This window comes from Enterobacter sp. 200527-13 (assembly GCF_027924865.1).
In the GTDB taxonomy this organism is placed as follows: Bacteria; Pseudomonadota; Gammaproteobacteria; order Enterobacterales; family Enterobacteriaceae; genus Enterobacter; species Enterobacter ludwigii.
In genome coordinates this window covers 1,833,159-1,887,829 of the sequence record NZ_BSCM01000001.1, presented here as the reverse complement: position 1 = coordinate 1,887,829, position 54,671 = coordinate 1,833,159, and the positions used below count along the sequence as shown (strand labels likewise).

61 protein-coding genes, 1 pseudogene and 1 other annotated feature (2 of these 63 cut by a window edge) are annotated in these 54,671 nt (G+C 51.7%); of the genes and pseudogenes, 24 read left to right on the top strand and 38 right to left on the bottom strand.

All coding sequences use genetic code 11. From position 1 onward, the window contains the following. On the bottom strand, window positions 1-214 hold the beginning of the coding sequence (gene yedE, locus QMG44_RS09100; protein WP_014170427.1) for a selenium metabolism membrane protein YedE/FdhT. 998 nt of this gene lie to the left of the window's left edge; the window shows 214 of its 1,212 coding nt (coding positions 1-214); the start codon lies at window positions 212-214; its stop codon lies beyond the left edge, outside the window. 177 nt (window positions 215-391) lie between these two features. Then, complete coding sequence (locus tag QMG44_RS09095) at window positions 392-940, bottom strand: TetR/AcrR family transcriptional regulator (protein ID WP_049023770.1); 549 nt, start codon at window positions 938-940, stop codon at window positions 392-394. Window positions 941-1,180: 240 nt separating this feature from the next. On the opposite strand from QMG44_RS09095, the gene QMG44_RS09090 reads away from it, so the two are divergent. From QMG44_RS09090 to QMG44_RS09075, 4 genes are all read left to right on the top strand, one after another. Continuing rightward, window positions 1,181-1,960 (top strand): SDR family oxidoreductase, encoded by a 780-nt coding sequence (locus QMG44_RS09090; RefSeq protein ID WP_086532418.1) that lies wholly within the window; start codon window positions 1,181-1,183, stop codon window positions 1,958-1,960. A 98-nt stretch (window positions 1,961-2,058) separates the two neighbouring features. Next, complete coding sequence (locus QMG44_RS09085; protein ID WP_086532419.1) at window positions 2,059-2,877, top strand: oxidoreductase; 819 nt, start codon at window positions 2,059-2,061, stop codon at window positions 2,875-2,877. Between the two features lie 4 nt (window positions 2,878-2,881). Then, complete coding sequence (locus QMG44_RS09080) at window positions 2,882-3,292, top strand: hypothetical protein (protein WP_086532420.1); 411 nt, start codon at window positions 2,882-2,884, stop codon at window positions 3,290-3,292. Next, window positions 3,289-4,308 (top strand): NADP-dependent oxidoreductase, encoded by a 1,020-nt coding sequence (locus QMG44_RS09075; protein WP_086532421.1) that lies wholly within the window; start codon window positions 3,289-3,291, stop codon window positions 4,306-4,308. Before QMG44_RS09080 ends, QMG44_RS09075 begins: the two co-directional genes overlap by 4 nt. Before the next feature lie 87 nt (window positions 4,309-4,395). On the opposite strand, the gene attM is transcribed toward QMG44_RS09075, so the two are convergent. Continuing rightward, window positions 4,396-5,187, bottom strand: coding sequence for an N-acyl homoserine lactonase AttM (gene attM, locus QMG44_RS09070; RefSeq protein ID WP_086532422.1), 792 nt, complete (start codon window positions 5,185-5,187; stop codon window positions 4,396-4,398). A gap of 161 nt (window positions 5,188-5,348) precedes the next feature. Here attM and QMG44_RS09065 point away from each other — a divergent pair, with 161 nt between their 5' ends. Beyond that, window positions 5,349-6,248 carry a LysR family transcriptional regulator gene (locus tag QMG44_RS09065; protein ID WP_063934294.1) on the top strand — a complete coding sequence of 300 codons (900 nt, stop codon included), beginning with the start codon at window positions 5,349-5,351 and terminating at the stop codon, window positions 6,246-6,248. 161 nt (window positions 6,249-6,409) lie between these two features. On the opposite strand, the gene QMG44_RS09060 is transcribed toward QMG44_RS09065, so the two are convergent. After that, window positions 6,410-7,312 carry a LysR family transcriptional regulator gene (locus QMG44_RS09060; RefSeq protein ID WP_079230901.1) on the bottom strand — a complete coding sequence of 301 codons (903 nt, stop codon included), beginning with the start codon at window positions 7,310-7,312 and terminating at the stop codon, window positions 6,410-6,412. Window positions 7,313-7,410: 98 nt separating this feature from the next. Between QMG44_RS09060 and QMG44_RS09055 the strand changes: the two genes are divergently transcribed. Continuing rightward, window positions 7,411-8,133 (top strand): SDR family oxidoreductase, encoded by a 723-nt coding sequence (locus QMG44_RS09055; RefSeq protein ID WP_086532423.1) that lies wholly within the window; start codon window positions 7,411-7,413, stop codon window positions 8,131-8,133. A gap of 142 nt (window positions 8,134-8,275) precedes the next feature. Here the strand turns inward: QMG44_RS09055 and QMG44_RS09050 are convergent, their stop codons facing one another. The 3 genes from QMG44_RS09050 to QMG44_RS09040 all read right to left on the bottom strand — a co-directional run bounded on the left by QMG44_RS09050 (window position 8,276) and on the right by QMG44_RS09040 (window position 10,690). After that, window positions 8,276-9,022 (bottom strand): SDR family oxidoreductase, encoded by a 747-nt coding sequence (locus QMG44_RS09050; RefSeq protein ID WP_020882399.1) that lies wholly within the window; start codon window positions 9,020-9,022, stop codon window positions 8,276-8,278. A 102-nt stretch (window positions 9,023-9,124) separates the two neighbouring features. Next, window positions 9,125-10,006 carry a helix-turn-helix domain-containing protein gene (locus QMG44_RS09045; protein ID WP_086532424.1) on the bottom strand — a complete coding sequence of 294 codons (882 nt, stop codon included), beginning with the start codon at window positions 10,004-10,006 and terminating at the stop codon, window positions 9,125-9,127. An 18-nt stretch (window positions 10,007-10,024) separates the two neighbouring features. Further along, window positions 10,025-10,690 carry an NADPH-dependent F420 reductase gene (locus tag QMG44_RS09040; RefSeq protein WP_086532425.1) on the bottom strand — a complete coding sequence of 222 codons (666 nt, stop codon included), beginning with the start codon at window positions 10,688-10,690 and terminating at the stop codon, window positions 10,025-10,027. 75 nt (window positions 10,691-10,765) lie between these two features. On the opposite strand from QMG44_RS09040, the gene QMG44_RS09035 reads away from it, so the two are divergent. After that, entirely contained in the window at window positions 10,766-11,656 is an 891-nt protein-coding gene (locus QMG44_RS09035) for a LysR family transcriptional regulator (RefSeq protein ID WP_032680864.1), read from the top strand. 46 nt (window positions 11,657-11,702) lie between these two features. Here the strand turns inward: QMG44_RS09035 and QMG44_RS09030 are convergent, their stop codons facing one another. Continuing rightward, on the bottom strand, window positions 11,703-12,479 hold the full coding sequence (locus QMG44_RS09030; protein ID WP_086532426.1) for a MipA/OmpV family protein: 777 nt from the start codon (window positions 12,477-12,479) through the stop codon (window positions 11,703-11,705). 105 nt (window positions 12,480-12,584) lie between these two features. Between QMG44_RS09030 and QMG44_RS09025 the strand changes: the two genes are divergently transcribed. Next, complete coding sequence (locus QMG44_RS09025; RefSeq protein ID WP_020882404.1) at window positions 12,585-13,271, top strand: response regulator; 687 nt, start codon at window positions 12,585-12,587, stop codon at window positions 13,269-13,271. Continuing rightward, window positions 13,268-14,470: a cell wall metabolism sensor histidine kinase WalK gene (locus QMG44_RS09020; protein WP_086532427.1), complete on the top strand. Its 1,203-nt coding sequence runs from the start codon at window positions 13,268-13,270 to the stop codon at window positions 14,468-14,470. Before QMG44_RS09025 ends, QMG44_RS09020 begins: the two co-directional genes overlap by 4 nt. A 247-nt stretch (window positions 14,471-14,717) precedes the next feature. On the opposite strand, the gene QMG44_RS09015 is transcribed toward QMG44_RS09020, so the two are convergent. Further along, entirely contained in the window at window positions 14,718-15,608 is an 891-nt protein-coding gene (locus QMG44_RS09015; protein ID WP_281853074.1) for a GNAT family N-acetyltransferase, read from the bottom strand. A 248-nt stretch (window positions 15,609-15,856) separates the two neighbouring features. Here QMG44_RS09015 and QMG44_RS09010 point away from each other — a divergent pair, with 248 nt between their 5' ends. From QMG44_RS09010 to QMG44_RS09000, 3 genes are all read left to right on the top strand, one after another. After that, entirely contained in the window at window positions 15,857-16,204 is a 348-nt protein-coding gene (locus tag QMG44_RS09010) for a MerR family transcriptional regulator (RefSeq protein WP_020882407.1), read from the top strand. A gap of 37 nt (window positions 16,205-16,241) precedes the next feature. Continuing rightward, complete coding sequence (locus QMG44_RS09005; RefSeq protein WP_078774428.1) at window positions 16,242-16,994, top strand: glucose 1-dehydrogenase; 753 nt, start codon at window positions 16,242-16,244, stop codon at window positions 16,992-16,994. A 136-nt stretch (window positions 16,995-17,130) separates the two neighbouring features. After that, window positions 17,131-18,336, top strand: a complete 1,206-nt coding sequence (locus QMG44_RS09000) for an NAD(P)/FAD-dependent oxidoreductase (protein WP_063156498.1) — start codon at window positions 17,131-17,133, stop codon at window positions 18,334-18,336. 39 nt (window positions 18,337-18,375) lie between these two features. On the opposite strand, the gene QMG44_RS08995 is transcribed toward QMG44_RS09000, so the two are convergent. Beyond that, window positions 18,376-19,272, bottom strand: coding sequence for an AraC family transcriptional regulator (locus QMG44_RS08995; RefSeq protein WP_086532429.1), 897 nt, complete (start codon window positions 19,270-19,272; stop codon window positions 18,376-18,378). Between the two features lie 174 nt (window positions 19,273-19,446). Here QMG44_RS08995 and QMG44_RS08990 point away from each other — a divergent pair, with 174 nt between their 5' ends. Next, on the top strand, window positions 19,447-20,388 hold the full coding sequence (locus QMG44_RS08990; RefSeq protein WP_086532430.1) for an MBL fold metallo-hydrolase: 942 nt from the start codon (window positions 19,447-19,449) through the stop codon (window positions 20,386-20,388). 106 nt (window positions 20,389-20,494) lie between these two features. Here the strand turns inward: QMG44_RS08990 and QMG44_RS08985 are convergent, their stop codons facing one another. Both QMG44_RS08985 and QMG44_RS08980 read right to left on the bottom strand, forming a co-directional pair. Further along, a complete protein-coding gene (locus tag QMG44_RS08985) occupies window positions 20,495-21,262 on the bottom strand; it encodes an alpha/beta fold hydrolase (RefSeq protein ID WP_086532431.1) in 768 nt (255 codons plus the stop codon). Between the two features lie 75 nt (window positions 21,263-21,337). After that, entirely contained in the window at window positions 21,338-22,159 is an 822-nt protein-coding gene (locus QMG44_RS08980; protein ID WP_086532432.1) for an alpha/beta fold hydrolase, read from the bottom strand. A 140-nt stretch (window positions 22,160-22,299) separates the two neighbouring features. On the opposite strand from QMG44_RS08980, the gene QMG44_RS08975 reads away from it, so the two are divergent. Continuing rightward, window positions 22,300-22,779 (top strand): MarR family winged helix-turn-helix transcriptional regulator, encoded by a 480-nt coding sequence (locus tag QMG44_RS08975; protein WP_025203961.1) that lies wholly within the window; start codon window positions 22,300-22,302, stop codon window positions 22,777-22,779. Window positions 22,780-22,960: 181 nt separating this feature from the next. On the opposite strand, the gene QMG44_RS08970 is transcribed toward QMG44_RS08975, so the two are convergent. The 4 genes from QMG44_RS08970 to QMG44_RS08955 form a co-directional block, all read right to left on the bottom strand. Further along, window positions 22,961-24,109 (bottom strand): MFS transporter, encoded by a 1,149-nt coding sequence (locus QMG44_RS08970; RefSeq protein ID WP_040017661.1) that lies wholly within the window; start codon window positions 24,107-24,109, stop codon window positions 22,961-22,963. Between the two features lie 62 nt (window positions 24,110-24,171). Then, window positions 24,172-25,155 (bottom strand): adenosine deaminase, encoded by a 984-nt coding sequence (gene add, locus QMG44_RS08965; protein WP_086532433.1) that lies wholly within the window; start codon window positions 25,153-25,155, stop codon window positions 24,172-24,174. Next, window positions 25,145-26,110 carry a nucleoside hydrolase gene (locus QMG44_RS08960; RefSeq protein WP_044867516.1) on the bottom strand — a complete coding sequence of 322 codons (966 nt, stop codon included), beginning with the start codon at window positions 26,108-26,110 and terminating at the stop codon, window positions 25,145-25,147. Before QMG44_RS08960 ends, add begins: the two co-directional genes overlap by 11 nt. Before the next feature lie 305 nt (window positions 26,111-26,415). Further along, complete coding sequence (locus QMG44_RS08955) at window positions 26,416-27,081, bottom strand: Crp/Fnr family transcriptional regulator (RefSeq protein ID WP_020882419.1); 666 nt, start codon at window positions 27,079-27,081, stop codon at window positions 26,416-26,418. Between the two features lie 254 nt (window positions 27,082-27,335). Here QMG44_RS08955 and QMG44_RS08950 point away from each other — a divergent pair, with 254 nt between their 5' ends. After that, window positions 27,336-27,869 carry a hypothetical protein gene (locus QMG44_RS08950; RefSeq protein ID WP_025203966.1) on the top strand — a complete coding sequence of 178 codons (534 nt, stop codon included), beginning with the start codon at window positions 27,336-27,338 and terminating at the stop codon, window positions 27,867-27,869. Window positions 27,870-28,186: 317 nt separating this feature from the next. Here the strand turns inward: QMG44_RS08950 and QMG44_RS08945 are convergent, their stop codons facing one another. Continuing rightward, window positions 28,187-28,792, bottom strand: coding sequence for a transporter (locus QMG44_RS08945; RefSeq protein ID WP_086532434.1), 606 nt, complete (start codon window positions 28,790-28,792; stop codon window positions 28,187-28,189). A 589-nt stretch (window positions 28,793-29,381) separates the two neighbouring features. Here QMG44_RS08945 and cspA point away from each other — a divergent pair. Next, entirely contained in the window at window positions 29,382-29,594 is a 213-nt protein-coding gene (cspA, locus tag QMG44_RS08940; protein ID WP_014170400.1) for an RNA chaperone/antiterminator CspA, read from the top strand. Between the two features lie 166 nt (window positions 29,595-29,760). Here cspA and QMG44_RS08935 read toward each other — a convergent pair whose 3' ends face one another. From QMG44_RS08935 to QMG44_RS08920, 4 genes and pseudogenes are all read right to left on the bottom strand, one after another. Continuing rightward, window positions 29,761-30,489 carry a mechanosensitive ion channel domain-containing protein gene (locus QMG44_RS08935; protein WP_329957275.1) on the bottom strand — a complete coding sequence of 243 codons (729 nt, stop codon included), beginning with the start codon at window positions 30,487-30,489 and terminating at the stop codon, window positions 29,761-29,763. A gap of 107 nt (window positions 30,490-30,596) precedes the next feature. Next, window positions 30,597-31,017 (bottom strand): annotated as a pseudogene (locus tag QMG44_RS08930) (hypothetical protein). A gap of 314 nt (window positions 31,018-31,331) precedes the next feature. Next, a complete protein-coding gene (locus tag QMG44_RS08925; protein WP_014170398.1) occupies window positions 31,332-32,201 on the bottom strand; it encodes an aldo/keto reductase in 870 nt (289 codons plus the stop codon). A 147-nt stretch (window positions 32,202-32,348) separates the two neighbouring features. Then, window positions 32,349-33,113: an SDR family NAD(P)-dependent oxidoreductase gene (locus QMG44_RS08920; protein ID WP_086532436.1), complete on the bottom strand. Its 765-nt coding sequence runs from the start codon at window positions 33,111-33,113 to the stop codon at window positions 32,349-32,351. Between the two features lie 264 nt (window positions 33,114-33,377). Here QMG44_RS08920 and QMG44_RS08915 point away from each other — a divergent pair, with 264 nt between their 5' ends. After that, window positions 33,378-34,277: a LysR family transcriptional regulator gene (locus QMG44_RS08915; RefSeq protein WP_014170396.1), complete on the top strand. Its 900-nt coding sequence runs from the start codon at window positions 33,378-33,380 to the stop codon at window positions 34,275-34,277. A gap of 75 nt (window positions 34,278-34,352) precedes the next feature. Here the strand turns inward: QMG44_RS08915 and QMG44_RS08910 are convergent, their stop codons facing one another. The 8 genes from QMG44_RS08910 to QMG44_RS08875 all read right to left on the bottom strand — a co-directional run bounded on the left by QMG44_RS08910 (window position 34,353) and on the right by QMG44_RS08875 (window position 39,901). Then, entirely contained in the window at window positions 34,353-35,144 is a 792-nt protein-coding gene (locus tag QMG44_RS08910) for a carboxymuconolactone decarboxylase family protein (RefSeq protein WP_078774423.1), read from the bottom strand. After that, window positions 35,144-35,638 (bottom strand): cupin domain-containing protein, encoded by a 495-nt coding sequence (locus QMG44_RS08905; RefSeq protein ID WP_025203972.1) that lies wholly within the window; start codon window positions 35,636-35,638, stop codon window positions 35,144-35,146. Before QMG44_RS08905 ends, QMG44_RS08910 begins: the two co-directional genes overlap by 1 nt. A gap of 112 nt (window positions 35,639-35,750) precedes the next feature. Next, window positions 35,751-36,107: a cyclophilin-like fold protein gene (locus tag QMG44_RS08900; RefSeq protein WP_020882425.1), complete on the bottom strand. Its 357-nt coding sequence runs from the start codon at window positions 36,105-36,107 to the stop codon at window positions 35,751-35,753. A 173-nt stretch (window positions 36,108-36,280) separates the two neighbouring features. Beyond that, window positions 36,281-37,384, bottom strand: a complete 1,104-nt coding sequence (locus tag QMG44_RS08895; protein WP_086532438.1) for an FAD-dependent oxidoreductase — start codon at window positions 37,382-37,384, stop codon at window positions 36,281-36,283. Further along, window positions 37,381-38,064, bottom strand: a complete 684-nt coding sequence (locus QMG44_RS08890; RefSeq protein ID WP_281853073.1) for a cupin domain-containing protein — start codon at window positions 38,062-38,064, stop codon at window positions 37,381-37,383. Before QMG44_RS08890 ends, QMG44_RS08895 begins: the two co-directional genes overlap by 4 nt. A 42-nt stretch (window positions 38,065-38,106) precedes the next feature. Further along, window positions 38,107-38,451 carry a carboxymuconolactone decarboxylase family protein gene (locus QMG44_RS08885; RefSeq protein WP_086532440.1) on the bottom strand — a complete coding sequence of 115 codons (345 nt, stop codon included), beginning with the start codon at window positions 38,449-38,451 and terminating at the stop codon, window positions 38,107-38,109. Between the two features lie 38 nt (window positions 38,452-38,489). Further along, window positions 38,490-38,771, bottom strand: a complete 282-nt coding sequence (locus QMG44_RS08880; protein ID WP_014170391.1) for a hypothetical protein — start codon at window positions 38,769-38,771, stop codon at window positions 38,490-38,492. 215 nt (window positions 38,772-38,986) lie between these two features. Beyond that, on the bottom strand, window positions 38,987-39,901 hold the full coding sequence (locus QMG44_RS08875) for a LysR substrate-binding domain-containing protein (RefSeq protein WP_014170388.1): 915 nt from the start codon (window positions 39,899-39,901) through the stop codon (window positions 38,987-38,989). Window positions 39,902-40,077: 176 nt separating this feature from the next. Between QMG44_RS08875 and QMG44_RS08870 the strand changes: the two genes are divergently transcribed. Beyond that, entirely contained in the window at window positions 40,078-40,854 is a 777-nt protein-coding gene (locus QMG44_RS08870) for an SDR family NAD(P)-dependent oxidoreductase (RefSeq protein ID WP_086532441.1), read from the top strand. Window positions 40,855-40,879: 25 nt separating this feature from the next. Continuing rightward, window positions 40,880-41,908 (top strand): zinc-binding dehydrogenase, encoded by a 1,029-nt coding sequence (locus tag QMG44_RS08865; RefSeq protein WP_086532442.1) that lies wholly within the window; start codon window positions 40,880-40,882, stop codon window positions 41,906-41,908. Window positions 41,909-41,951: 43 nt separating this feature from the next. Here the strand turns inward: QMG44_RS08865 and trpA are convergent, their stop codons facing one another. The 6 genes from trpA to trpL form a co-directional block, all read right to left on the bottom strand. Next, window positions 41,952-42,761 carry a tryptophan synthase subunit alpha gene (gene trpA / locus QMG44_RS08860; RefSeq protein ID WP_014170385.1) on the bottom strand — a complete coding sequence of 270 codons (810 nt, stop codon included), beginning with the start codon at window positions 42,759-42,761 and terminating at the stop codon, window positions 41,952-41,954. Then, window positions 42,761-43,954, bottom strand: coding sequence for a tryptophan synthase subunit beta (gene trpB, locus QMG44_RS08855; RefSeq protein ID WP_020882431.1), 1,194 nt, complete (start codon window positions 43,952-43,954; stop codon window positions 42,761-42,763). Before trpB ends, trpA begins: the two co-directional genes overlap by 1 nt. Window positions 43,955-43,964: 10 nt before the next feature. Then, window positions 43,965-45,323, bottom strand: coding sequence for a bifunctional indole-3-glycerol-phosphate synthase TrpC/phosphoribosylanthranilate isomerase TrpF (gene trpCF, locus QMG44_RS08850; protein WP_014170383.1), 1,359 nt, complete (start codon window positions 45,321-45,323; stop codon window positions 43,965-43,967). 3 nt (window positions 45,324-45,326) lie between these two features. Beyond that, complete coding sequence (gene trpD, locus QMG44_RS08845; protein ID WP_014170382.1) at window positions 45,327-46,922, bottom strand: bifunctional anthranilate synthase glutamate amidotransferase component TrpG/anthranilate phosphoribosyltransferase TrpD; 1,596 nt, start codon at window positions 46,920-46,922, stop codon at window positions 45,327-45,329. Further along, entirely contained in the window at window positions 46,922-48,484 is a 1,563-nt protein-coding gene (locus tag QMG44_RS08840; protein WP_025203978.1) for an anthranilate synthase component 1, read from the bottom strand. The genes trpD and QMG44_RS08840 overlap by 1 nt, the downstream gene beginning before the upstream one ends. A 25-nt stretch (window positions 48,485-48,509) precedes the next feature. Next, window positions 48,510-48,604 (bottom strand) — a sequence feature (Trp leader region). Beyond that, window positions 48,581-48,625 (bottom strand): trp operon leader peptide, encoded by a 45-nt coding sequence (trpL, locus tag QMG44_RS24295; protein ID WP_106993556.1) that lies wholly within the window; start codon window positions 48,623-48,625, stop codon window positions 48,581-48,583. It overlaps the preceding feature by 24 nt. 127 nt (window positions 48,626-48,752) lie before the next feature. On the opposite strand from trpL, the gene rnm reads away from it, so the two are divergent. From rnm to rluB, 3 genes are all read left to right on the top strand, one after another. Further along, window positions 48,753-49,646, top strand: a complete 894-nt coding sequence (gene rnm / locus QMG44_RS08835; RefSeq protein WP_123266838.1) for an RNase RNM — start codon at window positions 48,753-48,755, stop codon at window positions 49,644-49,646. After that, window positions 49,643-50,263 (top strand): L-threonylcarbamoyladenylate synthase, encoded by a 621-nt coding sequence (locus QMG44_RS08830; RefSeq protein ID WP_003856793.1) that lies wholly within the window; start codon window positions 49,643-49,645, stop codon window positions 50,261-50,263. Before rnm ends, QMG44_RS08830 begins: the two co-directional genes overlap by 4 nt. 96 nt (window positions 50,264-50,359) lie before the next feature. Further along, on the top strand, window positions 50,360-51,235 hold the full coding sequence (rluB, locus tag QMG44_RS08825) for a 23S rRNA pseudouridine(2605) synthase RluB (RefSeq protein ID WP_008502809.1): 876 nt from the start codon (window positions 50,360-50,362) through the stop codon (window positions 51,233-51,235). Between the two features lie 35 nt (window positions 51,236-51,270). Here rluB and cobO read toward each other — a convergent pair whose 3' ends face one another. Continuing rightward, window positions 51,271-51,861 carry a cob(I)yrinic acid a,c-diamide adenosyltransferase gene (gene cobO, locus QMG44_RS08820; protein WP_020882435.1) on the bottom strand — a complete coding sequence of 197 codons (591 nt, stop codon included), beginning with the start codon at window positions 51,859-51,861 and terminating at the stop codon, window positions 51,271-51,273. Beyond that, entirely contained in the window at window positions 51,858-52,619 is a 762-nt protein-coding gene (locus QMG44_RS08815) for a YciK family oxidoreductase (RefSeq protein ID WP_020882436.1), read from the bottom strand. The genes cobO and QMG44_RS08815 overlap by 4 nt, the downstream gene beginning before the upstream one ends. 250 nt (window positions 52,620-52,869) lie before the next feature. Here QMG44_RS08815 and sohB point away from each other — a divergent pair, with 250 nt between their 5' ends. Beyond that, window positions 52,870-53,916, top strand: coding sequence for a protease SohB (sohB, locus tag QMG44_RS08810; RefSeq protein WP_086532925.1), 1,047 nt, complete (start codon window positions 52,870-52,872; stop codon window positions 53,914-53,916). 34 nt (window positions 53,917-53,950) lie between these two features. On the opposite strand, the gene QMG44_RS08805 is transcribed toward sohB, so the two are convergent. Next, entirely contained in the window at window positions 53,951-54,202 is a 252-nt protein-coding gene (locus tag QMG44_RS08805; RefSeq protein ID WP_020882438.1) for a YciN family protein, read from the bottom strand. A gap of 399 nt (window positions 54,203-54,601) precedes the next feature. Here QMG44_RS08805 and topA point away from each other — a divergent pair, with 399 nt between their 5' ends. Continuing rightward, window positions 54,602-54,671, top strand: the beginning of a protein-coding gene (gene topA / locus QMG44_RS08800; protein WP_020882439.1) for a type I DNA topoisomerase. Its footprint extends 2,528 nt past the window's final position; the window shows 70 of its 2,598 coding nt (coding positions 1-70); it begins with the start codon at window positions 54,602-54,604; the stop codon falls past the right edge of the window.

Here is a 54,671-nt window from a genome sequence, read left to right as displayed (position 1 = left end):
CCAGATGAATGAGCTTAAAGTAACCCCACTCTTCAGCATGCACACCGGCAAGCTGCAGCAGCTGTCCACCCCAGCGGGTAAACTCGCCGGTTACAGCCCAGAACGTACCGGTAATGCCGAAATAGTAAGTAGACAGGATCCCCGCTGCGATAACGGCGGGTACAGGTGACCAGAACTTAACCAGGTAAGTCTGTTTGAAGTATTGCCATGACATGAGTAAGCCTCTGAACTCAGAAGGTATATTTGGATTTAACGGGCTGGAATATATAACTTTTTTTCTTTCTCCAAAACCTCTCCAAAACTTTTCTCAAAAATACCTACCTTTTTTATGACCTCCGTCATCAAATCTTCCTGATATCTCCTGGCAATCACTCACCCGGCTGCAAAATATTCACTCTTTTCGCGGCTCCTCACGCAGAATACGCGAGCGGCAGACATCCAGAATTTCGTCAGCGAGCGCAGAATTATCCGGGCAGGCACGGGACAACACCAGAGCCCCGACAAGATGTGCAAAGGTGTCTATCAGGTCAGCACGTGAGACATTTTCGTCGCTTAACATTGCCAGCTGGCGTTCAACCCCGGCTGCAAATGTCTCTTTGATGGACCCGGACTGACGGGCGGTGTCGGTGCCCAGGGCAGACATCACACAACCCCTGGCCATATCATCGCGATGCTGTCGGGAGAGGTAATATTCAATGAATTTTTCTCGATCCACACCCGCCAGGTTTTCCGCGGCGTGTACAAAACCACAGTTCATGGCTTCTGACATCAGGTCGGCCTTTGAACCAAAGTGCTTATAAAACCCGCCGTGGGTTAAACCCGCCGCAGACATCAGCTCCGCCACGCCCACGCCGTCATAGCCGCGCTCACGAAAAAGTTCTGATGCCGTTTCAACAATGCGCATCCGGTTTTCCCGAACCTGCTCTTTTGACACTTTCATGCGTTCCCGCCCCCTTACAAAACAAGGCTCAATTATACATTGATGATGATCATAATCAAACCAGTTGACTTTATAGATTATGATCATCATCATTAAATCCATGTCCCCGACGGCGCTTCGCAGAGGTATGCGCGCTCTGTCAGTCTGACTGAGATCAGCAAAGAGAGCCGGACATATCCCCGGATTTACCTGCATCGAACAGTGCAGATTCTGTTCAACATTGAATAAAGAAGATCACATATGACGAAAACTTCAGTTCTCATTACAGGCGCATCGACGGGTATTGGTGCTGTCTATGCGCAAAGGTTTGCGAGCCGTGGACATGACCTGGTTCTGGTTGCCCGCGATAAAACAAAATTAGACGCACTCGCCGAGCGTCTGCGACAGGAGAAGGGCGTTTCTGTAGATGTACTGCCAGCCGATCTCACTCAGGCAGCGGATTTAGCGACGGTGGAAGCTCGTCTTCGTGATGACGAAAAAATAGGGGTGCTGATTAACAACGCAGGCATGGCACAGTCGGGCAATTTTACCGGCCAGACGCCTGAGGCAATTGAGCGTCTTATCGCCCTGAACGTCACTGCGCTGACGAGGCTTGCGAGTGCCGCGGCGCCACGGTTTGTCAAAACCGGAGAAGGCGCAATCGTCAATATCAGCTCCGTCGTTGGGCTCGCCCCGGAATTTGCCATGACGGTTTACGGTGCCACCAAAGCCTTTGTGCTTTTCCTGTCGCAGGGATTGCATATTGAGCTCTCCTCCGCGGGCGTTTACGTCCAGGCGGTACTTCCGGCTGGCACTTACACCGAAATCTGGGAACGTGCAGGTATTGATATCAGTAAGGCACCCGAGATGATGGAAGTGGGTCAGTTAGTTGACGCAGCCCTGGCCGGCTTTGATCGTCGCGAACTCGTCACCATCCCTCCTTTACAAAATGCTGCCCACTGGGATGACCTGGAGACGGCGCGTCAGGCTCTGCTGGCGGATATCAATCAGGCTAAAGCGGCAGAACGGTACACAGTGTAGCCACGGGGATTCGGCATAACCCTATGCCGCGTTGTTTCCCTGCAGCGTGTTGTTGCGCTGCAGGGTGAGCAGGACTCCATCAAGAGAGCGTAGTGAGAATGACAAAAAAACGTGTAGCACTGGTGACCGGAGCTTCTTCGGGGATCGGTGAGGCGTCGGCTAAAAAACTGCTGGCCGCGGGGTATAGGGTCTATGGCACCAGCCGGCGCGGTGCGCAGGCAGGTACACATCCCTTTGCGTTATTAACGCTTGATGTGACGGACGATGCGTCCGTGAGCGACGCCATTGAGGCGTTACTGCACCTGGAAGGGCGGATAGATTTGCTGGTGAATAATGCGGGCTTTGGGGTTGCTCCTGCGGCCGCGGAAGAAAGTTCGATTGATCAGGCCAGGCGTATTTTCGACACCAACTTTCTTGGCCTGGTCAGAATGACGCGGGCAGTGATCCCGCACATGCGCCGTCAGGGCAGTGGGCGCATCATCAACATTGGTTCGATATTAGGGATTGTCCCGCTACCTTACGTGGCACTGTATGCAGCCAGTAAGCATGCGGTTGAAGGGTATACGGGCGCGCTGGACCATGAACTGCGTACACAGGGTATCAGGGTTTCCGTGATCGAGCCGGCCTATATAAAGACACAGTTCGACGTAAACAATGTAGAACCTGACGCGAAGCTAGAAGAATATGAACCGCTCCGGGCTAAGCTGAACAACGTCGTCAGCAAGGCAATGGACGAGGCGGAACGTCCGGAAGTGGTGGCTGATGTGGTGGTAAAGGCTGCCCAGGCTTTACGGCCTAAGGTGCGTTATACGGCGGGCACGCTGGCGGGGAAACTGAATTTCATTCGCCGCTTTGCGCCTGCTTCACTTCTGGACAAGGTAGTACGCAATAGTCTTCAGCTCGACGCGAAAGAATAAGAATATGAAATTTTCTCAACTGGCTATTCTGACTGCCGGGTTGTTTTTCATCCTGGCGGCGATATGGATGTTCTGCCCGCAACTGCTGTTAGCGCAGTGGGGAATCACGCCATCACCAGGAACTGATGTGCTCGGCCATCGCTCTGCCGCCCTGTACGCGGGCCTGGGGGTGATGTGTTTATTCGCCAGGCACGCAGAGCCCTCGCTGGCCCGCTATGCCCTGGCAGCAGGGATCGGTACGTTATGTTTGATTTTAGCCGTGTCCGGTGTTGTTGAGTGGTATGCAGGACACGTTAATGGGCAGATCGTTATTGCAGTATTTATCGAGCTATTCCTGGGTATCGCTTTTTTACTCAGCAACAGCGTTGGTAAGAAACACGCCACCGGCAAACCCGGCAGAGTAAAAGACAAATGAATAAGAAGACGATGAAAGCATTTACGTTCAAACGCTATGGTAAATCCCCTGAACTGGGATTCGACGACGTCGATTTTCCCTCCCCTGGTGATGATGAAATTCTGGTCAAAGTGTATGCAGTAGGTCTGAACCCGATCGATAACATGATCCCGACCGGCATGTTCAAACGTGTTCTGCATTTCAGTCTCCCCGCGACGTTGGGCAGTGACGTGTCCGGCGTTGTCGTTGCCACAGGACGTCGCGTGACGCGTTTCAACGCAGGCGATGAGGTGTTTGCCAGTATTTTTGACAGGGGAACGGGTTCGCTTGCTGAATTTGTGCGGGTGCCAGAAAACCTTGCAGCGTTAAAACCCGCCACTCTGGATTTCGTACAGGCAGCGTCGCTTCCGATGGTCGGTCTCACCTCCTGGCAAGCGCTGACGGAACGCGCGAAGCTGCGAGCGGGGCAGAAAGTATTTATCCCGGCCGGCTCCGGTGGAATTGGCAGTTTTGCTATCCAACTGGCAAAACACCTTGGCGCAACGGTAGGGACGACAACCAGCACCGCCAACATTGACTGGGTGAGCCGCCTTGGTGCAGATGAGGTGGTTGACTATAAAAAGCAGGAATTCGAAAAAGTGCTGAGCGGCTACGATATTGTCCTCGGGACTATCAGAGGTGACGCGATTGAGAAATCCACCCAAATCCTTAAACCGGGAGGGAAGATAGTTTCCCTGATCGGGCCGTTAGATACGGCTTTCGCACGGGAAAGACACCTCAATGTTTTCCTGCGTTTTGTATTAGGACTGTTGAGCCGCAAAATCATGCGACTGTCAACAAAACGAGGATTAACCTATTCGTTTCTCTTTGTCCGCCCTGATGGCAGCCAGCTTAGCCAAATCGCTGAACTCATGGACGCTCAACGCATCAAGCCTGTTATCGACAACGTTTTCCCCTTTGCCGAAACTGGCGACGCCTTCGCCTATCTGGCTCGCGGGCATGCAAAGGGGAAAGTGGTGGTTAAAATTCATGAGTGATAGAGACGAAGGCTTGCCTCTGCGCTAAGCATAAATGACCAGGGTTATCGCCTCAGGGAAGAGGTATTGTCACTATCACCGTTCGTATCAGTTATAGCCTTCCGTCTTCATCGCATAATTCGGCCAGATATCAGGATCGTGCCCGGGAATAATTTCCGCATTATGCATCTGGGTAACCACTCTTAGTTTTGCCACCGATCGTGCCACCTCACTGGCCGATGTCATCAAGCCAGGCAGGGCTTTATCCTGAAAATGGTCAAGCGTATAGGCAGCATCTATCGCCAGGGTGAACGATTTTCCACTCGGCAGGGAGACGACAAAAGATTGATGACCCGGGGAGTGGCCTGGTGTGTAAATAATTTTCAGAACGCCGTCGCCATACAGATCAAAACCGTCATCGGCATCTCCTGCCAGAAACTGCCATTTGAGACCTTCGCGATGAAAATCTTTCCGACAGTAGGCCCCGGCGGTAAACCAGTCCGGTGAAAAGGCATAGTCGTACTCAGCACGTTGCACAAGATGAGTGGCTTCAGGAAAGCGGCCAATCGCGCCGGTATGGTCAGAGTGGAGGTGGGAGAGTAAAACATAACGCACCGATTCTGGCCTTATTCCGAGCTTCGCCAGTTGTCTTCTACAGCCCTGGTTTGTATCCATGATGGGTTGATACTGGTCAACAGTCGGTCCCCAGTAGGCGCGGGGATCCTTCAGCCCTTCCACTGCAAGACCACCGTCAATAACAACATTCCCCTGCGGATGCGTCAGTAAAAACCAGGGGACAGGTATAATGTAGTCGGCGCCTTCACCCTGATTCATCCTGATATCGTGATATTTACAACGCTGATAGCCCGACTGGAACATATAAAGCCTGATATCTGACATGCTTCTTTTCCCGTAAAAAATGAAATGTTCTGTACGCCATAGCTACAACAGCCGTGGACGCACAGATTTTCATTAACAGAAGGGCCTGGCAGTAGAGGGGCGGGACCACTTTCATTTATCGGTTTTACCAATATAATCGGTGAATGGATTTACTTACGGCAATGCGTATTTTCATTCGGGTGGTTGAGCGCGGAAGCATGTCTGCCGCTGCGCGCGATCTCGGCATCGGACAGCCGGCGGTCAGTGAAAGGATAGAGCGTCTGGAAGCTCATCTTAATACCCGCCTGCTGCGACGTCACACGCGCCGAATGTCTCTCACCAATAGCGGGACGCTGTTCTATGAACGGAGCAAAAGCGCCGTTGCAGCGGCTGACCATGCGCTGGCAATCGCGGATAATGGTGAGGCAATTAGTGGAACCCTGCGCATTGCCGCACCCTATGGTGCCGGGGAAGAGTTACTTATGCCCGCCCTGCTTAAACTGCAATTGGCCTATCCGGGCATAAACATAGATCTGGTGCTCAGTGACAGAGTGACGGACCCGGTCACCGAAGGTGTGGATATCTCGCTACGTCTTGGTGAGGCGGGGGAAGGATATTATGTTGTCCGCCCGTTGGGGAAAATTGAGCGGTTGCTGGTGGCCTCTCCCGAATATTTGCAGCGTTATGATATGCCCCGTACACCGGGTGAACTCGCCCGACATGCGTTTGCTCGTGTTTCGGGCCTGTTTATGAATAACCATGTGACGCTGATCGCGCCTGACAACGCGTTACTCACCGTCCCTGTGAGAATAACATTCACTTCCAGCCACTGGCGGCCGTTACGTACTGTGCTTCTGGCAGGAAGGGCAATCGGGGTATTGCAGTCTCCGGTTTGCCGACAAGAGATTGCCGACGGGCATCTCGTACCTGTGTTACCCGACTACATTGTTCCTTCATTCCCTGCATATCTACTTTATCCCCCGGCTAATATCATCTCCGCTGAAACACGAGCATGTGTCGCTTTCCTTGAAAACGAACTTCGCACAAGCCTTACGCGCTCGGTAACAAAAGGGCAGCCATAGTTCTCAAACTCGAATATGAGGCTGTTAAATAAACGGTTGAACAAAATTTCGTGCCTGCCTGAGGTACACCCCGGTTAATGGCTTGCCCAGTCGAGCATGCGTCATTCGCTGCTACGGCGCGGCAACTCTCCGGAAGCTAAATATTCTGCGCGGGTTTGAAACTACTGCAGTGACGTCTTCCCCCACTGCCTGACGTGTTCAATCAGAGCCCGCAGCTTGGGGGCCATATTTCGACGTTGCGGGAAGTACAGATAAAACCCAGGAAAAGGCGGAAGAAAATCATCCAGTAATGAAACAAGCTGTCCTTTTTCAATAAATGGCCTGAATGTTTCATAGGTTGCAAAGGTAATTCCTCCCCCCGCAAGCGCGAGCCTGAGCATGAGACGGAGATCGTTGGTGGTGATATGCGGTTCAACCGCTACGTCGAAAGGTCTTCCCGCTTCCTCAAATTCCCAGCGATAGGGCGCGACGTCTGGCGAGGGGCGCCAGCCGATACAGCGATGGCGGATAAGCTCTCGCGGATGGCGCGGTGCGCTGTGGGCCGCCAGATAAGTTGGTGATGCCACCACCACTTCCCGTTGCTGTCCCGTCAGAGGGACAGCAATCATGTCTTTTTCGATCACGTCACCGAGCCTTACGCCGGCATCATAGCCCGCTGCCACGATATCAAATTCGTCATCCGACACGACGATATCGATGGTGACGGCAGGGTTAGCGGCTGCAAAGGACGCGAGCAGAGGGCCTGAAAGAAATTCTTCTGCAATTGAGGTGACAGCAATTTTCAGATGCCCTCGCGGCCCGTTGTCAGAGAGAACGTCTTCGCACGCCGCGTCAATCGTTGATAGCGGTACGGACAACGATTTTCGCAGCCGTTCTCCCGCTTCAGTCAGGTTTACCGAACGTGTGGTGCGCATGACAAGCAAGGTCCCGAACGTATCCTCCAGGCGTCTGATCCCCTGGCTGACCGCCGATCGCGTCACGCCAAGACGTTCGGCGGCAGCGCTGAAGCTACGTTCCTCTGCGACAGCCAGAAACAGAGGTAAAAGATTAAGGTCAATTTTCATTGTTTAGGTTTGCTAACCAGTGTGTAAACCAGTGGCAGGATACACGAAACAATACCCTCGTTCTATTATCCCTCTGAACTCAACTGAAGGAGTAAATCATGGATAAAGTCATCTTGATCACCGGTGCATCCAGCGGTATCGGAGAGGGTATTGCACGAGAGCTTGGCAATGCAGGCGCGAAGTTGTTACTTGGGGCACGCAGGAAAGATCGTATTGAAGCTATCGCTGCAGAAATTCGCAGTACAGGCGGGCATGCGGAAGCCTGCGAGCTGGATGTCACAACTCGCCAGTCGATGTCTGATTTCGTGCAGGCGGCACTGACTACGTGGGGGCGTATTGACGTTCTGATCAACAACGCGGGAATAATGCCCCTTTCTCCACTGGCAGCAGGTAAATATGATGAATGGGAACGTACCATTGATGTGAATATCAAGGGCGTGCTATGGGGGATTGGCGCCGTGCTTCCCACCATGGAAGCGCAGGGCTCCGGTCAGATTATCAATATTGGCTCTATCGGCGCTCTCTCTGTGGTGCCGACAGCTGCCGTCTATTGCGCCACAAAGTTCGCCGTTCGGGCGATTTCAGATGGCTTGCGACAGGAAAGCGCCAGCATCCGTGTCACCTGCGTCAACCCCGGTGTGGTGGAAAGCGAACTTGCCTCGACCATTACTCATACGGAAACGCAGGCGGCAATGGAGGTATACCGTTCCATTGCACTCCAGCCGGCTGATATTGCCCGCGCTGTTCGGCAAGTGATTGAAGCACCTGAAAATGTTGATACAACAGAAATCACGATTCGACCTACCGCGTCTGCGAACTGACCTGGCTAACGCATATTCACCACGAAAGCTGCCTGTAAGGCAGCTTTTTTTTGTCGTGTCACAGAGTGCAGGGTGAAAATTGTATGTGTATTGAAAAGGTCATAACGCGGGCCAGACAACCGGTGTGGCCCGCATGGCAAACTTACCACTGCTGCTCTGTGGGCATGATGAACAATTCTGCCACGTCGACATGATCCGGCGCGCGCAGCACATAAAGGATGGAATCAGCAATATCCTCTGACTTCAGGAACGTCATGTGTTCCTTCAGGTTTTCCATCTGTGCACGGTAGTTTTCGTCAGTAATGTGCTCGAATAATTCACTTTCAACCGCGCCTGGCTGAAGTGAGGTTACGCGAATATTGTATTGAGACGAAAGCTCCATGCGTAATACATCTGAAAATGCGGCTACCGCATGTTTCGTCGCGCAATATACCCCGAGTCCAGCGAACGTTTTTCTGCCCGCAATCGAGGACGTATTGATGATATGCCCTGACTTTTGCGCTTGCATCACAGGGAGTACCGCGGCCACCGTGTTCATTAAGCCCTTAATATTGACATCAACCATACGATGCCACTCCTCCAGTTTGAGACTGGCGATGTCTGAAATGGGCATGAGTCCGGCATTGTTAAAGGCGATATCAATGTGGCCATAGGCGTCGTGCAGTTTCTTCACGCCGTCGAAGACTGACGCCTGGTCAGTCACATCCATTTCCAGTGCAATGGCTTCTCCGCCGAAGGCCTTGATTTCTGATACCAGCGCCTGGAGACGATCCCGGCGGCGGGCCGCGAGTCCCACTTTGACCCCTTCTCTGGCCAATTTAATGGCGGTGGCTGCGCCGATACCGCTTGATGCACCGGTCACGATGGCTGATTTACCGTTGAGTTCCATGATTGATCCTCTTATGCGTTTGTTTAAGCGCTTCAGCAAAGAACATCTGAAGTTCGGGTCAATCATGTCTGCAAAAGGCACTCTCTTCGCGCGGTGGTTTGCTCACGCTGTCGGTGTTTTGCTACGCATATTTTCGTGGCGATATTGGGAAGGCGAAATACCGGTGTGCTTGCGGAATATGGCAGCAAAATGGCTGGGGCTGTTGTAGCCCACGGTCAGGGCAATGCTGATCATCGAATCCTCTGTCTCGGACAACAGGCGGCGCGCCGCTTCCATTCGCAAGCGGATAAAATAATGGGAAGGCGAAAGCCCGGTAGACTGTTTAAAGACCCGGCTGAAATGGAATTCACTAAGCTCGGCAAGGCCAGCCAGACGTGCTAAGTCGAAGGGGAGAGCCAGCTCTTCATGCATTGCCTTAAACACCCGGTGTAATTTATATGCCTGCAACCCGCCGTGGTGTCGCTTTGCCGATGTCCGGTAAGCACGGGAGAGATGTACGGCAAGGGCTTGAGCGATACCCTGGATGTAAGGTCCACTGGGTGGGTGTTGAAAATAAAGCTCTGCGCGCATAAGTTCCAGCAGGGCTGACAGTGTTTCATCGCGTTCGCCCGACACTTCCCGCAGCTCAATGTCCTGCATCATGGACACACCAATATAGACGTGCATAACGATGAAAGGGCAGTCTGGCTCGGCTTGCCATCTCATCTCTGTCGGAGAGGTGTCGGTCGTGAGAAAAAAATCACCTGCGGTAACGTGGTTTTCTGACCACTCTCCGCCCAGAGGCCGTTCTTCAACGACGGCCCGCCCAGAGAGTATCCAGACAATAAAAGGCTCTGGCACGGCCGGGATAATAACGTTGTCCTGCCTCTGCCGACGCGCCAGAATTTGAATGAAGACATCCCGGGAAGATTGTGCCCGATGTTCCTTGAGCAATTCGCCCGGAATGTACGCTTCGAATGATTCAGCGGAAGTACGTTGAGCCATATTCGTCAATAACGTCTCTTAAGCCAGTTTCACAAGGTTTAGCGCGGGAAGGGGACCACCCGGGAATTGTTGCAGATATCCCCCAATCTCAAGACTCCCTAAGTCTATACTGGCGAAGCCCATTCGGGTGGCTAATTCCTCAACGTCCGCTTTTGCATCAGCGTGGTCACCGGACATAAAGACCACGCGGCGCCCGCCAGATTGGGACGGATCTTGCGCAAGAACGTTTGCCAGAAGCGTGTTGAAGGCTTTGACGACTCGGGCTCCCGCTGCCCATTCTGCAACGCGCTGGGATGAGTTTTTACCCCCCAGATCTGCAAGGGTGAAGCCCGGCAAAAGTACCGGGTTAGTCGCGTCAATCAGAATACGACCCTCCCAGTTCACCCCACTTAATGCGGCCTCGGTTCTGTTCCAGTTGGTACTTATAAAAACGATTTCGGCTTCGGCAGCCTGTTGTACCGTTCCGGCGCGAGCTTTGTCGCCTAATGCCTCAACAACTTCAGCCAGGCTGTCCGGGCCACGACTGTTACTGAGGATGACATTCACGCCTGCGTTGACCAGCTGGTGGGCAAAGGCTTGTCCGATGGCGCCTGCACCAATAATGCCGACAGTATTTGTTTTCATAGTTTGTTTCCTTAAATGAACAGATGCGTTGATGTGTTTGGCGACGTTGCTTGAGAACATGAAAGGAGAATAGTGCTCACCGATCTATCTGTGTAGCCTATATAATTAGATGGTATACATCTAAAGGGGCGATACATGCTGGATGGTATGTCGATTGATCAACTGCGTACTTTCATTGCTGCGGTTGATGAAGGCAGTTTCTCGGCCGCAGGTCGCAAACTTCGCCGGGCGCAGTCCGTCGTTAGCGCTACGCTGGCAAATCTGGAATCTCAGGTAGGTTTTCCTTTATTTGAGCGAACGGGACGTTACCCGAAACTGACGGAGGCGGGGGCAGCCTTACTGGAGGCCGCACGCCATACGCTTGCCGGAATGGACGCGTTTAAGGCTAAGGCGCGTATCCTGGCAGAAGGCCTGGAACCCGAACTCGCCGTGTCTGTGGATGTGATGTTTCCGATAGAGATCCTGACCGCAGTCGTGAAGGAATTTCATCTGGCCTTTCCCGGCACACCGTTGCGTCTTTATGTTGAGGCGCTGGGCGCGGTACTTCAGCCATTGCTGGCCGGCAACTGTCGGGTCGCGATTATCGGCTCGCTACCGGATGTTCCGACCGGGTGTGCCTCTGAGTTCCTGCTCAGTGTTCCTGCCGTGGCTGTGGTCTCACCCGATCATCCTTTGGCTAAAATGGCTGGCCCAATTCTTCGGCCGGTTATGGAGAACGCTGTGCAGCTTGTATTGGCTGACCGCTCATCACTCACGGCGGGTCGCAACTTTGGTGTGATGTCGGCTAAGACGTGGCGTTTGGGTGACATGGGGGCAAAACATGCATTCTTGCGTGCGGGCCTCGGTTGGGGTTATATGCCTTTGCCTATGGTTGAGGACGATCTTGCTAATGGCAGACTGGTTATCCTGAACCTGGAGATGCAGCCCGATGTTGGCCCTGGTTTTTCCATGCATGCGGTACATATGACGCAATATCCTCCAGGGCCAGCCGGACGCTGGTTTATTAATAAACTTAAAACGCAATAAACCAGGTTATCTGGCGGTCAGAGCACCAGATAACCGATATCCTGCATCAGAATGTATAAAATGCCCCGACGGTAAAGAGAAGATATTCATCCTTTTGCACAATGGGGCTGCTGCTTACACGCTCTGCAAGCGTGATATACCCTAAATCCGCATAGCCGGACCAGTTATCATTAAATGTGTGTTGCCAGTTAATATCGTAATTCACACTGTTTAATCCGCTACCCGCGTTGAAAGGCCTATATCCGGAATGGGTACTTTGATTTTCATTCACCCCAAACCAGGTATTATTATACCGTGCGTCGCCGTATTTTCTTTCGGTACTGATTAGCAGAGTATCTGTGTCGTTAGCAAAAAGAACGACATTAAGTTTAATTTTATATTGCATTCCCTGGCTTTCAGTCAGCGGTGCCGTAATATTTCCCTCAAAGCCTATCCAGGGTGCCATCCACCATCCTGCCGTGGTGGTGGTATTCATTACGGTATTAATCTTACCCATACCTTTAAGTTTATCAGAGCCTTCCTGAAGCCAGGCGTTTCCGCTATCCGTGCGGCCAAGGGAATACCCCAGAGCTTGCCCCAGGTAAACGCCATTACTGAACTGATGGGAATAGACGATACCTTTGTCGGTATTGACGGACCAGTCATCGTAAGTCCATCCGAAATACGGCAGCGTATTGACATCATATTTATTCGAGCCGGTATATTCAGGCGCATATTGTGAACCCACGCCAATCGTGACATAAGATGCTTTTTTATCTGATGATGCCTGTGAAGCGAACGATGCTGCGATGAGTGTTACTAAGGCGATTTTTATTTCCTTCATAAAACTTCCTGAATGAATTATGCTTATATCTATGAATTGCGGAGTATGCGGGCGGTCAATCAATATTCCTGCAAGATTTAATCAAGATTCCATCAAGGTGCGAATGTGAAACGTGTTTTAATTATTGAAGACGATTTGGATGCCGCGAATGTGCTTGAGGCTTACCTTAAGCGCGATCAGTTTCAGACCTCATCGGCCAGCAGCGGTAACCGGGGGCTTGAACTGGCATTCAGCTGGAAGCCCGACATTATTTTGCTGGATGTGATGTTGCCCGGCATGAGCGGGAACGATGTTCTGCTGGCCCTGCGCCGGCGCAGTGATATTCCCGTGATTATGATCACCGCCATCCGCGACGGCAGCGACAAAATCAGTGCCCTGCGATTTGGCGCGGATGACTATGTGGTGAAGCCCTATAACCCGGGTGAGGTGGTCGCCAGAGTCCATGCTGTACTTCGTCGTTATTCCGGCGAGCGCAGCAGCACGCTTATTGAGTACCGGGGACTGCAGGCAGATACAGAGTCCATGACGGTAAGCGTTGAGAGCGAGAACGGGCAACGGACAGCGCTGGATTTAACGCCGACGGAACTGCTGCTGCTGATGACATTTCTTAAGTCACCGAATAAGGCTTTCACCCGTCAGGCGCTTCTTGAAGCGTGTCTCCCAGAAAGTGAAGCCCTGGAGCGCGTTGTGGACACGCATATCTATAACTTGCGAAAAAAACTCGAGTCAGCGGGGCAGACTGATTTGCTGATAAACGTAAGAGGGATCGGTTACCGATTTGCAAATGCATGAAAAAGTTTACGTTATCTCCACGAGGCGAACCGAGTACGCTGTGGAACTGGATATGCAAGCGGCTGATATCCCTGGCAGTCGGAAGTATTATTCTTATTGCCTTTTTTATGTGGGTGCGATTTTTCGTTGAAAACAAATGGCACGCCTACCGGATGCCAGAGGCCGTCAGGGCTGAACTCTCAGTTCTGAGCAAGCACCCTGAACAGAACATCAACCGCTATCATGAAATTATCGACACCTGGTATGGGCTGTCCTACTCAGATCCGACGATGGGGATTAAGGACTGGGTCATTCTTGGCATCCTGGTTCTGATATTCATACCGATTATTTTTATGCTTACGCTGAAAACAGCGCGCCCCATATCCCATCATATTAGCCGGCTTGCCGGTGCGGCACGGTCTGTTGCTGAAGGCGGGTTTGGGACCCGCGTGCCCGTCCCGGACAATCTGCCGCTTGAATTGCGAAGCCTCAGCGAGAACTTTAACGGGATGTCGATGCAGCTGGAACGCTACGAGAAAGATTTGAAAAAATCGCATGTGATCATGGCACATGAATTGCGCTCGCCGCTGACGGCTGCCATCGGTCGCCTGCAGGGCATTATGGACGGCGTATTTGAACCCAGTCAGGCCCAGTTGAACATGATCATGCAGCAGATGAATGATTTAAACAGACTGGTTGACGATCTGCATCTGTTAAAACTGGCTGATGCCAACCAGCTGAATTTGAGCCTGGTATCAACCAGCCTGGACCAGATAATCCGTGAGAAAGTGGCATGGACGATGCCTTCAGCCCAAAGGGTGGGAGTGAACATTATCTACCATGAGGGGGAATCTGTGACCTGTCGGGTTGATCCGTACCGGATAGGCCAGGTCTTTTTGATCCTGATGGACAATGCTCTGCGCTACGCTGCGGAAGGGGGCATCCTGGATATTCGTTATCATGTCAGCGATAAAAAGATATCTGTTATTTTCCGCGACAACGGTCCGGCAGTCCCGGACGCACTGCTTGAAACCATATTTTCACCGTTTGTGCGTGAGGAGCAGTCCCGTTCACGACATACCGGTGGATCCGGGCTTGGGCTCTCTATTGCCAGAGCGATATGCGAGGCGCATCGCGGTACTGTCTTTGCAGAACGGAATGCCAGCGGAGGGCTATCGTTCACGATGACGATACCGCTAAGCGAAAAGGAACAGCATTGACGGTTCCTTAACAAAGGGTGAACTGAATCTTGTAAAAATTGAGTTTAAATACATGGTAAACGGGGGTTTTCCATGTCACCTGAATTACTTCTCTCTCTGCTTTCTGCCTTTCGTAAAAGGGTACGATGTGGTTGTTTTTTACTGTACATCGCACCGGTGATTGTCATATTTCAGATTATCATTATTGTTTTATTGGATGCGCCGAAAGGAGATAAATAATTGTTAAGGGCAGGGCGGCGAATACAGTTCAAAGAACCAGTGATTTACCTGTAGGCCGGGTTTCGGCCCAAAGCAGTTTATAGTCCCATTTTTTATCGTACAATCCGATTGAAAATTGCATTGCCTTATTTTCATCGCGACACACTTCTCGTGCATCAACAATATTTTTCCACATGAGCAGACTTCCTGGGCTGAATGCGGTGATCGACGGGTCAATCCCACCGTTAGGAACATCAAAATACAGGCTTTTTTCACTACGGGCACACAGTACGAGATCTATCGCAACGGGGGCACCTTCAAAGAAAAGTACATTGCCGGTGACCATATGTGGCAGGGCGGTTAACAGTTCAGTGATGTTTTTCCTGTTATAGCATCTGACGCTGTCAGCAAAACGCAGCCTGAAGAGATGCACGTAAATATCAGCAATATCCGCCGGTGACATCTCTCTGAGCGGTATGCATTCTCCGCCCGCAGCCAGCATTTTTTTTAGCTCTCCATTTCTTTTTTTCACCGTTTTACCTGAGAAAAACGTTTTAATCAGGCAAACCTTACGTTTTTCACGAAAAGCATAGGTGGCATTTATTATATTCCCACGCAGCGATGAAGACAGCCGGTTTGTTTTTACTGGCAGAACGATTTTTTGATCGGCAGCCATGGGGATAATAATTTCATCATAAGATACCGGGTAATCGCGCCAGACATTCAGGCCGAAGGTATTTTCATCACTGGTAAAGTACGCTGCGGTGATCTCGCCATCGCGTCGGTAATGCCAGAATGCGAAATCTTTTTCCTTCTTCTGCATAAAGAAATTGATAATGTCGGGGTGAGTATTAACACTGCCGCCGTACTTATAATAAGCCGCCTGGTAATGCGTGAAGTTTGAACGTTCCCATCCAAAAAGCGAATGTCTGAAGCCCATTATTGTTTCTCCTTGCAATCTCATCAGAGGGCGCTGTCAGCGCCGGGCAGTTCTGTCTGAACAGGCTGATTATCCCGACCGTTAATCAATAAACGGTCAAGGCAAAATCAAGATTGCTGCAATCTTCGTTGGCGGAGTTAATTTTGCCTGTCTCAGGAAATATCTGCTTACATTCCAGCTAACGCTATGCTCTTTACATTGACACTAGTGTCAATGTTGTAGAGTGCATCTATGACGAGGAGAAAGGTATGCGACCATCTGAACTGGCGGCGCTCACTGGCGTCAGCACCCGAGTGCTAAGACATTATGAAGCTAAAGGACTGATTGTTTCTCAGCGGTTGGACAACGGTTATCGGAATTACGACGCGAAAGACGTCGAGAAAGTGAGATGGATAATCTCGCTTTTAAAATGTGGGTTCAGTACCCGACAGATTGCAGAGCTGGAAAAGTTTTCTCAGGTAAGCGACATGGATGATGCACGTTTTATCCAGTGTCTGGCCCAGCACAGAGAAAAACTTCGGGCACTGGACACGCTTATCGAATTACTTAATGAACGCAGAAATACACTTGCCACGCGTATTCACGCTTACGAGTGATCGCTCTGTCTGAGCAGTAATAACAGGAAATATCATCATGAAACAGTTAGACAATAAAGTCGCGTTAATTACCGGAGGCAGTAGCGGTATCGGACTGGCCACGGCCAAACGGTTTATTGAAGAAGGTGCAAAGGTGATTATCACTGGCAGGAATGCAGAAACCCTGCAGCAGGCGATGAATGAACTCGGTGACGATAATGCACTGTCAATACAACACGATATCGGTGACATACGAAGCCATGAAAACCTCTTTCGTATTATTAACGAAAAGTACGGCAAGCTGGATGTGATGTTTGCAAATGCCGGCGTTATTGTGCTTTCCGATTTCCCGGCCTCCACCGAAGATGATTTTAATACTCAGTTTGATATCAACGTAAAAGGGACGTTTTTCGCCGTGCAACAGGCCCTCCCGTTAATGTCCGACGGTGGTTCGATAATATTAACGTCCTCCATTGCGCATTATAAAGGGTTCGATGGACACACTATCTATGCCGCCTCAAAAGCCGCGCTGCGATCTTTTGCCCGCAGCTGGACGACCGACCTTAAAGGCCGTGGGATCCGCGTGAATTGCCTGAGCCCAGGACCCGTCGCCACACCGATTATCAGTAAAATGGGCGTTTCCCTGAGCGATCGCGAGATTTTTGACGCCAGCATCGCAAGTCGTATTCCGTTAGGTCGTTTAGGCAAACCTGACGAGGTGGCCGCGGCAGCGCTGTTTCTTGCATCGGATGAAAGCAGTTTTATTTCGGGTATCGACCTGTCTGTCGATGGCGGGATGGGGCAAATTTAGCGGCGCGCGCAGCGCTGATAAAAAAACATCAAATTTGATTAAAGCACATCAATTTTGCTAGAGCAGGCAGGTTTGACTTTCACTACTCTTGGTGCGGTAACGACATTTTCATCATCCGCTGTTAACAGGTATCGCTATGAAAAAACGTATTATTATTGCCGGTTCGGGTTTTGCAGGTATGTGGGCCGCCATTTCAGCAGCAAGGCTGGTACATATGGAAAAGGCAAATGATCGGATTGAGATTTTTTTGGTTTCTCCGGAACCCGCATTAACCATTCGTCCAAGATTGTATGAAGCCGTACTGGAAAATATGGCACCCTCTATTCTGCATGTTCTTAAGGCTGCGGGTGTGCACTATATTGCCGGTTATGTCACCGATATTGACGCAGAAAATAAAACTATCTCGGTAAAAAAAGAGAGTGGCGAAACCTCGGTTAATTTTGACAGTTTTGTACTGGCCACCGGAAGCCAGGCATTTCACCCAGAACTGCCGGGGATCACGGAATACAGTTTTGATGTGAACTCATTGAATGCTGCTCATGAACTGGAGCAACACCTCATGTCGTTAGCTTCAGAGCCTTATTCTCCCGCACGAAATACTGTTGTTGTCGCCGGTGGGGGCCTGACCGGGCTTGAGACCGCCACTGAAATGCCGGAACGCCTCAGAGACCTCTTGGGTTCGGAGCACCATTTGCAGGTTATTATTGTGGACAGTTCGAACAAAATTGGTCAGGCGATGGGCGAGGATGCCTGTGAGATCATCAATCAGGCGCTGGCCAGTAATGGCGTGACTGTACGAACGGGCGTCAGAGTGCGCGCAATCAACGCTGAGGGGGTGATGCTTTCGGACGATGAATTTATCCCCAGTAAAACGGTGATATGGACGGCGGGAATGCGGGCCAGCGCGTTAGCCGGGCTCATCCCGGGCGACCACGATAATCTGGGCCGTGTTATTGGGGATGCGTATCTGCGGGCACCTGCCGCCAGGGGTATCTTCGTTACCGGCGATACCGTAAAAGTCCCTACGGATGATGAAGGTAATTATAACGTCATGTCCTGCCAGCATGCGATGAGCCTGGGGCGCGTCGCCGGTCATAACGCGGCAGCAGAAATACTGGGATTACCGCTGCATTCTTACAGCCAGCCAAAATATGTTACCTGTCTTGATCTGGGCAAATGGGGGGCGGTCTACACGGAAGGCTGGGATCATCAGGTTATGTACCAGGGCATGGAAGCGAAAAAAATAAAGCAGGAAATTAATACTCAGTGGATTTATCCGCCAGAACCCGACAGAGAGAAAATGTTTTCTGTTGCTAACCCTGATTACATTATTGTTCCGTAACAGGCCATCTCTGTTGATGCTGCCTGGCGGCAGGCAGCATCAACGCGTGTTCTTTTTTTCACGCCATTGACCGGGGGTCAAGCCTGTTATTTTTCTGAAGGCCTGGGTAAATGCATTTTGCGAGCCATAGCCGCTTTCAATGGCAATTTCTGTAATCAGTTTATCGGTGTGTTGTAACTCGTGGAAAGCGCGTTCCATTACGCGCTGCTTAAGCCACCCGTACGGGGTTAAGCCGGTACTGTTTTTAAAGGCACGGCAGAAATGAGCTGAGGAAACTCCCAGCTCAAGAGCCAGTGATTTAATCGTGACATCCCCTATGGGGCTGTTATCCAGTTTTTCCAGCGCCATTTTTAATGCGCGCGAAGACAATACTCCTTGCGACTGACCTGCGGCTGTCAGCGTGTTGGAGTGGTTTTTTATTAACTGTAATATTAATGACAGCGTTAAGTGCTCGCAGAGCAGTTGGTTAATTTTGTTATTGTCCGAAATGATTTCCGCAACGGCCAGCGTAATTTTTGATGCCGTTTCATCAAAATGCGCTGTGCGTAAGAGTAACTCTGCAGTGGGTATCTCCATTTGATTCAGAAGATCGGCGAAAATATTATCAGGAATATATAAATGCATAACATCTACAAGACCAGCAATATCCCAGCGAGATGTACTTCCCTGAGGAATTGTCGTGATGGCGCCTTTCCGGATCGTGTTTTTAACGATTTTATTTTCTGTTTTTCGCTCAACACGCTGCATATGTCCAACGTGAGCAATAATCACATGTTGATCGAGTGGCGGGATAGTTTCATGCAATGGCCCATGCGGCCAGTGATAACAGCGAATTTGCAGCGCATCTCCACTGTCTATGCCTAATTCAGGTCGGTTCTTTAATACCTGAGCCATTTTATGAACGGCATCGTCAAGAGGATTGTCATGATTTTTCATGAGTATACCTGTTAATAACAGTGGGCATCATAAGAGTATAGCGATGTTTTAACCCTGTTTCATTGTGTTCTGTCTGCATGTTTATTTTTGATGATGGGAAATAACAGAGGGGAAAAAGTCATTTCTACGGTGTGTATACCCTTAAATCGATTAATTATGTTGTCTGGAGGAAATATGGCGATATCTAAGAATGATGCAGCGTCGTTAGCACCTGTTAATGGTACTTCGCATGTTGAAGCCGTTTATGAAAAGGTGCCATCACGTTATGCACTACAGGTCGGTAAGATTGATGTTCTGGTGATCAGTGACGGCGTGTTGTCATTACCTGGACCCATGTTGGGTCATAACGCGGAGGCCTCCGAACGTACCCACTGGTTTGAAGATAAGTTTCTGCCTGCCGATTTTCTCGACTGGGCCTTAAATGTGGTTCTCGTGCAGAGCGGTGACCGGACGATCCTGGTTGATGCAGGGATGGGGGAGGCTTTCCCTGATTTACCCCGCGCCGGTCGAACGGTTAACCGCCTGGCGTCAGCGGGGATAGATCTTGCCAGCGTCACGGATGTGATTATCACGCATCTGCATATGGATCACGTTGGTGGGCTGCTTATTGAGGGTGTGAAAGCGCGCATGCGGTCAGACCTTCGCATTCATGTCGCTGCTGCTGAGGTGGAATTTTGGCGTGACCCCGATTTTTCACAGGTTTCCATGCCGCCTGGTTTCCCGGAAGCACTGCGCCAAACCGCTACCCAATTTTTGCAAGCGTACCAGACTCAACTGCACACATTCGAAGAGGAATACGAGGTTGCACCCGGCGTGCGTGTCGTTCGTACAGGCGGGCATACTCCCGGACACAGCGTGGTGAGGCTGGCCTCTGAGGGGGAACGACTCACCTTTGCCGGCGATGCTATTTTCCAGGTTGGGTTTGAACATCCTGACTGGTTCAATGGTTTCGACCATTATCCCGAAGAAGCGGCACAGATTCGCATTCGTCTGCTGCAGGAACTGGCAGATAACAGAGAGTCGTTGATCGCTACTCATCTCTCATTCCCGTCTGTCTGCCATGTTGCTGTCGACGGCGATACGTTCCGTTGCATTCCGGGTCCCTGGGATTATTAAGAATACCGCTGATGTCATTTTCACGGATACCGGCAGGAACATAAGAGGCATTACCTATACGGCCATCCCTCAGACGAGGGATGGCGTTCAGGAGGGAGAGCGATGTTTACTTCGCCGCTTCCTCAATAAGTGTGGCAACGTCCTGCGGATGAGAAACCATCACGACATGGGATGCGCCCTTGATCACCACGGTGTGTTTTGATCCCGCGCGTTCAGCCATGAATCGCAAACCCTGGGCGGGGATATTCTTGTCGCCGTCACCGTAAATGAAGTAAGAGGGCAGTTTTTTCCAGGCAGGCGCACCTGACTTTTCAGTTAAAGCCGCTTCGGTAATCGGTCTTTGCCCTGCGGCCATCAGCGCCGCCTCTTTAGCTGAAACGTCATGTGCGAATTGCTGGTGGAACTTCGCCTGGTCGATGGAGAGATCGACGCTACCATCAGCCAGCTTCACCGGTGCGGCGAGCGCCTGGCCAAGCGTGCCGCCAGGATATTTTCCGGCCAGGTCGGCTGCCGCTTCACCGGCATCCGGAGCAAATGCGGCGACATACACCAGCGATTTCACATTGTTTGTATCACGGGCCGCGTTCGTAATGACCTGGCCACCATAGGAATGGCCGACAAGGACGACCGGTCCCTTAATATTGTTCACCACGGAAGAGACGTAAGCCGCATCAGTCGAAACACTGCGCAGCGGATTCGCCGCAGCGACGACGTTATACCCGTCCTTTTGCAGGATTTGGGTAACGCCATTCCAGCTAGAAGAGTCGGCAAAGGCACCATGAACCAGGACAACAGTCGGCTTAGTGGTTTCTGCGATAGCGCTGGCAGACAGCAAAACGGTGGCAACGGCAAGGGAGGCAGCAAATTTGGACATGATCGTTCCTCTTTTCAATTCAGTTTAAAGGCTATGCGTATGATGGTTGCGGCCTGTCTGGAACAGGCCACCTTGTTAGCTGCGAATAAAGGCCAGTACGTCAGCGTTAAAGCGATCGGCTTCTGTCTCCGCCAGCCCATGTGAACCGTCGGCATATATCGTCAGCGTTGCATTCGCGACGATCTCAGCGGCGCGGTGTGCAGATGCCTTAATGGGGACAATCTGGTCGTCGTAGCCATGAATAATCAGGGTAGGGCGATCAATCTGTTGCAGGTCGTGTGTGTAATCGACTTCAGAGAACTCATGGATGCAGTCATATTGCCCCTTAATACCGCCCTGCAGGCCGATTCTGCGGAAGTTTTCCCGCAACCCGTCATTGGTGGGGACATGGTCACGGTTGAAGCCATAGAACGGAACCGTCAGGTCGAAGAAAAACTGTGAGCGGTTTTTGGCCGTGCCTTCGCGGATAGCATCAAACACCTCCATCGGGGTGCCGTCAGGATTGGCATCCGTCCGGAGCATCAGAGGAGGGACAGCGCCGACCAGAACGACTTTAGCCACACGTGAGGTACCATGACGACCGATATAATGTGCAACTTCGCCGCCCCCTGTTGAGTGACCCACTAAAATCAGATCCTTCAGATCCAGCGCCTCAATCAGCTCAGCGAGATCGTCCGCATACTGATCCATATTGTTACCGTGGAAAGTCTGGTCCGAACGCCCGTGGCTGCGACGGTCGTGTGCGATGACCCGGAAACCCTTCTGGCTGAAAAACAGCATCTGCTGATCCCAGGCATCAGACGATAACGGCCATCCATGAGCGAAGAGGATAGGCTGACCTGAACCCCAGTCTTTGTAGAAAATGCCGGTTCCGTCTGTGGTGGTGAAAGTTGTCATTTCGTTCTCCTGTCATGTGTTGTGTTATTAGTTTGTGTGCGATTTGTTTGTGTGCAAATGAATATGGCAGCCCTTTTTGCCTTTGTCAATCGCTTGCAATTAAATCGTATGCAAATTATTTTAGAGGGACTGGAGGACATATGACTAAACACACTACTTCCGAGGATTCCCTGCCCGATGTGCACGGTATGCTCTGTTTCTCTCTTTACTCAGCGGGACATGCTTTTACCCAGCTCTATCGTCCCATGCTCGATAAGCTTGGCCTGACCTATCCCCAGTATCTGGTGATGGTCACCTTGTGGAATCAGGATGGGCGAACAGTGAAGGAACTGAGTGGAATTCTTTTTCTTGAGTCCAGCACGCTGACCCCTTTACTGAAGCGGCTGGAGACTGCGGGGTTGATCACCCGGACACGCAATCCGAAGGATGAGCGCGAAGTGCTTATCCACCTAACGGAGAAGGGTGAGGCGCTGAAAAGCGAGACCAGCACTATCACGCGCTGTATTGTGGATACCCTTGGGATGGACGCCGACATCATTGCTGACATCAAAGCATCAGTTGATAAGATCCGTGACAAGATCCACCGTGCGCAGAAACCGGACGCCGATGACCTATCCTGATTGAGGCGGATTCGGGTTCCTGATAAGTGTACGTCTGGTGACTGACAAGACAGGTACCGGGGAGTTACTATGCTTTAACTGCCGGGGTGGGCGGGTGCAATGTCCGCTGCGCCCCGAAGCGACTCTTCAACAGCGTTCATGCACTGCTGTAAAGAATATTGACTTACCCATTGTTGTTTATTCACTGGCGGTTCAGTTTTGGCAATAACACAAAAAGCAAAAATGACAGTAAGAACATGGCGGTGACTGACATGGCAAGAGGGGTGAGCCCACCCGTAATAAAATGTCCAGTTATGAGTGACCCCAGCGCAGTCGTTATGAAGGTGAGGAAAATCATAAGCGCAGATCCTCTGGCATCATTACTGCCTGCAGAAACGATACCCCTGTAGAAGGCGACGGGGCCCCTTAACCCCAGCGCAAAACCCATTGGCGTAAAGAGTATGGTCATAACAAAAGCCCGGCTTCCGTTCAGGAAACCATATCCCGATAGCGCGAAGGCGCTGAGCAATGCCATAAGCGTGCCGGCAAGAATTACTTTTTCATGGCTAAAACGTTCAGCCAACCCCGGAGAAATGTTGGCGGCGATGATGTAACCTCCTACGTTCAACATTTGCATAAGGATGAAGTCATTCAGGTTCCCGCCCATGGAAAGGATAATGACGCTTGGTGCTCCGAATACGAACGTTATCAGACCGCCAACGGCCAAAGCCTGGCTCAATGCATAGCGAAGATAAACAGCATTTTTCAATAATTGTACGTACGTTCCAGGCGTGTGCTGGCCTGGGTTTCGTTCTGGTCCCTTTGCAAACCTTATCATTACAGCTAAAGCCATCGTCAGTACGCCCAGAGAGATAAACGTGATTCTCCAGTTAAAGAACTGCAGGATAAGTGTACCTACTACAGGGGCTATCGCCGGAACTAATGCCTGTATGCTCCCTAACAATCCAATTGCCCGGGCTGCCTTCCGATGAGGAAACAAACCTCTAATAAATCCAGGGATGAAAACTGATGCTGCAGCAGAAGCCATCCCTTGTATAAATCGTAATATTAAAAGAAGTGTTATTTCTGGAGCATACGCGCAACCAAAAGAAGTTAGTGAAAATAAAAGTAGCGCAAAGAAGAGCATCCTGATTTTGCTGAAGCGATCGGCCAGGTTACCAAATAGTAATAAACCACAGGCATTACCTGCTACATATATGGAGAGTATCCTTTGTGATATCTCCGATGAGATATTAAAGACTGTAGCAAAAAGTGGAATAGCAGGCAAAACCATATCGGTGCCGGCGGCGGTAGACATCGCACAGAGTATTAGATACAAAAATGTGGTCATGTTATTTCATATTCGATGTAATGAGCGCTCATGCCTGTTGTTTAAATGTATGTCTGGGATTATCACCCCGTAAGATTGGCTTTGAGTTGTTTCTTCAGCGGTAGCGAGGCAAAACATGCGTCAATAGCATTGATATTGCAAACCAGAAATTCTTCTGTGTCCCATCCAAAAACATGATGTAATAGTTGATATTCTTTATCCAGTGAGGTGTTGGCAACGGTTCTGGCATCAGTATTAATGCTTAATGAAATGCCTTCACGAAAAAGCGCATTAACAGGGTGCTCTTCAATGGAAGGATAAATATTACAGACAATGTTACAACCCGGGCAAATCTCCAGATGGATATGCTCTTCAAGCAACCGATCTAGTGTCGCTCTGTCAGCAATGCTTCTGACGCCATGTCCGATGCGAGAAACTTTCAGTTTATTAAGCGTTTCATTTACGCTGACGAAATCCTTAGCCTCTCCTGCATGTGCGATACAGTTGCCTCCATGCTGGCGTACATAATTAAACGCCTCAACATGGTTATCCAGCGGGTAGCGGGCTTCATCAGCTGCAAGGTCAAGCGCGACAACCCCATAATGCAGGTATTTTGTCACCAGTCTTGCCGTCTCAAGGCTCTGTTCTGCCGTAAAATGACGCAGTGTACATAATATTAAATTGGCTTTGATATCAAAAATATGGCTATTTATCTGCATGGCATCCAGGACGGTTTCAATGACCTCTTCAGCCGTAAGATATTGATTAAGATGTAAGAGTGGCGCAAAGCGTAACTCAGCATAAATTACCCCATCAGCATGGAGTTGATCAAACATGTCTTCGACGGCCTGACGTAATGCAGTGTGGGTTTGTAATAAGCTCAGCTGCGGAGAAATTCTTCTTAAAAAATCTCCCAGGTCAGTACATTGACTCGGTGCGATAAAACTCGACTGAAATACTTTAAGATTCAGTGCAGGCATCAGCATTTTTGCGCAATGATAGCTAATACAAGTATCCAAATGAACGTGAAGCTCAATTTTCGGAATCCTTCGGGAATTAAAATGCATCTAAAGTTCCTCTATACATCATTGCGGAGTCTGCGAGTAACGAGAATAATTTCTCTTTGAACATACCACTTTTTATTTTAAGTATAATTCTGGCATTAGGTGCTTTCCCTGTAAGGTTTGTCGCATCGATAACATAATGTCCATACGATGACTCACATTTGTACTCCACCCAGGAATAACGGGAAAACGCCTCCTCAACAATATCAGGAAAAAGCGCTACTGCCATGGTGGTGGGGTCTGGCAAATCAAAACCCTTGCGTACCGTTCGGCCTGCATTAAACTCCATCAAGGATTTGTTGCATCTTACGGCGAACTGACCCAAGGGGCTCAGTTGATTGAGGTATGCTATATCATCTTCATTAATGAAAGCTTCTCCCATGCCTATTTCCCACCCAACGACTGTCATAGGGAGCCCTGATTGCATCACTATATTAGCGGCTTCCGCATCAACAAAAAAATTGAACTCAGCCAGAGGCGTGATATTTCCCGAAGTAAGGCCGGCACCGCCCATGATATAAACATGTTTAATTTTTTTCGCAAGCGTTGGTTCCTTCAGTACTGCCATTGCCAGATTAGTCAGAGGTCCCAGGGTAACGATCTCAAGTTCACCTTTGAATTTTTCTGCATAAAGAAGAATCGCATCTACCGCATGAAGTGATTCCGACTTTAGGGTGGTGGGGGGATTTTCCATATTACCCATACCATCTTTGCCATGAATATGGTGAGAAGTGAAGTGGGTTTTAAAAAGCGGCTTTGTCATTCCGGAAAATACAGGAGGAGCATATGTTCCGGCTTTTTCAATACTCACTAATGCGTTTTGAACACACTGTTCGATCTCACAGTTACCAACGACTACTGTGATTGCTTCAACCCTAACGGTACGCTCTCTGAGTGCCATCACAATAGCGACTGCGTCATCAGAAGCGGTATCAGTATCAATAAGTAATTTTCTCATAGTATTTCTCTCAGTAAGGAAGCTTGTCACGAGATAAGATGACGAACAATGCATCCAAAAAAAAGGACATCTATCTCTTTTTAGTGGACATGCCAGTCGGTCTCGCTTCAATAACGATTAGTATTCTGAGCGCTAACTTCGCTAAGATATTTGTGAAAAAATCGTGTGCCATAGTTTTTATATATGGCTAGTGCTTTTATAAAATAAAAAACTTGTGATTAAAAAAAGGCTTCATATAAATGAACCATCTTCCGATGGCGTTGAAAGCGGCTGTGGTAGAATGTGGTGCGAAGGTTATTTGCAGATTACTCTGGCTTTAATAATTCACTGTCTTTCACTATAATCGTTTTATTCTTGAGTTCTATGATTTGATTTTCTTGTAACTCTGCTAAAACTCGATTGAGATGTCTCACCGAAATGGAAAGAAATGATGCGACCAATTCTCTTCGCTCAAGCCTGATAACGGAACCATGTTTATTATATTCATTCATGAGGTAATTTGACACTCTCTGTAATGAACTTAAACACATAGTGGTTTTTAATTGAGAAGAGATGAATAATTTATTTGCAAGTTGTTGGCAAAGAAAACGAAGAAAAACTGGCTCATTTAATCCAATTGTATTTATATAGTTAAGTGAAAAATAAACTATCGTTGACGTCTTAAGGATCTTTACTGTACTCAGATTTCTGCTGGTGCTATCATGTTGGAAAATTTCAATGGCACCAATCACAGAGAGAGGTTCTTCTATACAAAAAGTAATATCTTTACCATCTTTAGATAAATGCTCTATTTGTACCTTACCTTTAATTAAACAGTAAACTCCCGATGGGGAATCTCCTTGGTGGAGTAAAATCTCTCCCTTATTAAAAATCAGTAATTTAGCTCTGCTGAGTATGTCATCTGGTAAAATGAATTTAAGTTTAGAGTTCAGAATGTCAGAATGTGATAAATCTATTTGTAATGATTTCATAAAGGTGACTCAACGCTTTGTTTGTGAATTATTATAGATTGTGCATGAAATAATCTCAAGTCATATGCCTGGCATCCCCAGGTTAACCTGTCAGCGATGATATTTCTGGCGCATCTATACCATTTTCTCAAATCGTCATCAACTCTTATAATAAAACTCCTTTCGAAAAAAGGACATGCGTCCTTTTTTTTCGATAAAGCGTTTTTTATACTCCAGGTAAATGGTCTGAGAGTTATTTTATTTGGGGCGGTTTTATGCATTCAGCAACCACTATCGTTACTTTTAGCGGCAAGAAAATTGATTTTCTTAATCTCAGTATAAATGATATAGATATAATTGATATCGCTAAGGGCTTGTCAAATGAATGCCGTTTTGGTGGGCAATGCGAAAGTTTCTATTCAGTGGCTCAGCATTCCGTTCTGGTAAGTTATTTAACGCCAGTGCATTTGGCTCTGGAAGGGCTTCTTCATGATGCCACCGAGGCTTACATAAAAGATTTCCCTTCTCCTTTAAAAAAATGTATGCCGCAGTATATAAACCTTGAGAAAGAAATTGAGTCATTGATCAGAGTGAAATTTAATATTTCCTCCTGTAAAGCCTCAGAAGTTAAGCATGCTGATCGGATCATGCTCGCTACTGAAGCGAGGGATCTGGGTATGGAAAAGGTATTAGACTATCCTTCCCTGCGAGATATATCACCATCGGTTATAATTAAAGTCGTTCCGATGCTACCGAAAGCTGCATTTAGTGCATTTCTTGAGAGATTCGCCGAATTAATAGAGCGTTAAGATGTTAGTCTGCGAATTCACATATAATCACGTGAATTTTTGCTGCGAGGGAGATTGACTTCACCATTAAAAATCTGAAGAAGAGATTTTTGATGTTGTTTTTTTATCTTCATCTGTTCAACGACTATTGATTCTTTTTCACTTTATAAGGGCATTACCTGAACACGGAGCACGCGGATGGCGTTAAGAGAGATGTAACGTATTATATTGGGCGCTACAACGTTTGCTTTTGAGAATAGAAGTCCGCTCTCCCTGTGGCGTTCAACTCATCGTCACAGGAAGATTGGCGTGTTTATCGTGCTCTCTAAATACCAGAATCATTTCTGGCGGGGGAGCGACCGGAAAGAGCAGTAGTACCCTACAGATGCTATAAGGCAGAGCATATACCCGAATGATTCGCTGCCTTCCTCCACGACATTTTTGACCACCCTGACGTAGCTTTGATCAAGTATCGCGTACCACAATCCGTGCATTCCAAACAGCCGGGAGAAGACCAGGACTGCCAACAGACCACTGAGCATCACGCCGTACCACGGGGTACGGGTATAGTCTGCCAGTTGCGTAAGGGTAAGACGATAATGGATAACGGGATAAAGCAAAGCACAAACGGCGGAAAGCAGTGCAAACCATACCCAACTTCCGTGAGCCAGAAGATCAAAAAATGCATCCAGTTCTCGAATCAGCATGGAGAGGAAAAAGCCGCCAATCAGGACGTTGCAATAGCGCATGAATGCCCATTTCTTCGCCAGCAGGAAGTGTATAAATACAATGCCCCCTAAAACTGATTCCTGCACAATTTCGGTCAGCGATATCTCCGGTATATCCAGGTTAAATAAATAGATATCCGCCCACAGGCAAAGCACGGGCACAGTGCAGGCTGCTGACGCGAAAAGAAAGAAGAAAAAGCTTTTGAGCACAGACATTAACACCACCACTTTCATTCAAAACACCTATGATAAGTGGCTTCGAACGAAAATCTATTTCACTTTGTGCGCTATAGGCATGAATTTTAAGCATTTTGAGCTACTTAGCGAGGGCGCATTACCTTTCCACCTCAGACTTCAGCCTTGCATCAGAAATCCAGGTGGAAAGTCGCCTGAGCGATGTAATCCCATGCCACACGAGTTCAGCCTCTGGTTGAGCAGTCACGCGCATACGATGACCCATCGTCAGACGGGTATCCACCCTCAAAAGGGGCGGTATGCTTTAGCTAAACAGGGCGTGAATACGCTGTTCCAGCGCCTTAATTTTCATAGCCATTCAGCCGTCCGGGTGTTTAAGTGGTTATAATAAAAAATAAAAACTTTGCTTAAAAATTTTTTCTGTGCCTAAATAGCGTCATCGGTTTGGAATACAGACCTTATTAAAGCAGTTTAGTAAAGCAGTCCTCAGTTCAGGTGTTATCAATAGATACTCTTCTTCGTGAGCCTCCTCCTAAGTGCCAAATAAGTTACTCTCTAAATACAGGCCATCATCGCCGCGCTTAGTGGCTCAAAAAATAAGGAATTATCTATGTCTAATAAAATGACTGGTTTAGTAAAATGGTTTAACTCTGATAAAGGTTTTGGCTTTATCACTCCTGACGACGGCAGCAAAGATGTATTCGTACATTTCTCTGCTATTCAGAGCGACAGCTACAAATCTCTTGATGAAGGCCAGAAAGTGTCCTTCACCATTGAAAATGGCGCTAAAGGCCCAGCAGCGGGTAACGTTTCTCCGCTGTAAGTCGCGCACATTGTCGGTGAGCCTTACGATAGCGATGAAGACGCGAGTCTGAGCAGTTAAGCTTCACCGATAATAAAAAAACCCGCCGAGTGCGGGTTTTTTTATGGCTTCAGGATGATGATAGGCTGTCTATTATTCCGTTTTACCGGCCTGTTTTCAAAAAAGCTTAACCTTCACCCGGAGGTGGAGTGCGGTCCCGAAGGCTGTGTTCCTGTGATAAACGCCAGAAATCATGTCCTGCCGGATACTGATATAAGCGGAGCGAGAACTGACCGGCGACAGCGGTGATGTATTCAAATATCGCTGACTGAGTATTTTCATACTCCATCCACAGTACGGAAGAGGTAAAGCAATAAATTTCCAGGGGAATACCCGACGGCGTAGGCTTCAGCGTTCTCACCACAATATACATATCTTTGATAATATCAGGCCGATCGGCGAGCCAGGCCATCAGGTAGTGCCGAAAGAGCGTTAAATTTGTCAGGCCATTATCCATAAACCAACTGTCCGGTATGCCCATGGGGTCACGCCCGTCGATGAGTTTTGCCAGCGGTTCATTCGTGCCGCGCAGGGCCAGCATCGGGGCCAGCGTTTCCTGCGTGAGAAATGTAACGGAGTGCTGATCGATCGTGGTGCTGCGCATAATCCGGCGTGCGCCTGACGAAAACATGGCCTGCCAGTTGGTATACGTTTCGGTCAGAAAGTTTTTGGTCGGGATACGCGAGATCGTGTTATCCCAGTTACGGATAGTAATGGTGTGCAGCGCAATGTCGGTCACTTCGCCACTCAGGTTTTTATCGGGCATTTCAATCCAGTCCCCCAACTGCAGGACGTCATTTGACGAAAGCTGGATATTGGCAACGAGCGAAAGCAGGGTATGCTGAAAGACTAACATCAGCACGGCCGCCACGGCCCCGAGGCTGGAAATAATAATCGCGGGGGATTTATTCGACATGACGGCAAGGATCATGATCGCGGCGATGACGTGAATAAATATTTTCCCTATCTGGATATAGCCTTTGATAGAGTGATTTTTACGCTTCGTCTTGCGTAAATATGAGCTGTTGACAATATCCAGCATCTCATTGAAGAAAACCGACAGAAAAATAAAGAATAAAATCCCACAAATGGTATTTATTGCCGTCACCAGCGATGCTGGCATATTGGGCATAAACTGCAGGACGTAATAAACGATAATAACCGGAATGAAATTCGACAGCTTTTCGGCTATGCGACGATCTTTTTCCAGCGGGACATCCTGTTTATGGCTGGCAAAGAAGACCTTACGAACGATTTTTATGAGCAGGAATTTGCACATCAGGTGCGCAAAGAAACCTGAGATGACCAACAGAATAAGATTAAATCCAATGGCCAGAGCCGGATTGCTTTCTATAAATGTTAATAAATAATCCAAGTACACCATCGCTTATCGCCTGAATAAGTATGCCATTTTGTATTAACCTTATTCAAAAGATAAATACAAAGATTTAACCAAATCATATAATGGCATATCCGGTACAGACAAGTCCACGGCCTGAATCCTAAGTCGCACAGACCTATTTTGTTTCGGTCGGAAACTTTATTTCCAGAATCGTTCCAGGCAATAAAAGCAGACGATGCCCACCTTCAGCATTTGGATCGCTAAAACATATATCCTCTCCCTGTTCGGTACCGAAGCAGGGAGAGGGGCATTACATTCTCTGCAGAAGTGGAAGAGGGTGGCACGCCGCGTCGCGCTTAGTCGTGGATTTTTACACCCAGACACCCGCGAACAAACTCAGGGTTAAAGTGTTTAACCGCATCGCCAACATAGCCTAAGTCGAGCGAACTTATTTGCGCCATTTCGGCATCGCTCAGGGAGAAGTCCCAGATAGCCAGGTTCTCTTCAATCCGGTTCTGGTGCGTGGATTTAGGAATGACGGTAACGCCACGTTGCACATTCCAGCGCAGAATGATCTGAGCGATGGTTTTTTGATGCGCTTCGGCAATCCCCTTGAGCATTTCATTTTCGTACGGTTTGTGCCTTCCGCCGCCAAGTGGTGCCCAGGCTTCTGGCTGAACGTTGTAATATTTCATGGTCTCGAGCGCGTCAGATTGCGCAAAGTAAGGGTGTAATTCCACCTGATTTACCATGGGCTTAATTCTGACCGTTTCACAGAAGTTGGTGAGCACGTGGGCGTAGAAATTAGACACGCCAATCGCTTTTAGCTTTCCGGCATCATACGCATCTTCCAAAGCCCGCCACGCGCTGAAATAATCACGCATTGCCTGATGCAATAAGTAGAGATCGAAATAGTCTAATCCCGATTTTTTTAACGAGGCCTCAATACCGGCTTTGGCGGTCTCGTAGCTTGCCATGTCCTGCACCCACAGCTTAGAGGTAATAAATAACTCCTCGCGGGTACACAGACCTTCAGCGATGGCTTCACGAACGGCATCGCCCACGGCGTCTTCATTGCCGTACACTGCTGCGGTATCAATGAGGCGATAGCCTGTACGAATGGCGCTCAGTACTGACTGTTTACATTCTTCTTTATCGGTGACCTGAAAAACACCAAAACCCGCCATCGGCATTCTGAGGTTGTTGCTTAATACTGTATATTCCACTGAAGAGTACCTCCACCCTGTTTAGACACCATTCAAAAGTATAAACAGAACCACGACGAACCCATGGTAATCGTCTTTATTCTTTCAAATCGTTGAATACGCTGGTCTACACCCATCCTGTCGGGAATAAACCAGAATGACATCTGATTACTGAACCGTATAACCGCCATCAATTGCCAGAGCCTGTCCGGTGACGAAGCTGGCATCGGAACTGCACAACCATAAGACGGCGCGCGCGATCTCTTCGGGCTCGCCCAGGCGACCAATTGGCTGCAGCTTCATGAGCTCGGCCATTGCGTCAGGCTCGCTGTTCAGCATATTTTCGACCATTGGCGTGCGGATAATGCCGGGACAAACGGCGTTGATCTGTATTCCACGCGCGGCATATTCCAGTGCTGCGCTTTTGGTCAGCCCGAGGACGCCATGCTTTGTCGCATGATAAACGCCGCGCCCGGCAATACCGACCAGCCCGCCCAGAGACGAACAGTTAACGATAGCGCCACTTTTCTGACGGCGCATTTGTTGCAGTTCATATTTCATGCAGTTCCAGATCCCCCGCAGGTTAATCGCGTTGACGCGATCAAACTCTTCGCCGCTGGCATCTGCGGTTTCTGCAATGGGGCTCTGAATACCGGCGTTGTTATAGGCGGCGTCGAGCTGACCAAACGCCTGTACTGCATTCTCAATCATGCGTCTGACCTGCTCTTCGTCAGTCACGTCGCAGACGACGGGTTTCACGGTATACCCTTCGGCCAGTAGCGCATCCGCTTCGCGAGATAACGCATCCTCGCGAATATCCGCCATCACCACCGTTGCGCCAGATTCGCAAAATGCCCTGACGGTCGCGAGTCCCATACCGGAAGCCGCGCCGGTGACCTGCGCCACCTTGCCACTAAAATCATACTTAACCATTTGATACCTCTTACCGTGGAATCACGTGCAATGAAGACGTCTCACGTTGTGTAAAAGTATTCTGCGGGAAATGTGATGTTGTTAAAACTGACTAAATCAAAATGCAGTAATGAGGAATTTTCATAAATTAGATAGACTGCTTCTCGTACAGCGCAGGCGGCCGTCATTTATAATGAACACCATACCGCCAGAACGCTTTTCGTCTGAAGAGACAGTGTATTGCGATGAATCAGCCACCCATTTTCCGGATATCAGAGGCCCAGATTGGCACGAGAAAATCTTAATGACTTAATGGCTTTTATTGCCGTTGCGCGCGAAAAAAGCTTCACCAAAGCTGCGGCCCAATTAGGCGTGTCGCAGTCAGCCCTGAGCCATACTATGCGTACCCTCGAATCTCGGCTGGGGATGAAACTGCTGACTCGCACCACGCGCAGTATTGCGTTAACCGATATTGGTCAGTCCATGCTGGATGACCTGGGGCCTTACATCGATGGTATTCAGGGTCGTTTGCAGTCCCTGAAAGATCTCAACAGCAAACCCGCGGGTACGGTGCGCATATCAACGTCAGATTATGCTATCGGGTCTGTTATCTGGCCGAAGCTGGAACCGCTGCTTAAAGAATATCCTGACATTAGTCTGGAGCTGATTGATGACTATGCCTTGACGGATATTGTTTCCGGGCGGTTTGATGCAGGAACCCGTCTGGGGGAACAGATCTCCAACGGCATGATTTCCGTGCGTATTGGCCCGGATGTCCGTTTTGCCGTGGTCGGCTCACCTGATTATTTTTCCCGCAATCCTCAGCCGCAGCACCCTAACGATCTGATTGATTACAACTGCATCAACCTGCGGTTTCCGACGCATGGCAATTTATACGTCTGGGAATTTGAAAAAGAGGGTAAAAGCCTGAACGTGAAAGTCACTGGCCAGCTGGTCTTTAGCCGGATCTATCAGTGCCTTCAGGCTGCAGTGGAAGGGTACGGCCTGGCGCATGTTCCGCGTGATATCGCAGAAAAGCATATCGCCCGTGGGGAGCTTATTAGCGTGCTCGACGACTGGTGCCCCTACTGGGATGGCTATTATATTTACTATCCCGAGAACCGAAATCTTTCGAAAGCATTCCAGCTGGTGGTCGACGCGCTACGCCATTACAAACATCCCTGAAGAGAGACGTTTGTCAGCAACGCAAAGCCAGGCCCCTCATCCGGTGCCTGGCGTTTACAGTTGCGTGGCTAAATGTCAGGCATTATCCCTGCCGGCAAACACCTCTTTAAAGACCGGCATCGCCGAGAAAACATTGGGCCAGCCCGCCACAAAGGCCAGTTGCGTCAGGACTTCGGACGCCTGGGTCCGGGTTAAACCATTGTCCATGGCGCGGTTGAGATGGTAAGGAACCTGGGCCACCTGGCCGGCAGTGACCAACGCGCTGACCGTGATCAGACTTCTGTCCCGTGGCGCCAGTCCGGGCCTGAGCCACAGGTTCTGGAATAGCGCGTCGGTCGTGTATTTCACTACGCCCGGCGAGACCTTGCCAAAGTTTGATTCAACCAGCGTGGCACGCTTGTTTTCCGACTCTTCATCCAGCGGCAGGAAATCCACCTTTCCGCCTGGCAAGGAAGCGGTATCGATATGGCGTTGCGCAAACAGCTGACGCGCGATCAGCGCCGCAGAGGTGGCGTTCGGCCAGCCGGCGTAAAAAGCCAGGTGGGTGATTGTTTCTGAGATTTCCGCAGGTTTTACGCCGCTGTCCAGCGCCACGTTGAGGTAGTGGGGAAGTTCCGCCGTATCATTGCGGCTGATCAGCGCTGCAACCGTCACCAGGCTTCGATCGCGTCGCGACAGTTCCGGGCGATTCCAGAGATCTTTTTCAATAAACTGTTCTGAATAGGCAGCCATTGCTGGCGCGACCTGGGCTACCGCGTCCCGTGAGTCTTCCGGTTTCATTGTCGAACTCCTGTTTTGAGTAGTCTGGGAGACACATCCGTTAATCAATAAGAGTGAAACGATAAGCAGGGCGGTTCTGTTCAGCATTAATGCCCTCCCGCCTGCAGGTACTGCGCATCGCTGACTTTTTCAAGCCAGTTCACGTTTTGCCCCTGCTCATTCGATTCCTGAATGGCCATATGCACCATCGTGGTTTTATCCGTTGCGCCGTGCCAGTGTTTAACCCCTGGCGGGCATTGAATGACATCCCCGGCGTGCACGGTTTTTCGCTCCTGCCCCCACTCCTGCACCCAGCCCGTCCCGGACGTGACCACCAGTGTTTGCCCAAGCGGATGGGTATGCCAGTCGGAACGTGCGCCGGGCACGAAGGTGACATACGCGGCGCCTGTTCTTTGCGGGGCGACAGGTGAGAAGAGGGGGTCAATGTAAGCACGTCCGGTAAAGTGATCAGCGGGTTCGGCAACCGTCGCGCGACTGCCCGTTTCAGACACGGTCATTTGAGCTGAAGGGGTGGTTTCGCTGTGTGCGGACATACCTGCAAATACCAATAGTGATGCTGCTACAGAGGTGAAACGGATCATCATACTCTCCTGTTGTGAATGAAACGGCAAACCCGGTACCGGGAAAAAGAGAAGGGAATAAATGTGTTGTGATGAGATTTGCCGGCTGTGCCGGAAATACATATTCGGGCGGCTACTTATCCGTCAGTAGCTCAAATCGGGCAGTATATTCAGCAGGTGATACGGGCAAGGCATCCGGTTCGTCTAATTGCCCCAGCGTAATTAATCCCGACGCATATCCGTGTGCTTTATAGAAAATCGCCAGATTTCCCCACGGGGCATATAGCGTGATATCACCCTTAGCGGCCGCGGTACCCGCAGGTGCGCCGGCCGTGGACAGGCGGCGAGGAAGATCGCCGATTTTCTCTTCCCCGGCATAATCTTTCAGCTGCAGCGTAAGGGGCAACAGTGCGATAAAGTCACGACTGGTTTGGCTGCTATTCAACGTTGCGGTCAGCGTCTTGTCGTTCAGTATAATTTTTATCTTCATCGGGTTTTCCTGTATGAGTTCGTTGCGCCAGCCGGCAATCGTCTGCAGTCATTGGCAACTATTCTTAACAGAAATAAACCGCGTGTTAATAGGCGTTATCAGAATAGAAAAATGAATAAATTTCATTAATCCGGTCCGGGAAGCAAAATGTTTGTTATCGGCAGATACAGGCCTCAGGGTCTGGCAACGTGGCGTAACCAGTGCCCAACGCCTTCAGCAGCAGCGTCAATTGCGCCGGCCAGATAACCCGAAAATTGCGGTGACCATTCGCTGGCAATCCCGGTTAATTTATCAGCCCATTCTTCCTGCGCCGGAATCTGTTGCGGCTGTGCGTGCCCGACGTCCTGCTGCAGGTCAAATTCTGTCGTCGTAAACGGATCGGCGGCCCAGTCTTTTATCCACTCGGCTTCAGGCTCTGCCGCGTCTTCTCCGAAGAGTCGCACCAGTTGCTCCCGGCACAGTCGCTTGAGTTCGGCCTCGCTCACCGTCCATCGCGATTTTGCCGGTACGCCAATAAAACCAAAGATAGCCGTTTTGCCGGTATCGGGCTCTGACACATCGTGAATTTCAACCATTGGACCCACACGGCTGCTTACATCACCGCAGAGATGCTGTGCCTGCAAAAAGTCGGTCTGGTACAGGGCGACATATTTTGCGTGAGGCGCCATCCAGGTTGGCGTTTTACGCCAGTGTGAAAGTACCCGCTCCGGCAATGCTGGCTCGAACGTCATTTTTGCTGCCAGCGCGGGAGGCAGGGCGAGGAAAACGTGTTCACCGGTGAAAAGTGAGCCTTCGCCCGTTTCGGACTGCGTCGCGACCTGCATACCCTCGCCGAGACGGGAAATGGAAACCACCTGATGATCTGACTTAATCTTCTGCGCTGGGATCTGGCGTGTTAATGCGCTCGTCAGCGCCTGCATTCCACCCTGAAGCCTGAACGACTCCGGTGATGTCACATAGGCAGGATAACGTTGCGCAGGGGACGTCGTCTGGCGTTCATAAAGCATATCCCCTGGTCGCCCCTGAGGGAGAGGCGTTAATCCAAGTTGATGAACCAGGTGTGCGAAGTCAGGCTGAATTTCCGGCCAGAACCAGGTCGCACCCATGTCCACATGAACCCCATCAGGCGTGTTTGCTAACACCTGACCTGAAAGTACGCGACCGCCGGTTCTTTTCCTCGCTTCCAGTATCACGTAATCCACTCCCGCTTTTTCAAGCAGTGTGCCCGCATACAGGCCGCTGACACCCGCACCAATGATAATCACGCTGCCTTTCATGGTATCGCTCCGGTCAGTGTGGTCGGGCTGAGATGTCCCGTTTTAAGATAAAAAAGTGCCCCAGAAGCGGCGGCCGTCAGCGCCGGCAAATCGCCTTCAGGAAATCTGAGCCAGCTTCCTTTCAGGTAACGACCTTCCGGTGCGCTGATTTCCCCTTCGAGAAGCAGGAGCTCGGCTTCTCCGGCGAGCGGAGCGCAGAAGAGTCGTTCACCCGGTGCGATCCTCTGAAGCTGGGTGGTTTCCGCTACGCTTGCGAACAGGGGACAAATGAGTCTGTGCGGCTGGCCGTGCCAGCGACTCGCCTCGTTGGTATTGATCCTGACCGGTTCCTGTTCTTCGGCGGCGAACTGGCGCAGCTTAACGAAAAGGGTGGTGCCGTCACGACTGGACGGTCGATGCGACGAGCCGTCCGGGCTGCGTAGATACCAGCCAGCCGGATAATCGGTTCCGTTTTCCGTAAAGGTACCGCTCAGCACCAGAATCTCTTCTCCGCCGGGGTGGGTGTGCTCAGGAAACACAGAATCAGGGGCATACCTGACAAGGCTGGTTGCGCGGGCCTGCTCGCGGCCAATGCGATCAAGCATGACGCGCTCCACACCAGGTTGCGGGGAAGGCACCCAGCGGTAGTCATCAGGAGTAATGATGGCTCGCTGTGAAAAATCAGAATTCAGTAACATCATAGTCAGTCATTAAACGGCACCGCAGCGGTGCCGTATGCAGGTTTATTTTGTTGGCAGGTTGTCAAAAACATCCAGAGCCCGGGCGGTATAGGTTAACGCAGCACCGGCGTTCAGACTGATGGCAACGGAAAGCGCTTCAGCTATCTCTTCACGCGTTGCGCCTTTCTTAACCGCAGCTTCCACATGTACCGCCAGGCAACCATCACAGCGAGTGGTAACGGCAACAGCCAGCGCAATCAGTTCGTGGGTCTTGGGATTAAGGTGCTGATTTTCAGAAGCCCCTTTATCCATCTGCTGTAAGCCTTTCATAAATTCAGGCTGCAGTCTGGCAAATTTCCCGACGGTGGCCAGCAGGCTGGTGCGATATTCATTCCAGTTTAAAAACATTCATAGCTCCGGTACGTGTAGGTTTCAGAAAATGCCCGTTACAGGACGTCGTAAATGCGGATTTCAGGCGCGCTGTTCAGATATGGTTTCAGTGCTTCAACGACGTCCTGGGTGAAAAGCGGACTGCTGAGATACGCCTGTGCCTGGGACACGGTTTTAAATCCGTGCAGGACCTGTACGTCCTCGTCACGAACAAGCAGTTCTTTAGAGGTGGCACCGTCGATGGTGGTCAGGAACGGGGTTTTGTATTGCTGGTAGACCCCGGCGGCTGCCGCACGGTTTTCATTACTGATATCAAGGCTGATTTGCAGATAAGCCATCGTTCTCTCCTTCGCTCAGGGTTAAGGCAAGGCGGCCGGATAAGGTACCGGTCTGCTTTACCGTTCGTTGAGGGCGATTATGAGAAAGCCGGTTATCTTCAACAAATCAGTTAATCTTGCGTTGCAGAAAAGAAAAACTATGTCGGGCGTCTGAGGAGAGAAGCATCATGCCGGTACGCGATGACCCTTGCCGCATGATGCTTAAAAAAGGCGGGTTATGGATTGTCAGAGACCACGTCATGAAGAAGCCAGTCGTGAAATATTTTTACTTCTTCACGCATGGCGGTGTGCTGCGGGGTCACCAGGTAGTAAGACCATGTTAACGGCCAGCGATGGTCTGGGTGCAATTGAACCAGTTGCCCGGTTTCAATCAGCTGTTTCACCAGCGCGTGACGTACAATCGCCACCCCCCGGCCGCTCAGGGCCGAGAGAATCACGGCGGAGGTGGAGTTAATATGCAGCCTGCTTTCCAGCGCGCCAGGGGCATTGACGGTACGGAGAACGTCGTCCCATGAGGGAAAATTCGCGCCCGGGTGCGGCGTGTCATCGTGGATCAGCTTCTGCGTGGCGAGCCAGTCACCACAGGCAATTTTCTCCGGAGGCACCAGGCGGGGGCTACAGACCAGCACCGCCTCTTCATCCATCAGCCAGGTTTTATTCACACCGGGCCAGTCTCCCTGTCCGCAGCGAATGCCGATATCCGCCTCGCCGTGCGATACGTCCATCAGCTTTTCCGTGACGTTAAGCCGCAGATCGATTGTGTCATGCGTTTCTGAGAACCGGTTAAGACGCTCCATCAGCCAGTTCATCATCAATACCTGAGAGGCGGTGACGACCACGACAGAACGTGCGCGACGCCCGCGCAGTTTGTTTAACCCGCTTTCCAGCTTGTCCAGGCCCTGCGTAATGTCCTGCAGCGCATCCTGAGCCTCATCCACCAGCGTCAGGCGCTCCTTACCCGACCGCGTACGGCGAAGCAGCGGATGGCCAACCCAGTCTTCGAGCGAACGAACAAGCTGGCCTACTGCGGCAGGCGTCACGCCAAGCTCTTGCGCTGCACCGGTAAAGCTGCCGTGACGGGCGGTCGCTTCAAAAGCATGTAGCCATTTAAGTCTGTTCAGGGAACGCATTGCAGGTACTCCGATTTATTCTTTCTTTCAGTATACCTGAGCGAAGAAGATTTTCTTTCCTGTGTCGCAATTTCTTCTCAGTCGTCAACCCTGATGCAGGGTGGCATTCTGGATGCACACGATGAGGAGCGAGGCTTTTCATCAATGACAACCAAATGTTTTAAAAGAGGTTAGCGATGAACGCATCTTTTGCCGGTAAAAAGCTGTTAGTGGTCGGTGGTACAAGCGGTATGGGCTTCGAAACGGCGAAGCGGGTTCTGAAACACGGTGGCAGCGTGGTGCTGGTGGGGAACCGCAAGGACAAAGCGGAGCAGGCTCGTCAGGCGCTGGCGGTCGACGGGCCGGTATCCATCATCGTGGCTGACCTGATGAAAGAAGAGGGTATGCAGCACGTGATGAATACCCTCAATGCTGAACACAAAGACATCAGCCTGCTGGTCAATGCCGCTGGCGTGTTCTTCCCGAAACCGTTTACTGAACATGAAGCGTCAGATTACGACATGTACATGAGCATCAACCGCGCAACCTTCTTCATCACCCGTGATGTGGTGCGCAATATGGTTGATGCCGGTATTAAAGGCTCCATCGTCAATATCGGCTCTATGTGGGCACAGCAGGCCATCGGGGCCACGCCGTCTTCCGCATATTCCATGGCGAAAGCCGGCCTGCATGCGTGGACCAAAAACCTGGCTATTGAGCTGGGCGGGAAAGGCATTCGCGTCAATGCCGTGTCTCCGGCCGTTGTTCACACGCCAATTTATGAAGGCTTCATCCCGAAAGACGATGTAAAAGAGGTGATGAACAGCTTCGACAGCTTCCATCCGATTGGCCGCGTGGGTACACCGGGCGATGTGGCTGAAACGGTTGCCTTCCTGCTTTCTGACAAGACAGGCTGGGTCACCGGCGCAATCTGGGACATTGACGGCGGCGTCATGGCTGGCCGTAACGCCTAATACACCGCTCATCACAGGTGATACCGTGAATAAAACTTTTCGTGCTATGCAGGTTTCCTCGCCGGGCGTGCTTGAAATGGTCGTCAGACCGTTGCCCGAGCCGGGACCCGAGGACGTACTGATTAAAATTGAGGTATGCGGCGTTTGTGGTGCCGATCTTCAGGATGCGGAGAAGGTACCGGAAGCGGGGCAGCCCGGGCGCATTCCGGGCCATGAAATTGTGGGCCACATTACCCGGAAAGGAGATGCAGTTCCCGGGATCTGGCACACCGGTCAGCGCGTGGGCGTCGGGCGTCTTGGGGGATATTGCCAGCATTGCCCGCCTTGCCGCAACGGGCTTTTTCACCTGTGTGAAAATCAGCTAACGCCGGGGCTGAGCTGTGACGGAGGTTACGCCGAGTATGTTGTTATCCGCCATACCGCGCTGATTGCCATTCCTTCAGCGCTCGCTTCCGTTCACGCGGCCCCGATCTTGTGCGCCGGTACGGCAACCTTTAACGCGTTGCGTCAATCCGGTGCCAGCGCGGGAGACAGGGCGGCTATTCTCGGTATTGGTGGCTTAGGCCATATGGCGATTCAGTACGCCCGGAGGATGGGGTTTGAGGTTATCGTGATTGCGCGCGGCAGTGAAAAGGCGCATGACGCTTTACAGCTGGGCGCCCATCACTATATCGATGCGCAGACGGAAAACGCGGCGGAACGGCTGAGAGCGGAAGGCGGTGTCGAGATTATTGTGGCCACTGCCCCGGATGCAGACGCGGTTTCAGCGTTATTGCCAGCCCTGGCCCCCAGAGGAAAAGCGATCCTGTTGGGTGCCGGACGCACACCGTTGCAGGTCATGCCGGGTATGATGATTGGCGCGGAACGCACCCTGACCGGTTCATTTGTCAGCACCCCGTCGCAAACCGAACGCGCGCTGCGTTTCAGCCACCTCTTTCAGACGCTGCCAGTCACAGAGCTGATGCCCTTTGAACAGGCAAATGAGGCGCTCGACAGGTTACGGCAGGGAAAGGCGCGCTACCGGATAGTGCTTACGATGAACCCGGATAACTGATCGGCAGAAACACCGTCTGGCGGGGAGCCAGACGGTGGAGAGGTTACGCTTTACGCGTTGCCGCTTTCATTGCGCTCACAAACGTTTTCAGCTCAGCCAGCATTTGCTCTGGCTTGTCCACGTTCTTCTCAATGATTTTAACGATAGCGGAGCCTGAGATTGCACCGGCTGCGTTAGCGTCAATTGCCGCCGTGACCTGATCGGGAGATGAAATCCCAAAGCCCTGCAGCGGAGGGGCCGCGTGGTATTCAGCCAGCTTCTCGACCAGATGATGCAGAGGCAGCGCCGCTTTGTTCTCCGCGCCGGTTACACCCGCACGGGAGAGCAGGTAGGTATACCCGCGACCATAAGAGGCAATCTGGCGCAGCAGTTCATCATCGGCGTTTGGCGGGCAGATGAAGATAGGTGCCACGTTATGGCGCATCGCCGCCTGGCGGAACGGCGCAGATTCTTCAACCGGTACGTCTGCCACCAGCACCGAGTCAACGCCCACGCGCGCGCATTCTGCATAAAAGGTATCAATACCGCGACTGAAGACCAGGTTGGCATACATCAACAGGCCAATCGGAATGGTCGGGTGCTTCTGGCGGATAGCGGCCAGCATCTCAAAACATTGCCCCGGGGTGACACCGGCCGCGAATGCCCGCAGCGTTGCGTTCTGGATAGTCGGGCCATCGGCCAGAGGATCGGAAAACGGAATACCCAGTTCCAGCGCATCGGCACCGGCCTCAATCAGGGTGTCGATAATTTTCAGCGACTGCTCAGGACCCGGATCACCCAGCGTCACGAAGGGAACGAACGCGCCTTCCTGGCGAGATTTCAGTGCTGCAAATGCGTTATCGTAGCGTTCCATCAGATTTCCCCTCGTGCTTTCAAAATATCGTGAACGGTGAAGATGTCTTTATCACCGCGACCGGAAAGGTTAACCACCAGCAGTTGCTCTTTTTCCGGGTTCTCTTTCATCATTTTTAGCGCATGCGCCAGGGCGTGAGAGGACTCCAGAGCAGGAATGATCCCTTCGTGGCGACAGAGCGTTTTAAACGCCTCCAGGGCTTCGTCATCGGTAATGGAAACGTAGTCTGCACGACCGGTGCTGTTCAGGAAGGCGTGCTGAGGCCCAACGGAAGGGAAATCCAGGCCTGCCGAGATAGAGTATGACTCTTCAATCTGGCCGTCATCGGTCTGCATCATCGGCGCTTTCATACCGAAGTAGATCCCGACGCGACCATGTTTCAACGGTGCGCCGTGCTCACCGGTTTCAATCCCGTGGCCTGCAGGTTCAACGCCAATCAGCCCGACGCTGGTTTCGTCGATGAAATCAGCGAACATGCCGATAGCGTTAGAGCCACCGCCAACGCAGGCGATCACCGCATCCGGCAGGCGACCCTCTTTTTCCAGGATCTGCGCTTTGGTCTCTTCGCCAATCATGCGCTGGAATTCACGCACAATCGTCGGGAATGGGTGCGGGCCTGCAGCGGTGCCAAGCATATAGTGCGCGGTTTCATAGCTGCCAGACCAGTCGCGCAGCGCTTCGTTACACGCATCCTTCAGCGTCGCGGAGCCGCTGTGCACCGGGATCACTTCTGCGCCCATCAGACGCATACGGAATACGTTAGGCGACTGGCGCTCAACGTCTTTTGCGCCCATGTAAATGCGGCATTTCAGACCGAGAAGGGCGCTGGCAAGGGCTGATGCCACTCCGTGCTGGCCTGCGCCAGTTTCAGCGATGATTTCGGTTTTACCCATCCGTTTTGCAAGCAGCGCCTGACCCAACACCTGGTTGGTTTTATGCGCACCGCCGTGCAGCAAATCTTCACGCTTAAGATACAGCGTGGTTTTGGTGCCTTCGGTCAGGTTGCGGCATTTCGTCAGGGCCGTTGGACGGCCAGCGTAGTTTTTCAGCAGGTCGGTAAACTCAGCCTGAAACGCCGGATCTTTCTGCGCGCTCACGAACGCTTCTTCCAGCTGGCGCAGGGCGGGCATCAGGATTTGCGGGACGTACATCCCGCCGAATTCACCAAAATAGGGGTTTAGTAATGTCGTCATCTTCTCTTCCTTAATATGCACGCAGAGTTTTAAATACCGAGGCCAGCTTACTGGCATCTTTGATGCCCGGTTGCGACTCTACGCCTGAATTGAAATCGAGGCCCGCGCAGCCCGCTTTGGCGGCTTCCACGCAGTTATCCGGGCTAAGTCCACCCGCCAGCAAAACATTGTCCAGCACTTCGCCGTGCAACAGGGACCAGTCAAAACGCTGTCCCGTGCCGCCCTGGCCGTTATCGAGTACGTATTTATCAACATGATTCAGGTTACGCTCAGGCAACCTGTCGCCCACGCTCTGCGCTTTCCAGATTTGCACCTGAGGTGCAAGCGCGCTGCGCAGGGCATCGATATAGGCCTGATCTTCGTTGCCATGAAGCTGTACCGCATGCAGAGATAACGCTTCGGCTTTGGCTACCACGTCGGCGATATCCGCGTTGCGAAAGACCCCCACATAGCTGAGTGGCGCTGCCGTCATCACCTGACGCGCCTGCGCTTCGGTCACCACGCGCGGGGAGGAGGCGACAAAAATCAGCCCGCCGTAAATCGCACCGGCTTCATACGCAGCCAGGGCATCCTCTTCACGGGTTAAGCCGCACACTTTGTTTTCACCCAAGAGTACGCGGCGCACCGCGGCGTTGAGATCGTCATGTTCCATCATTGCAGAACCAATCAGGAAACCGTTGGCGAAATGGCTCAATTCGCGGACCTGTGCGTAGCTGTTAATACCGGATTCACTGATCACGGTGACGCCAGAGCCCAGACGCGGCGCCAGCTGGCGCGTGCGGTTCAGGTCAATCGACAGGTCACGCAGATCGCGGTTGTTGATGCCGACCACTTTGGCTTTCAGCGCAATGGCGCGTTCCAGCTCCTCTTCGTTGCTCACTTCGGTCAGCACGCCCATGTTCAGACTGTGCGCGACTGCAGCGAGCTGGCGATACTGTTCGTCATCCAGCACTGAGAGCATCAGCAGGCAGGCATCGGCCTGGTAAAAGCGTGCCAGCCAGATCTGATACGGGTCGATAATAAAGTCTTTGCACAGGATCGGTTGTGGCGCGATCCCGCTGACAACGGGCAGGAAATCGAAGCTGCCCTGGAAATACTTCTCATCCGTCAGCACGGAGATAGCTGACGCATGATGTTTGTAGATACCGGCAATTCGCGCCGGATCGAAATCGTCACGGATAACGCCTTTCGACGGAGACGCTTTTTTGCACTCAAGAATAAACGCGGTGCGTGCGCCCTGCAGAGCATCATAGAAACGACGGCTGCTCGGGACAACGTCATTCTGGAAGCTGGCCAGCGGCTGCTGTGCTTTACGTGCTTCCACCCAGATGGCCTTATCGGCAACGATTTTCGCTAAAACGGTCTGCATTCTTTACCCTCTTGCCGCAAGTGCGGTAACGCGATCGTAAGCTGCACCTGAGCGCAGTACGTTCAGAACTTTTTGTGCGTTGGCTTTGAGGTCTTCCTCGCCGTGCAAACGCATCAGCATCGCGACGTTGGCAGCCACGGCGGCCTCGTGGGCGACCTCACCTTTACCTTGTAATAAGCGCGTCAGAATGTCACGGTTTTCTTCAGGCGTGCCGCCCGCCAGCGCTTCCTGATGGTAAGGCGTTAAACCAAAGTCGCTCGCCTCCAGCTGATAGCTCAGGATTTCACCGTCGCGAAGTTCGGCCACCAGCGTTGGCGCATGCAGCGACACTTCATCCATTCCCCCACTGTGAACCACCGCGGCACGTTGATAACCCAACACGCGCAGGGTCTCTGCAATCGGCAGAACCAGCTCCGGGCTGTAGACGCCAATCAGCGCCAGCGGCGGATGGGCCGGGTTGATCAGCGGGCCGAGCACGTTAAACAGCGTGCGGGTTTTAAGCTGCTGGCGAACCGGCATCGCATGGCGGAAACCGGTGTGATATTTCGGCGCAAACAGGAAGCAGACGCCCAGGTCGTCCAGGGCTTCACGCGAACGTTCGGCGTTCATCTCGAGATTGATGCCGAATGCGGCCAGCAGGTCCGACGATCCCGACCGGCTGGAGACGCTGCGGTTACCGTGCTTTGCCACTTTCAAACCACAGGCAGCCGCCACGAAGGCGCTGGCGGTGGAGATATTGATGCTGTTGCTGCCGTCACCACCGGTACCGACGATATCCGCAAACATGTAGTCCGGGCGCGGGAACGGGGCGGCATTTTCCAGCAGCGCCGTTGCCGCACCGGCAATTTCCTGCGGGCTTTCACCGCGAACTTTCATGCTCACCAGCGCGGCCGCCAGTTGTTCAGGCTTCAGTTCACCACGAACCACGGCGGAGAAGAGCTGGTGGCTCTCCTGCTGGCTCAGGGTCTGTGCCTGGTACAATTTTTCCAGAACAGGTTGCAGGGTGTTGGTCTGTTCCAGTTTCTGCAGCGCCCAGTCCAGGGTCTGTTCCAGCAGACGCGCGCCGTGAGAGGTGAGGATTGACTCCGGATGGAACTGCATCCCACAGACACGATCGGTATCGTGACGTACGGCCATCACCATGCCTTCGAACGAGGCGTTAATGGTCAGGCCTGCCGGGATGTTGCTGCCGACCAGCGAGTGGTAGCGCGCCACCGGCAGCGGATTCGGCAGCCCGGCAAACATCGCCTGACCGTCATGTTCAATGCTGGAGGCTTTACCGTGCAGGATTTCACCCGCCTGGCCGACGTATCCGCCATAGGCTTCAACAATCGCCTGATGCCCGAGGCAGATGCCGATAATAGGCAACTTGCCGCGCATACGGGTCAGCAGTTCAGGCATACAGCCCGCTTCACTGGGGGCGCCGGGGCCAGGAGAGAGCATCAGCACCGGGTTTTGCATGGTTGCCAGACGCTCAATCAGGGTTTGCGCCGGTACGTGGTTACGATAGATAACGACGTTGTGACCATTCGCACGCAGCTGATCTGCCAGGTTATAGGTAAAGGAGTCGATGTTATCGAGCAGCAGAATGTCAGCCATCAGAAAATCTCCTGTGCATGGTGTGCGGTAGCGATGGCGCGCAATACCGCGCGAGCTTTATTGCGCGTTTCGTCAGCTTCAGACTGCGGAACAGAATCAAGAACCACCCCGGCGCCCGCCTGGACGGTGGCAATGCCGTCTTCAACATAGGCAGAGCGGATAACGATGCAGGTATCAAGGTCACCGTGCGCGGTGAAATAACCCACCGCACCGCCATAGCTGCCGCGACGGCGCCCTTCGGCGGCGGCGATAAGCTGCATCGCACGGACTTTCGGCGCACCGCTCAGGGTGCCCATGTTCATGCAGGCGCGATAGGCGTGCAGCACGTCGAGGTCGTTGCGCAGTTCACCCACCACGCGGGAGACCAGGTGCATCACGAAGGAGTAACGGTCGACTTTCGTTAAGTCAGCCACATAGCGGCTGCCGGGAGTACAAATGCGGGCCAGATCGTTACGCGCCAGGTCAACCAGCATCAGGTGCTCGGAGAGCTCTTTGTGGTCGGTGCGCATTTCCAGTTCGATACGGCTGTCGAGATCGCGATCCAGAGAGCCATCGGCGCGACGCCCGCGCGGACGTGTACCGGCAATCGGGTAGATCTCGATCTGGCGGCTGGTGGCGTCGTATTTCAGGGAGCTTTCCGGTGACGCACCAAACAGGGTGAACTCGTTATCCTGCATAAAGAACATATACGGGCTTGGGTTGCTCTTTTTCAGCACGTCATAGGCCGCCAGCGGCGACGGGCAGGGCAGTGAGAAACGACGGGACGGGACGACCTGGAAAATTTCCCCGGCGCGAATCGCCTTTTGCATCTGACGCACCACGGCACCGTACTGATCGTCGGTCTGGTTAACCTCACAGGTCATCTTCTCTACATGCTGAACCGGCAGTGCGGGTGGCGCTTCGGTCATTTGCTGTTGCAGCTGAGCAATGCGCTGCTCAAGACGTGTTTTCTCGGTCACGGATGGCGTGAACAGGCTCGCCTGAATACGGGTGTATTTTTTCTGATGGTCGATCACCAGCAGGGTTTCGGCCAGGTAGAAGCAGTAGTCAGGGCAGCGGTTGCCCTGTTCGGTTTCCGGCAGGTCTTCGAAACCGGCGACCAGATCGTAAGCAAACAGCCCGCCAAAGAACATCGCTTCGCGTTCATCTTCTGGTACCGAGACCAGGTTTTGCAGCAGGCGGAAGGCATCGAAGACTGACAAAGAACAGAGGCGTGCATCTTCGTCCAGCAGTTGGCTGACAGGCGGGAAATGCAGTACCCGCACTTCCGGGTGACGTTCATTCTCGATGCCCGCTGGGAGGGAGGCGTCCAGCAGTGGCAGCAGCGCGGCACCGTTCTCAGAGAGCGCCTTAATCGTGACAGTGTCACCCAGCGCGGTAATGCGCAAGGCGCTGTCGACCAGCAGCAGGCTCTTAAGATCGTCTTTACTGTCAATATCCGCGGATTCCAGCAGCAACGTTGCCGGACGCGCACCGCAGACCTGATGAAACAGCGCGGTTGGGTTGTGGCGATAGACCGCCTCGCAGGTCAGCAATTCGAGGTGTGGTTTGGCTGTTTGCATTATGTTGTTCTCATTTATTCTGTTCAAAAAAAAGCCCGCTTAGTCGCGGGCTGGGTATCTGTTTGCATTTTGCAGACGTGTGACACTGCCCGATAATCAGGATGTGCGCCACCAACCGTGCAGAGTGAAATGTGCTGTCATTTTCAGATACCTTTCTCGTGTGAACTTGCGTACTAGTTAACTGGTTCGATGGCAAGTTGTCAACCCTTGATTTCAGAATTTCGCGCCAAGCCGTTATCATAGGGGTTTCGGATGTCTTTAACCTGCTATGGGAAGTGCTTTGAGCGATACCACCTACGCCGTAATTTATGATTTACACAGCCATACTCAGGCCTCTGATGGCCTGCTGACACCCGAAGCCCTGGTTCATCGCGCCGTTGAAATGCGTGTCGGCACGCTGGCGATAACCGATCACGATACGACAGATGCTATTCCCGCGGCGCGCGCCGAAATTGCCCGCAGCGGACTGGCGCTGAATCTGGTGCCCGGCGTCGAAATTTCGACAGTCTGGGAAAATCACGAAATTCACATTGTTGGCCTCAATATCGATATTGAACATCCGGCAATGCGTGCGTTTTTGCAAGAACAAAAATCGCGCCGCAACGAACGCGCCGAAATGATTGGTGAGCGACTGGAAAAAGCGCATATTCCCGGAGCGCTGGAAGGTGCACAGAAACTGGCAAACGGTGGGGCGGTGACGCGCGGCCATTTTGCCCGTTTTCTGGTTGAGGCGGGTAAAGCCACAACGATGGCGGACGTGTTTAAAAAATATCTGGCACGCGGGAAAACCGGTTACGTTCCGCCACAGTGGTGTACAATAAAACAAGCTATTGATGTCATTCATCATTCTGGCGGTAAGGCCGTGCTCGCCCATCCGGGGCGGTATAATCTTTCTGCTAAGTGGCTGAAAAGACTGCTGGCACACTTTGCCGAATGTGGCGGTGAGGCGATGGAAGTCGCCCAGTGTCAGCAGGCGGCCAATGAGCGTGCACAGCTCGCGACCTACGCTCGTCAGTTCGGTCTGCTGGGTTCGCAAGGGTCGGATTTCCATCAACCCTGTGCGTGGATCGAGCTGGGACGCAAGCTCTGGTTGCCCGCAGGCGTTGAGCCCGTCTGGCAGCTCTGGGAACAGCCGCAGAAAATTGAAGAGAGGGAAGTATGAGTCAGTTTTTCTATATTCATCCGGATAACCCGCAGCCACGCTTAATTAATCAGGCCGTGGAGATCGTTCGCAAAGGCGGCGTGATTGTCTACCCGACCGATTCTGGCTACGCGCTGGGCTGTAAAATTGAAGACAAAGGGGCGATGGAGCGCATTTGCCGCATTCGTCAGCTGCCGGACGGCCATAACTTTACCCTGATGTGCCGCGATCTTTCTGAACTGTCGACCTACGCGTATGTCGATAACGTGGCGTTTCGTCTGATCAAAAATAACACGCCGGGCAACTACACCTTTATTCTTAAAGGGACCAAGGAAGTGCCGCGCCGACTGTTACAGGAAAAGCGTAAAACCATCGGGATGCGCGTACCGTCCAACCCGATTGCGCAGGCGCTGCTGGAAACCCTCGGCGAGCCGATGCTTTCGACCTCTTTAATGTTGCCAGGCAGCGAGTTCACCGAATCCGATCCCGAAGAGATTAAAGACCGTCTGGAAAAGGTGGTCGAGTTAATTATTCATGGTGGCTACCTTGGTCAGCAGCCAACCACCGTTGTTGACTTAACCGAAGATGCGCCAGAAGTAATTCGTGAAGGCGTGGGTGATGTTAAGCCTTTCTTGTAAGGGTGTAAGCAGATATACTACGCGGCCATCAAAGCAGGGCTGAGCCCTCTTTTGACCTGATTCGACGCCTGTGAAGGCGACACCTGAGGAAGCTCAATGAGCGAGAAGTTACAGAAAGTGCTGGCGCGTGCCGGCCACGGTTCACGCCGTGAAATCGAAGCCATTATTGAAGCGGGTCGCGTGAGTGTGGACGGTAAAATCGCCACGCTGGGTGACCGCGTAGAAATCGTACCGGGATTGAAGATCCGCATCGACGGTCATCTTATCTCCGTGAAAGAGTCCGCTGAGCAGATTTGCCGTGTGCTGGCGTATTACAAGCCAGAAGGCGAGCTGTGTACGCGCAACGACCCTGAAGGTCGCCCGACGGTGTTTGACCGTCTGCCTAAACTGCGCGGCGCTCGCTGGATTGCCGTGGGTCGTCTGGACGTGAATACCTGCGGCCTGCTGCTGTTTACCACTGATGGTGAACTGGCAAACCGTCTGATGCACCCTAGCCGTGAAGTGGAACGCGAATACGCCGTGCGTGTCTTCGGCCAGGTTGATGAGAATAAACTGCGCGATCTGTCACGCGGCGTTCAGCTGGAAGACGGTCCTGCGGCATTTAAAACCATCAAATTTACCGGTGGCGAAGGCATTAACCAGTGGTACAACGTTACCCTGACTGAAGGCCGTAACCGTGAAGTGCGTCGTCTTTGGGAAGCGGTAGGCGTTCAGGTGAGCCGTCTGATCCGTGTCCGTTATGGCGACATCCTGCTGCCAAAAGGTCTGCCACGGGGTGGTTATACCGAGCTGGATCTGACACAGACTAACTACCTGCGTGAACTGGTTGGCCTGACGCCAGAAACCACCTCTAAAGTGGCGGTGGAAAAAGATCGTCGTCGTATGAAGGCGAATCAGATTCGTCGTGCGGTGAAACGCCATAGCCAGGTGAGCAGCAACCGCCGCTCTGGCAGCCGTAACAACAACGGTTAACATAAAAGCCCGGTGATGATCACCGGGCTTTTTTCTTAGTAATCAATACCGATTTGCGCTTTGATTCCCGCGTCAAATGCGTGTTTGACCGGACGCAGTTCGCTGACGGTATCAGCAAGCTCCAGTATTTCCCGATGACAGCCACGCCCCGTGACGATAACCGTCTGGTGCGCCGGGCGTTGTTGTAACGCCTCCAGTACCGCATCCAGCGGGAGATAGTCGTAGGCCACCATATAGGTTATCTCATCCAGCAGAACCATATTCAGGGCGGGGTCTGCCAGCATTCTTTTGGCGTGCTCCCAGACTGCAAGACAAGCTGCAGTATCGGTTTCCCGGTTCTGCGTATCCCATGTGAAACCTGTCGCCATCACCTGAAATTCAACGCCATGCGGTTCAAGCAGATTACGTTCGCCGTTCGGCCATTCGCCTTTGATGAACTGAATGACGCCCACTTTCTGCCCGTGACCGACAGCACGCGTGGCGGTGCCAAATGCCGCGGTAGTTTTACCTTTGCCGTTACCGGTAAAGACGATAATTATCCCGCGCTCGTCCTGTGCGGCCGCAACGCGCGCATCGACCTGTTCCTTCAGACGCTGCTGGCGTTGTTGATGGCGTTCTTCACTCATTGCGAAATCCCTGGTTTACGGCCCGGCTGGGCATCGAAGGTCATCCCCGTTTTACGACGGCTGTCGTCGCCCATCAGCCAGAGATAGAGCGGCATAATGTCTGCGGGTGTTTTCAGTTTCTGCGGGTCTTCCGACGGGAAGGCGCTGGCGCGCATTTTGGTGCGCGTTCCTCCCGGGTTAATGCAATTTACGCGCAGATGGCGGCTTTGATACTCTTCCGCCAGCACCTGCATCATCCCTTCAGTCGCGAATTTCGAGACGGCATATGCCCCCCAGTTGGCTCGACCTTCGCGGCCTACGCTTGAGGAGGTAAAGACCAGCGAGCCGGACTCGGATTTAAGTAATAAAGGAAGCAATGCCTGCGTCAGGAAAAACGTACCGTTGACGTTGACTTGCATCACCTGCTGCCAGATATCGGGATCCTGTTCATCCATAGGACGGACTTCTCCCAGCAAACCCGCATTGTGCAAGACACCGTCCAGCCGCGGATAGTGGGCGCTAATACGGTGAGCAAGCTCCTGGCACACTGCTGGCGTGCAGGTGAGTAAATCGAGGGTATACCACGGGGCCGGAATGCCGCCTGCCGCCTCTATTTCCTGCGCGACGCTTTTCAGTTTCTCTTCGTTACGACCAATAAGAATAACGCTCGCGCCATAGTCAGCGTAGGTCAGGGCCGCCTCGCGACCAATTCCGTCGCTGGCACCGGTGACCAGAATGATGCGATTTTGCAGCAGATTTTTTTGCGGTTGATAATGCACGGGGACTCCTCTGGCGCGCAGTGACGCAATGACGCCTTCTTTATGACTTTTCGGCTTTATGCCCGAATTAGCATGAGAATTCAATCAGTCTACAGGAGGCATTACTGTAAAATTAACAATTTGCAAATATTTAAACCCCCATGAGGGGATTCCTGAAGCAGGCTCGCAGAGGTAATGTCACGAGCGAGACGCATGGGCAGGGCTGTTGTACACTGCCGTGAAAGAATCGTGGTTAAACAAGGTGGAACGCGTGGAATTACTTTCTCAGTATGGGTTGTTTTTGGCCAAAATCGCAACGGTGGTGATTGCCATTGCGGTGATTGCCGTTCTGATTGTAAACCTGACGCAGCGTAAGCGTCAGCGTGGGGAGTTACGCATTACCCGCCTGAGTGAGCAGTATAAAGAGATGCAGGAAGATATGTCTCTGTCGCTGCTCGATAGCCATCAACAGAAGCAGTGGCTTAAAGCGCAGAAGAAAAAGCATAAACAGGAAGCCAAAGCGGCAAAAGCGAAAGCAAAGCTCAATGCACCGCAGGATGAGGCAAAGCCACGCGTCTATGTGCTCGACTTTAAAGGCAGCATGGATGCGCATGAAGTTTCTTCTTTGCGCGAAGAGGTCACTGCCGTTCTTGCCGTGGCAAAACCGCAGGATCAGGTGGTGGTGCGTCTTGAAAGCCCGGGCGGTGTGGTACACGGTTATGGACTGGCTGCGTCACAGCTGCAGCGCCTGCGTGAAAAACAGATCCCGCTGACCGTTGCGGTGGATAAAGTCGCTGCGAGCGGTGGCTACATGATGGCCTGCGTCGCGGATAAAATTGTGGCGGCACCGTTTTCTATTATTGGTTCAATCGGTGTGGTTGCGCAAATCCCTAACTTTAACCGCTTCCTCAAAAACAAAAAGATCGACATTGAACTGCACACGGCCGGGCAGTACAAACGCACTCTGACGCTGCTGGGGGAAAACACGGAAGAGGGGCGTCAGAAATTCCGTGAAGATCTCAATGAAACGCACCACCTCTTTAAAGACTTTGTGCACCGTATGCGCCCATCGCTCGATATTGAGCAGGTCGCGACGGGGGAGCACTGGTACGGGATCCAGGCCCAGGAGAAAGGACTGGTAGATGAAGTGGGCACCAGCGATGACCTGCTGCTGAACCTGATGGATGGCCGTGAGCTGGTGGGCGTGCGCTTTACGCAGCGCAAGCGTCTGCTCGATCGCTTTACCAACAGTGCGGCAGAAAGTGCCGATCGGCTGTTGCTCCGCTGGCTACAGCGCGGACAAAAACCGTTGCTGTAAACAAAAACGCGAGGCTCAGGCCTCGCGTTTTGCATTAATCAACCAGGTGATATTTCTCTGAAAGCGTATGCGCCAGGTATTTAAACATGTTAAACACGGCGGTGCTTTTCGGGGTAGGTAGCCCCTGTTCGTCAAGGAAGTATTCGCCGCTGAAAACCAGCACGCCATTACGCTGTTCTACGCCGGTGGCTTCAATGCCCGCCAGAGTATCTTCATGATCACGGATAAGCTTGTTTGCTTCGATAAGCAGAGAGACTCGGTCAATTGGTTGGGTCGTATTGTGCATAATCCACTCCTTAAACAGTGACAATAGTCTACGCCGAGGGCGCTTTGGGGGCAAATTTTCCCTGTAATCTGAGGGGATAAGGCGCAGGAGCCTGGCTGGCGTGATTTGCTTTTGCATGCTAATAAAGTTGCGTAACGGATTTTATCAGGTAGAGTGTGCGCTTTCGTCATTCTGGCAACAGAATTGCTTGACATTCGACCGGTAATTCGTCACGAATCATATGAGGCGTGAGAAAAATACCCGAAAACTCAATCACCTGGGCGTCTTTTCTCTGACGTTCGGTAAGACAAAGGGGTTGATATCCCCTGACGCAGTCGCAATATCAATGACGCGTCGTCAGTGGAAGGGAAATCAACGTGCGGCGTATTCCTGGAAGAATTAAATTAGGTAAAGGTGAATATGGGTAAAGCTCTCGTCATCGTTGAGTCCCCGGCAAAAGCCAAAACGATCAATAAGTATCTGGGTAATG

What these genes read in the sequence shown, in the direction of transcription:
- QMG44_RS09095 (WP_049023770.1), bottom strand. Translation starts at nt 940, where the DNA reads ATGAAAGTGTCAAAAGAGCAGGTTCGGGAAAACCGGATGCGCATTGTT.
- QMG44_RS09090 (WP_086532418.1), top strand. Translation starts at nt 1,181, where the DNA reads ATGACGAAAACTTCAGTTCTCATTACAGGCGCATCGACGGGTATTGGT.
- QMG44_RS09085 (WP_086532419.1), top strand. Translation starts at nt 2,059, where the DNA reads ATGACAAAAAAACGTGTAGCACTGGTGACCGGAGCTTCTTCGGGGATC.
- QMG44_RS09080 (WP_086532420.1), top strand. Translation starts at nt 2,882, where the DNA reads ATGAAATTTTCTCAACTGGCTATTCTGACTGCCGGGTTGTTTTTCATC.
- QMG44_RS09075 (WP_086532421.1), top strand. Translation starts at nt 3,289, where the DNA reads ATGAATAAGAAGACGATGAAAGCATTTACGTTCAAACGCTATGGTAAA.
- attM (WP_086532422.1), bottom strand. Translation starts at nt 5,187, where the DNA reads ATGTCAGATATCAGGCTTTATATGTTCCAGTCGGGCTATCAGCGTTGT.
- QMG44_RS09065 (WP_063934294.1), top strand. Translation starts at nt 5,349, where the DNA reads ATGCGTATTTTCATTCGGGTGGTTGAGCGCGGAAGCATGTCTGCCGCT.
- QMG44_RS09060 (WP_079230901.1), bottom strand. Translation starts at nt 7,312, where the DNA reads ATGAAAATTGACCTTAATCTTTTACCTCTGTTTCTGGCTGTCGCAGAG.
- QMG44_RS09055 (WP_086532423.1), top strand. Translation starts at nt 7,411, where the DNA reads ATGGATAAAGTCATCTTGATCACCGGTGCATCCAGCGGTATCGGAGAG.
- QMG44_RS09050 (WP_020882399.1), bottom strand. Translation starts at nt 9,022, where the DNA reads ATGGAACTCAACGGTAAATCAGCCATCGTGACCGGTGCATCAAGCGGT.
- QMG44_RS09045 (WP_086532424.1), bottom strand. Translation starts at nt 10,006, where the DNA reads ATGGCTCAACGTACTTCCGCTGAATCATTCGAAGCGTACATTCCGGGC.
- QMG44_RS09040 (WP_086532425.1), bottom strand. Translation starts at nt 10,690, where the DNA reads ATGTTCTCAAGCAACGTCGCCAAACACATCAACGCATCTGTTCATTTA.
- QMG44_RS09035 (WP_032680864.1), top strand. Translation starts at nt 10,766, where the DNA reads ATGCTGGATGGTATGTCGATTGATCAACTGCGTACTTTCATTGCTGCG.
- QMG44_RS09030 (WP_086532426.1), bottom strand. Translation starts at nt 12,479, where the DNA reads ATGAAGGAAATAAAAATCGCCTTAGTAACACTCATCGCAGCATCGTTC.
- QMG44_RS09020 (WP_086532427.1), top strand. Translation starts at nt 13,268, where the DNA reads ATGAAAAAGTTTACGTTATCTCCACGAGGCGAACCGAGTACGCTGTGG.
- QMG44_RS09015 (WP_281853074.1), bottom strand. Translation starts at nt 15,608, where the DNA reads ATGGGCTTCAGACATTCGCTTTTTGGATGGGAACGTTCAAACTTCACG.
- QMG44_RS09010 (WP_020882407.1), top strand. Translation starts at nt 15,857, where the DNA reads ATGCGACCATCTGAACTGGCGGCGCTCACTGGCGTCAGCACCCGAGTG.
- QMG44_RS09005 (WP_078774428.1), top strand. Translation starts at nt 16,242, where the DNA reads ATGAAACAGTTAGACAATAAAGTCGCGTTAATTACCGGAGGCAGTAGC.
- QMG44_RS09000 (WP_063156498.1), top strand. Translation starts at nt 17,131, where the DNA reads ATGAAAAAACGTATTATTATTGCCGGTTCGGGTTTTGCAGGTATGTGG.
- QMG44_RS08995 (WP_086532429.1), bottom strand. Translation starts at nt 19,272, where the DNA reads ATGAAAAATCATGACAATCCTCTTGACGATGCCGTTCATAAAATGGCT.
- QMG44_RS08990 (WP_086532430.1), top strand. Translation starts at nt 19,447, where the DNA reads ATGGCGATATCTAAGAATGATGCAGCGTCGTTAGCACCTGTTAATGGT.
- QMG44_RS08985 (WP_086532431.1), bottom strand. Translation starts at nt 21,262, where the DNA reads ATGTCCAAATTTGCTGCCTCCCTTGCCGTTGCCACCGTTTTGCTGTCT.
- QMG44_RS08980 (WP_086532432.1), bottom strand. Translation starts at nt 22,159, where the DNA reads ATGACAACTTTCACCACCACAGACGGAACCGGCATTTTCTACAAAGAC.
- QMG44_RS08975 (WP_025203961.1), top strand. Translation starts at nt 22,300, where the DNA reads ATGACTAAACACACTACTTCCGAGGATTCCCTGCCCGATGTGCACGGT.
- QMG44_RS08970 (WP_040017661.1), bottom strand. Translation starts at nt 24,109, where the DNA reads ATGACCACATTTTTGTATCTAATACTCTGTGCGATGTCTACCGCCGCC.
- add (WP_086532433.1), bottom strand. Translation starts at nt 25,155, where the DNA reads ATGCATTTTAATTCCCGAAGGATTCCGAAAATTGAGCTTCACGTTCAT.
- QMG44_RS08960 (WP_044867516.1), bottom strand. Translation starts at nt 26,110, where the DNA reads ATGAGAAAATTACTTATTGATACTGATACCGCTTCTGATGACGCAGTC.
- QMG44_RS08955 (WP_020882419.1), bottom strand. Translation starts at nt 27,081, where the DNA reads ATGAAATCATTACAAATAGATTTATCACATTCTGACATTCTGAACTCT.
- QMG44_RS08950 (WP_025203966.1), top strand. Translation starts at nt 27,336, where the DNA reads ATGCATTCAGCAACCACTATCGTTACTTTTAGCGGCAAGAAAATTGAT.
- QMG44_RS08945 (WP_086532434.1), bottom strand. Translation starts at nt 28,792, where the DNA reads ATGTCTGTGCTCAAAAGCTTTTTCTTCTTTCTTTTCGCGTCAGCAGCC.
- cspA (WP_014170400.1), top strand. Translation starts at nt 29,382, where the DNA reads ATGTCTAATAAAATGACTGGTTTAGTAAAATGGTTTAACTCTGATAAA.
- QMG44_RS08935 (WP_329957275.1), bottom strand. Translation starts at nt 30,489, where the DNA reads ATGTTAGTCTTTCAGCATACCCTGCTTTCGCTCGTTGCCAATATCCAG.
- QMG44_RS08920 (WP_086532436.1), bottom strand. Translation starts at nt 33,113, where the DNA reads ATGGTTAAGTATGATTTTAGTGGCAAGGTGGCGCAGGTCACCGGCGCG.
- QMG44_RS08910 (WP_078774423.1), bottom strand. Translation starts at nt 35,144, where the DNA reads ATGCTGAACAGAACCGCCCTGCTTATCGTTTCACTCTTATTGATTAAC.
- QMG44_RS08905 (WP_025203972.1), bottom strand. Translation starts at nt 35,638, where the DNA reads ATGATCCGTTTCACCTCTGTAGCAGCATCACTATTGGTATTTGCAGGT.
- QMG44_RS08900 (WP_020882425.1), bottom strand. Translation starts at nt 36,107, where the DNA reads ATGAAGATAAAAATTATACTGAACGACAAGACGCTGACCGCAACGTTG.
- QMG44_RS08895 (WP_086532438.1), bottom strand. Translation starts at nt 37,384, where the DNA reads ATGAAAGGCAGCGTGATTATCATTGGTGCGGGTGTCAGCGGCCTGTAT.
- QMG44_RS08890 (WP_281853073.1), bottom strand. Translation starts at nt 38,064, where the DNA reads ATGATGTTACTGAATTCTGATTTTTCACAGCGAGCCATCATTACTCCT.
- QMG44_RS08885 (WP_086532440.1), bottom strand. Translation starts at nt 38,451, where the DNA reads ATGTTTTTAAACTGGAATGAATATCGCACCAGCCTGCTGGCCACCGTC.
- QMG44_RS08880 (WP_014170391.1), bottom strand. Translation starts at nt 38,771, where the DNA reads ATGGCTTATCTGCAAATCAGCCTTGATATCAGTAATGAAAACCGTGCG.
- QMG44_RS08875 (WP_014170388.1), bottom strand. Translation starts at nt 39,901, where the DNA reads ATGCGTTCCCTGAACAGACTTAAATGGCTACATGCTTTTGAAGCGACC.
- QMG44_RS08870 (WP_086532441.1), top strand. Translation starts at nt 40,078, where the DNA reads ATGAACGCATCTTTTGCCGGTAAAAAGCTGTTAGTGGTCGGTGGTACA.
- trpA (WP_014170385.1), bottom strand. Translation starts at nt 42,761, where the DNA reads ATGGAACGCTACGATAACGCATTTGCAGCACTGAAATCTCGCCAGGAA.
- trpB (WP_020882431.1), bottom strand. Translation starts at nt 43,954, where the DNA reads ATGACGACATTACTAAACCCCTATTTTGGTGAATTCGGCGGGATGTAC.
- trpCF (WP_014170383.1), bottom strand. Translation starts at nt 45,323, where the DNA reads ATGCAGACCGTTTTAGCGAAAATCGTTGCCGATAAGGCCATCTGGGTG.
- trpD (WP_014170382.1), bottom strand. Translation starts at nt 46,922, where the DNA reads ATGGCTGACATTCTGCTGCTCGATAACATCGACTCCTTTACCTATAAC.
- QMG44_RS08840 (WP_025203978.1), bottom strand. Translation starts at nt 48,484, where the DNA reads ATGCAAACAGCCAAACCACACCTCGAATTGCTGACCTGCGAGGCGGTC.
- rnm (WP_123266838.1), top strand. Translation starts at nt 48,753, where the DNA reads ATGGGAAGTGCTTTGAGCGATACCACCTACGCCGTAATTTATGATTTA.
- QMG44_RS08830 (WP_003856793.1), top strand. Translation starts at nt 49,643, where the DNA reads ATGAGTCAGTTTTTCTATATTCATCCGGATAACCCGCAGCCACGCTTA.
- rluB (WP_008502809.1), top strand. Translation starts at nt 50,360, where the DNA reads ATGAGCGAGAAGTTACAGAAAGTGCTGGCGCGTGCCGGCCACGGTTCA.
- cobO (WP_020882435.1), bottom strand. Translation starts at nt 51,861, where the DNA reads ATGAGTGAAGAACGCCATCAACAACGCCAGCAGCGTCTGAAGGAACAG.
- QMG44_RS08805 (WP_020882438.1), bottom strand. Translation starts at nt 54,202, where the DNA reads ATGCACAATACGACCCAACCAATTGACCGAGTCTCTCTGCTTATCGAA.